The sequence below is a fragment of the Shewanella sp. SM32 genome, assembly GCF_025654235.1.
In the GTDB taxonomy this organism is placed as follows: domain Bacteria; phylum Pseudomonadota; class Gammaproteobacteria; order Enterobacterales; family Shewanellaceae; genus Shewanella; species Shewanella oncorhynchi.
This window is the reverse complement of the sequence record NZ_JAKKRO010000028.1, coordinates 1-57,671: the sequence shown is the minus strand read 5'-3', so window position 1 is coordinate 57,671 and position 57,671 is coordinate 1. Positions and strand designations below refer to the sequence as shown.

The 57,671-nt window shown below is 44.6% G+C and carries 45 protein-coding genes and 13 tRNA genes; 16 read left to right on the top strand and 42 right to left on the bottom strand.

Translation table 11 applies throughout. The features are described 5' to 3' along the window. The first annotated feature begins 74 nt into the window (after positions 1-74). The 3 genes from L5M10_RS12985 to L5M10_RS12975 all read left to right on the top strand — a co-directional run bounded on the left by L5M10_RS12985 (position 75) and on the right by L5M10_RS12975 (position 2,060). Positions 75-260, top strand: a complete 186-nt coding sequence (locus L5M10_RS12985) for a hypothetical protein (RefSeq protein WP_263255393.1) — start codon at positions 75-77, stop codon at positions 258-260. 152 nt (positions 261-412) lie between these two features. Continuing rightward, positions 413-1,204, top strand: a complete 792-nt coding sequence (locus L5M10_RS12980) for a hypothetical protein (RefSeq protein ID WP_263255392.1) — start codon at positions 413-415, stop codon at positions 1,202-1,204. A gap of 235 nt (positions 1,205-1,439) precedes the next feature. Further along, positions 1,440-2,060 (top strand): hypothetical protein, encoded by a 621-nt coding sequence (locus tag L5M10_RS12975; RefSeq protein WP_198572348.1) that lies wholly within the window; start codon positions 1,440-1,442, stop codon positions 2,058-2,060. Between the two features lie 175 nt (positions 2,061-2,235). Here L5M10_RS12975 and L5M10_RS12970 read toward each other — a convergent pair whose 3' ends face one another. The 3 genes from L5M10_RS12970 to L5M10_RS12960 form a co-directional block, all read right to left on the bottom strand. Then, entirely contained in the window at positions 2,236-4,533 is a 2,298-nt protein-coding gene (locus L5M10_RS12970; protein WP_263255391.1) for a hypothetical protein, read from the bottom strand. 466 nt (positions 4,534-4,999) lie between these two features. Beyond that, positions 5,000-5,076 (bottom strand) — tRNA-Pro (locus L5M10_RS12965). Positions 5,077-5,387: 311 nt separating this feature from the next. Beyond that, positions 5,388-6,902 (bottom strand): alpha/beta hydrolase, encoded by a 1,515-nt coding sequence (locus L5M10_RS12960; RefSeq protein WP_263255390.1) that lies wholly within the window; start codon positions 6,900-6,902, stop codon positions 5,388-5,390. A 211-nt stretch (positions 6,903-7,113) separates the two neighbouring features. Here L5M10_RS12960 and L5M10_RS12955 point away from each other — a divergent pair, with 211 nt between their 5' ends. Next, positions 7,114-7,614, top strand: coding sequence for a DUF6942 family protein (locus L5M10_RS12955; protein ID WP_263255389.1), 501 nt, complete (start codon positions 7,114-7,116; stop codon positions 7,612-7,614). A gap of 117 nt (positions 7,615-7,731) precedes the next feature. Here L5M10_RS12955 and nadE read toward each other — a convergent pair whose 3' ends face one another. The 10 genes from nadE to dapA all read right to left on the bottom strand — a co-directional run bounded on the left by nadE (position 7,732) and on the right by dapA (position 22,078). Next, the gene (gene nadE, locus L5M10_RS12950) at positions 7,732-8,562 is read right to left on the bottom strand and encodes an ammonia-dependent NAD(+) synthetase (protein ID WP_263162984.1); all 831 of its coding nucleotides are present in this window, start codon (positions 8,560-8,562) and stop codon (positions 7,732-7,734) included. 201 nt (positions 8,563-8,763) lie between these two features. Further along, positions 8,764-10,068, bottom strand: a complete 1,305-nt coding sequence (locus tag L5M10_RS12945) for an inosine/guanosine kinase (RefSeq protein WP_028759658.1) — start codon at positions 10,066-10,068, stop codon at positions 8,764-8,766. Positions 10,069-10,479: 411 nt separating this feature from the next. Then, positions 10,480-11,499, bottom strand: a complete 1,020-nt coding sequence (gene hemH, locus L5M10_RS12940) for a ferrochelatase (RefSeq protein ID WP_263255388.1) — start codon at positions 11,497-11,499, stop codon at positions 10,480-10,482. Between the two features lie 112 nt (positions 11,500-11,611). Then, complete coding sequence (gene adk, locus L5M10_RS12935; RefSeq protein WP_028759655.1) at positions 11,612-12,256, bottom strand: adenylate kinase; 645 nt, start codon at positions 12,254-12,256, stop codon at positions 11,612-11,614. Positions 12,257-12,396: 140 nt separating this feature from the next. Further along, positions 12,397-13,260: a co-chaperone YbbN gene (locus L5M10_RS12930; RefSeq protein WP_263255387.1), complete on the bottom strand. Its 864-nt coding sequence runs from the start codon at positions 13,258-13,260 to the stop codon at positions 12,397-12,399. Positions 13,261-13,444: 184 nt separating this feature from the next. Further along, positions 13,445-15,358, bottom strand: coding sequence for a molecular chaperone HtpG (htpG, locus tag L5M10_RS12925; RefSeq protein WP_263255386.1), 1,914 nt, complete (start codon positions 15,356-15,358; stop codon positions 13,445-13,447). A gap of 191 nt (positions 15,359-15,549) precedes the next feature. Continuing rightward, the gene (locus tag L5M10_RS12920; protein WP_263255385.1) at positions 15,550-18,645 is read right to left on the bottom strand and encodes an efflux RND transporter permease subunit; all 3,096 of its coding nucleotides are present in this window, start codon (positions 18,643-18,645) and stop codon (positions 15,550-15,552) included. Next, positions 18,642-19,724, bottom strand: coding sequence for an efflux RND transporter periplasmic adaptor subunit (locus tag L5M10_RS12915; RefSeq protein ID WP_028759651.1), 1,083 nt, complete (start codon positions 19,722-19,724; stop codon positions 18,642-18,644). Before L5M10_RS12915 ends, L5M10_RS12920 begins: the two co-directional genes overlap by 4 nt. Before the next feature lie 368 nt (positions 19,725-20,092). Beyond that, positions 20,093-21,190, bottom strand: coding sequence for an outer membrane protein assembly factor BamC (gene bamC / locus L5M10_RS12910; protein WP_219235331.1), 1,098 nt, complete (start codon positions 21,188-21,190; stop codon positions 20,093-20,095). A 3-nt stretch (positions 21,191-21,193) separates the two neighbouring features. Further along, entirely contained in the window at positions 21,194-22,078 is an 885-nt protein-coding gene (gene dapA / locus L5M10_RS12905; protein WP_263162991.1) for a 4-hydroxy-tetrahydrodipicolinate synthase, read from the bottom strand. A 172-nt stretch (positions 22,079-22,250) separates the two neighbouring features. Here dapA and L5M10_RS12900 point away from each other — a divergent pair, with 172 nt between their 5' ends. Together L5M10_RS12900 and bcp are read left to right on the top strand one after the other, a co-directional pair. Continuing rightward, a complete protein-coding gene (locus tag L5M10_RS12900) occupies positions 22,251-22,802 on the top strand; it encodes a glycine cleavage system protein R (RefSeq protein WP_028759648.1) in 552 nt (183 codons plus the stop codon). 3 nt (positions 22,803-22,805) lie between these two features. Further along, a complete protein-coding gene (bcp, locus tag L5M10_RS12895; protein ID WP_113940881.1) occupies positions 22,806-23,273 on the top strand; it encodes a thioredoxin-dependent thiol peroxidase in 468 nt (155 codons plus the stop codon). A 245-nt stretch (positions 23,274-23,518) separates the two neighbouring features. Here the strand turns inward: bcp and L5M10_RS12890 are convergent, their stop codons facing one another. After that, complete coding sequence (locus tag L5M10_RS12890) at positions 23,519-24,136, bottom strand: LysE/ArgO family amino acid transporter (protein WP_113940882.1); 618 nt, start codon at positions 24,134-24,136, stop codon at positions 23,519-23,521. 125 nt (positions 24,137-24,261) lie between these two features. Between L5M10_RS12890 and L5M10_RS12885 the strand changes: the two genes are divergently transcribed. After that, a complete protein-coding gene (locus L5M10_RS12885) occupies positions 24,262-25,215 on the top strand; it encodes a LysR family transcriptional regulator ArgP (RefSeq protein ID WP_263255384.1) in 954 nt (317 codons plus the stop codon). Between the two features lie 116 nt (positions 25,216-25,331). On the opposite strand, the gene htpX is transcribed toward L5M10_RS12885, so the two are convergent. Continuing rightward, positions 25,332-26,195 (bottom strand): protease HtpX, encoded by an 864-nt coding sequence (htpX, locus tag L5M10_RS12880; RefSeq protein ID WP_006082065.1) that lies wholly within the window; start codon positions 26,193-26,195, stop codon positions 25,332-25,334. Between the two features lie 435 nt (positions 26,196-26,630). Between htpX and pepE the strand changes: the two genes are divergently transcribed. Both pepE and L5M10_RS12870 read left to right on the top strand, forming a co-directional pair. Beyond that, positions 26,631-27,344: a dipeptidase PepE gene (pepE, locus tag L5M10_RS12875; protein WP_028759644.1), complete on the top strand. Its 714-nt coding sequence runs from the start codon at positions 26,631-26,633 to the stop codon at positions 27,342-27,344. 452 nt (positions 27,345-27,796) lie between these two features. Then, a complete protein-coding gene (locus L5M10_RS12870) occupies positions 27,797-29,380 on the top strand; it encodes a glucan biosynthesis protein G (RefSeq protein WP_411569342.1) in 1,584 nt (527 codons plus the stop codon). A gap of 465 nt (positions 29,381-29,845) precedes the next feature. On the opposite strand, the gene L5M10_RS12865 is transcribed toward L5M10_RS12870, so the two are convergent. The 11 genes from L5M10_RS12865 to L5M10_RS12815 form a co-directional block, all read right to left on the bottom strand. After that, positions 29,846-29,932, bottom strand: a tRNA-Leu gene (locus L5M10_RS12865). A gap of 137 nt (positions 29,933-30,069) precedes the next feature. Continuing rightward, positions 30,070-30,156: transfer RNA gene (locus L5M10_RS12860), tRNA-Leu, on the bottom strand. Positions 30,157-30,205: 49 nt separating this feature from the next. After that, positions 30,206-30,279, bottom strand: a tRNA-Cys gene (locus L5M10_RS12855). A 43-nt stretch (positions 30,280-30,322) separates the two neighbouring features. Further along, positions 30,323-30,398: transfer RNA gene (locus tag L5M10_RS12850), tRNA-Gly, on the bottom strand. Positions 30,399-30,612: 214 nt separating this feature from the next. After that, positions 30,613-31,161 (bottom strand): CDP-diacylglycerol--glycerol-3-phosphate 3-phosphatidyltransferase, encoded by a 549-nt coding sequence (pgsA, locus tag L5M10_RS12845; protein WP_028759642.1) that lies wholly within the window; start codon positions 31,159-31,161, stop codon positions 30,613-30,615. A gap of 47 nt (positions 31,162-31,208) precedes the next feature. Beyond that, on the bottom strand, positions 31,209-33,038 hold the full coding sequence (uvrC, locus tag L5M10_RS12840) for an excinuclease ABC subunit UvrC (protein ID WP_263181527.1): 1,830 nt from the start codon (positions 33,036-33,038) through the stop codon (positions 31,209-31,211). Between the two features lie 103 nt (positions 33,039-33,141). Then, positions 33,142-33,786 (bottom strand): UvrY/SirA/GacA family response regulator transcription factor, encoded by a 645-nt coding sequence (gene uvrY, locus L5M10_RS12835; RefSeq protein ID WP_006082070.1) that lies wholly within the window; start codon positions 33,784-33,786, stop codon positions 33,142-33,144. Between the two features lie 478 nt (positions 33,787-34,264). Next, positions 34,265-34,355 (bottom strand) — tRNA-Ser (locus L5M10_RS12830). 375 nt (positions 34,356-34,730) lie between these two features. After that, positions 34,731-34,821: transfer RNA gene (locus L5M10_RS12825), tRNA-Ser, on the bottom strand. Between the two features lie 178 nt (positions 34,822-34,999). Next, entirely contained in the window at positions 35,000-36,997 is a 1,998-nt protein-coding gene (locus tag L5M10_RS12820; protein WP_263255382.1) for a methyl-accepting chemotaxis protein, read from the bottom strand. Between the two features lie 638 nt (positions 36,998-37,635). Then, positions 37,636-37,726 (bottom strand) — tRNA-Ser (locus L5M10_RS12815). Positions 37,727-37,947: 221 nt separating this feature from the next. Here L5M10_RS12815 and L5M10_RS12810 point away from each other — a divergent pair. Both L5M10_RS12810 and fabA read left to right on the top strand, forming a co-directional pair. After that, a complete protein-coding gene (locus L5M10_RS12810; RefSeq protein ID WP_263255381.1) occupies positions 37,948-39,681 on the top strand; it encodes an AAA family ATPase in 1,734 nt (577 codons plus the stop codon). 74 nt (positions 39,682-39,755) lie between these two features. Then, positions 39,756-40,271 (top strand): bifunctional 3-hydroxydecanoyl-ACP dehydratase/trans-2-decenoyl-ACP isomerase, encoded by a 516-nt coding sequence (gene fabA, locus L5M10_RS12805; protein WP_028759638.1) that lies wholly within the window; start codon positions 39,756-39,758, stop codon positions 40,269-40,271. Between the two features lie 122 nt (positions 40,272-40,393). Here fabA and rmf read toward each other — a convergent pair whose 3' ends face one another. From rmf to rlmKL, 5 genes are all read right to left on the bottom strand, one after another. Beyond that, positions 40,394-40,570: a ribosome modulation factor gene (rmf, locus tag L5M10_RS12800; protein ID WP_006082074.1), complete on the bottom strand. Its 177-nt coding sequence runs from the start codon at positions 40,568-40,570 to the stop codon at positions 40,394-40,396. Between the two features lie 187 nt (positions 40,571-40,757). Then, positions 40,758-42,590, bottom strand: a complete 1,833-nt coding sequence (locus L5M10_RS12795) for a DUF3466 family protein (protein WP_263199673.1) — start codon at positions 42,588-42,590, stop codon at positions 40,758-40,760. A gap of 28 nt (positions 42,591-42,618) precedes the next feature. Then, entirely contained in the window at positions 42,619-44,544 is a 1,926-nt protein-coding gene (locus tag L5M10_RS12790; RefSeq protein WP_263176579.1) for an ABC transporter ATP-binding protein, read from the bottom strand. A gap of 1 nt (position 44,545) precedes the next feature. Then, positions 44,546-44,800, bottom strand: coding sequence for a glutaredoxin family protein (locus tag L5M10_RS12785; protein WP_168827464.1), 255 nt, complete (start codon positions 44,798-44,800; stop codon positions 44,546-44,548). Beyond that, entirely contained in the window at positions 44,793-46,922 is a 2,130-nt protein-coding gene (gene rlmKL / locus L5M10_RS12780; RefSeq protein ID WP_168827462.1) for a bifunctional 23S rRNA (guanine(2069)-N(7))-methyltransferase RlmK/23S rRNA (guanine(2445)-N(2))-methyltransferase RlmL, read from the bottom strand. The genes L5M10_RS12785 and rlmKL overlap by 8 nt, the downstream gene beginning before the upstream one ends. 267 nt (positions 46,923-47,189) lie before the next feature. Here rlmKL and L5M10_RS12775 point away from each other — a divergent pair. The 5 genes from L5M10_RS12775 to L5M10_RS12755 all read left to right on the top strand — a co-directional run bounded on the left by L5M10_RS12775 (position 47,190) and on the right by L5M10_RS12755 (position 47,956). Beyond that, positions 47,190-47,266 (top strand) — tRNA-Met (locus L5M10_RS12775). A 41-nt stretch (positions 47,267-47,307) separates the two neighbouring features. Next, a tRNA-Met gene (locus L5M10_RS12770) sits at positions 47,308-47,384 on the top strand. A 41-nt stretch (positions 47,385-47,425) separates the two neighbouring features. Continuing rightward, positions 47,426-47,502 (top strand) — tRNA-Met (locus L5M10_RS12765). Positions 47,503-47,657: 155 nt separating this feature from the next. Beyond that, positions 47,658-47,734: transfer RNA gene (locus L5M10_RS12760), tRNA-Met, on the top strand. 145 nt (positions 47,735-47,879) lie between these two features. Continuing rightward, positions 47,880-47,956: transfer RNA gene (locus tag L5M10_RS12755), tRNA-Met, on the top strand. Positions 47,957-48,162: 206 nt separating this feature from the next. Here L5M10_RS12755 and L5M10_RS12750 read toward each other — a convergent pair. From L5M10_RS12750 to L5M10_RS12700, 11 genes are all read right to left on the bottom strand, one after another. Beyond that, a complete protein-coding gene (locus L5M10_RS12750) occupies positions 48,163-48,576 on the bottom strand; it encodes a hypothetical protein (protein WP_263255379.1) in 414 nt (137 codons plus the stop codon). A 141-nt stretch (positions 48,577-48,717) separates the two neighbouring features. Next, positions 48,718-49,209 carry a GNAT family N-acetyltransferase gene (locus L5M10_RS12745; RefSeq protein WP_028759632.1) on the bottom strand — a complete coding sequence of 164 codons (492 nt, stop codon included), beginning with the start codon at positions 49,207-49,209 and terminating at the stop codon, positions 48,718-48,720. A 457-nt stretch (positions 49,210-49,666) separates the two neighbouring features. Beyond that, positions 49,667-50,266, bottom strand: coding sequence for a recombination mediator RecR (gene recR / locus L5M10_RS12740; RefSeq protein ID WP_006082081.1), 600 nt, complete (start codon positions 50,264-50,266; stop codon positions 49,667-49,669). 12 nt (positions 50,267-50,278) lie between these two features. After that, positions 50,279-50,608: a YbaB/EbfC family nucleoid-associated protein gene (locus L5M10_RS12735; RefSeq protein ID WP_006082082.1), complete on the bottom strand. Its 330-nt coding sequence runs from the start codon at positions 50,606-50,608 to the stop codon at positions 50,279-50,281. 223 nt (positions 50,609-50,831) lie between these two features. Beyond that, positions 50,832-54,191, bottom strand: a complete 3,360-nt coding sequence (dnaX, locus tag L5M10_RS12730; RefSeq protein ID WP_263255378.1) for a DNA polymerase III subunit gamma/tau — start codon at positions 54,189-54,191, stop codon at positions 50,832-50,834. 37 nt (positions 54,192-54,228) lie between these two features. Next, positions 54,229-54,780 carry an adenine phosphoribosyltransferase gene (apt, locus tag L5M10_RS12725; protein ID WP_105252212.1) on the bottom strand — a complete coding sequence of 184 codons (552 nt, stop codon included), beginning with the start codon at positions 54,778-54,780 and terminating at the stop codon, positions 54,229-54,231. A gap of 268 nt (positions 54,781-55,048) precedes the next feature. Beyond that, entirely contained in the window at positions 55,049-55,417 is a 369-nt protein-coding gene (locus tag L5M10_RS12720; RefSeq protein WP_173497443.1) for a YbaN family protein, read from the bottom strand. An 81-nt stretch (positions 55,418-55,498) separates the two neighbouring features. Continuing rightward, complete coding sequence (locus tag L5M10_RS12715; protein WP_006082086.1) at positions 55,499-55,621, bottom strand: hypothetical protein; 123 nt, start codon at positions 55,619-55,621, stop codon at positions 55,499-55,501. A 150-nt stretch (positions 55,622-55,771) separates the two neighbouring features. Next, positions 55,772-56,518: a DUF2063 domain-containing protein gene (locus tag L5M10_RS12710; RefSeq protein WP_263255377.1), complete on the bottom strand. Its 747-nt coding sequence runs from the start codon at positions 56,516-56,518 to the stop codon at positions 55,772-55,774. Further along, complete coding sequence (locus L5M10_RS12705; RefSeq protein WP_263208048.1) at positions 56,518-57,387, bottom strand: DUF692 domain-containing protein; 870 nt, start codon at positions 57,385-57,387, stop codon at positions 56,518-56,520. Before L5M10_RS12705 ends, L5M10_RS12710 begins: the two co-directional genes overlap by 1 nt. A 99-nt stretch (positions 57,388-57,486) precedes the next feature. Continuing rightward, a partial coding sequence (locus L5M10_RS12700) for a transposase (protein ID WP_263255376.1) occupies positions 57,487-57,671 on the bottom strand: 185 nt, incomplete at its 5' end.

Genomic DNA, 57,671 nt, shown 5'->3' with positions numbered 1-57,671 from the left:
CCAACCGAACTTAGAAATCAACCAGCCCAATCGAGGGCTAAATTTTAGCTACCCAAAATAAGGAGAAAATCATTATGTCAACTATCGGAGATTCTAATCGCGGCCGAAATAAGGTCGTAGTCACACCTATCAGCACTTTCAAGTTACCACCAATTATTAGCTTGGAAGACTTAACAAACCCGAATGCCACTCTAAATAAATCCCATTTATCAGGTAAGCAAGACGGTACATGCTTTACCTTAATCACGGGCGACCAGTGACCATTGTTAGAGCGACTGGAAGCGCCACCAATGCCCCTTGGATAGCCTTAGACGGCACTAAATACACCCCAGAGTAAACCTACATCAAATTAACTTAATTGCCTCTGTAATGGCCTTACAGAGCGCCTAACATAATCCTGAGGAGGATAATAATGACTAAATCAACCACGAAAGAAACCACCTGCCAGACTATGACTAACAAAGAGCTGGCGGAAGTCTTATCAGCATTTTCTGAGGGTAAACACGAAACCGTTAGATTACTACTTAATGAGAAACTCCTACCAGCGGTCACCGAGGAGCAAGCGCTATATCTGACTAATGTTGAAAATATAATGCCTTCTACTTATGAAGATTATTATGTAAACCGCTACACGGCTGAATATGACTTAACTCAAGATTATCTAAACAACCCCATAACTGATATCTCTGAGTGCTTAGAAAGTTTTATGCGGCACTCACGATATGGTATTGCGGGCAATGGCGAATACCTAGAGAGGGCGGTTAAGTTGATTGAGGGTAACTCAGACGGCTTACGGGAAACCCTAGAGAACATCAAGGCATTCAATTGCAAACCAAACGCCCTAGGAGCCAACCAGAGCTACGTTAAAGAGCTCTTAGGGCAAAGGGCGGCCCGTCATGCTCAGTACGTCCAAATGACTGATTTGGAGCTCCTACGATTAGAGCTCAAATTAGAGGGTGATGAGTTATCAGCAGTTAAGATCGTCATTGATGCGCGTATTGAGGCAGCTAAGGCCGCTAGAGAAGCCAGCCTATCAATAAACACAACCACTTACTCAGGCGATATGGTTGTTATTAATGGTGTCCAGATGACAACAGGAGAGGCTAAGAGACTTGCCAATTCACCTAACCAAACCCCCTCAAATAGTGTTACTGGCTTCAATAATCGGACAGCCTCCAATGCTTTCTATGTAAGCAAAGGCTAATACGTAATACGCCCTTCAACCTTGGAGGGCCTAAATCTAAAGGAGAACAACCCCATGAAAATAGAATGTAACGGATGCAACAAAGAGTTGCCTAGCTCAGAGTTCTACACCAATGGCTTTATCAATGGGAGACATACTAGGCGTTCAAAGTGTAAACAATGTGAATGCGGTAGGTCGAAGATGAATCATCCCAAACGAGTAATCAGGGAAAGATTAAAGCGAGAGGCTTGCCTGTATGCCTAAAATCTATGGTGTTGGGATCAATAACCTAAAAGGTGAATCACGAACTGTACCTTATAAAGCATGGATAAGAATGTTATATCGCTGCTACAAACTCAATTTAGGCGCTAAGGTATGTAATCAATGGCTCACCTACTCAAATTTTAAGACTTGGTACGAACTAACAACCAACAGAATAAGGGCAATCGGCTACCGAGGTACATTAGAACTTGATAAAGACTTAAATTGCCAGAATGGTCTAATGTATTCCCCACAAGACTGTTCGCTTTTGCCAATGGAAATCAACCGATTTATTGTCAATATAGGGTGTTCAACAGTCAATAGCACGGGACTTGCTGGAGTTGACAAAGATAATAGAGGAAATTTGAAAAAGCCATATCGAATATCTCATTTTAATCTTGGTAAGAAAGTACATATTTACTTTGAATCTAAGGAGAAAGCTTACTCGGTTAGACTTAGCCTATTGGTTGAGCGAATAAAGCACTTCCTTGAGGTATACGAGGATCTACTCAAGGTACAAAGCAGGTACACTAGTTTAGCTCGCTTAAACTCGATAGAAGCCGTAAGGGAATATGAGGCATTAGATCTGATGATTAAAGAAGCAACAAATAATTGAATAATTTTTTAAAAAATGAATAAAATAGTTTTCAGAAATATCAAAAATATCAGTTATCCAAATTAAGAGTAGCTTACACGCCTAATAAAACATTATGTACTACTGCGGCTCACATAATTATAGCCAATAATAAACTCCGAGTTATTGCTGTTTTTGTGAAGCCGCGGTCACTATTTTATACATTTGCCGTAAAGAAAAACCTAACCTTAGACTCTAGCAATTTCCCTTTATCTGATAACTCAAACTCAAAAGGACACTTTTTCCCTATCTGAAATTTGAATAATGGTTCTGATAAAGTTGCACAATAGAAGCTGTTGTATGTATAATTATTTATTGTGAAATAGCTTGATTTAGTTCCGTCCCCCCATATAATCTCTTTATCAGTAAAGGTAAATCCAGTCTTACTCAAGTACTCTTGAACACCTGACTTAAGAATAACTACTTTTATGTTTGCCCCCGTTATAGGGAAATTTTTAATTAAACAAATTCCTCGATGTTGAAGGATCATATCGAACTGCCGAGTCAAATGCAGCTTTACCAATACAGAACCAGCACCTTTGAAATCAACAGAAGAATTTGTGTCTTTCAAAAATATAGTTCTCGGGAATGTGTTATTTAATGTAAATGAACTTTTGCTGACTAGTTTTAAACGCTTAAGTGCAACAGGTACGAGAGAATTATTTTCAATTGCATCCATATAAGCCTGCTTCAAACTTTCAATAGCATCATTATTAAGTGGGCCACGTTCTTCAAGTTCTTCTTTATGTTTAGCCAACTTTTGTATTACATTCTCAAGAAACTCATCTGAGACCCGAAGAACTTTTTCAGCAGTTAAATAATGACCAGTGATAAATTTCGAAACTCCACCAATTTCAACAATATTTCTGATACCTACTTTCAACCTACCAACTGCAAAGAGTAGGAGATCTAAGTCACTATATCTATACAAATTTATATTGAATGATGGACTAGACCCTCTAAATTGACATTTAACAATCTCATACAAAAAAAGAACGCAACTAGAATGAATGATACTCTCTTTTGGTGAATCCCAGAACTCCACATACTCTAGCTGTTGAGCGTTGACTATTGAAATTAAGATAGCGTCTATATCGTTAGGCAAAATGCCATCAGAATAACTAAACACGTCTGATTTCAATGGGTTAATTGAGTCCCTGAGATATAACAAACAATCTTCTCTTGATTGTAGATAAAAAAGAAATGAATATGACAAACTTTTTACTGCACAGCTAAAGTCTACTTCCCACAAGGTAAAAATAAATTCGTCAATAAGTTTATTAACATCTTCATTAATATCGATACCTACTGACACTAGAATTTCTACAAGTTGTTCTCTTGTAAAATTTTTGTCATCACCTAACAAGAATTTTTCTAATTGCAGTGTTAAATCTGTTTGCCATAAGTTAGCGTTAATTCTATTGTGGAAAAAGTAGCATAAACTTGAACGGCTATCATGTTTATTTAGGTTATAGGCACTACATATTCGTTCGTACAATTCCTTTATTACACTGTAGTGCTCATCTTTAGCTAGACGTATTAACATCTTGATATAATTTACCAACTCATATATATCCATATTATGTAAATTATTTTTAGGCGCAAGTTCAATGAGAAATCTAGCTGACATAAAGGGCTTGTAGCTATCGTTTCTTTTAGTTTCTATCCAGATTACAACCTCTTGTAGACTACTTAAAGATATTGCATATCTTTTATCTCCAAGTAACTGGAATGATAAGTAGGAAAGTAAATTTGCGACAGTTGTATATTTTTTCTGAGAGGAGTTAGTGGGTAGTCCGTAGAGAATTTTATATAGGCCTGCTATATAGCATTTCATGTGTTCTACCAGTTTACCACTATCGTCATTTTTTAAAGAATAACCAAGGCTTTTTGCCTGTTCACTCAGACACATTACATCCAAGTTGTTTTTTAGCCTAGCTCCCTCAATATCCATTAATACGACTACTTCTGTAGTTGTCAGTTCACTAAGATTCTTGGTTTTATCCATAATTTTTTCATATATATATGTAGAACTACTTAAGTTCCTAAATACATAAGAGAAATACCTTGCATACATAATCACCACGTATACAAAATAAATTATCACGAATAGTAATATAAACACTTGTAATATTGTAGGAAGAGCTTTACTACCCAAATAAAATGCCAAAGTGAAAACCATATATATAAGCACTTTAGGCACTATAGAATCAGGGCTTATAGGAGATTTTAGATTCAAGTACTTAACTAAACTTTCAGAACCATACTTATCTTCCATCCATTGCAATGATTGTTGTGTAAGTGGAAGAGCTATAGCTGTCAATGCAACTAATATCGTAGCTATGTACGTTATGATGCTTACAGTGTTTTCAAGGGAGTTTTTGACCACGTATTCAATTGGCCCTCCCATATACAGTTCATTAAGCACTTCTAACGCTTTATAAAGATACTCCATCTAGCAACCCACTACCTGTATTATGAATCACATGCTCGAAGCTGCTATACTAGCTGCTCACCATAACCACTTTAGCTCATAGTACATTGAATATTTTCATATGGTCAATCAGACACTTAAATATGGCTCGCAATAAGTGTGATAGCTCACTAATATCGCTTCATGTAGAAACTGCAAAATCTAACTATTAAGCTATCTTATTTCGATTCTTAATAGTGGTTTTAAAAGTTATCTAGAATCAGTAAACATAATTTGAGGCAGGAACTACAATATGATTAGGAAGTCGCAGCGAAACATCATTAGAAGTAGTTGCTTTGTCGAGTCGAAGCACAGGTAACAAATGGCAAATGACAAGGCATTAAGCTACCGTGTTTGGCGTGTACATTGTGCTTGTGTACATGTACGAGGATTGTATATAGAATAAGCCAGTTACTATTTTTCAAATAACTGACTTTCCTAGGGAATATGGTCGGTATGAGAGGATTCGAACCTCCGACCCCTGACACCCCATGACAGTGCGCTACCGGGCTGCGCTACATACCGAATTTTTAAGTATATTGCATACCTGTTCTGACTTAGCTAAATACAGTTTAGCGATAATCTTTACGGCTTTTGCTCAATTACTTATCACCTAAGATACTGTTTATGGGGTTTATCTTAAGCGAGCCAGAACTGTAGCAATTGCCTCGCAACTGCGCAAGGGCTTCATTACATCTCTTTGATCAACTGCTTAGTTTATGTTCTGAATGACACAATTTTCGTCGATAATGATTGCTCGATACTGATTACGACCATACTCAAACAGGATTTAGCTGCAGAACAGACATAATGACACCTGTTTACTAAATCATCATTCAATGCGAGTGCATATGGGCGAGTCGATACTCATCCATGCGCTCGAGTAGATACGGGAAAAATGGATTCCATTTCTGTCGTAACATTTCAGATGCTGACACGCTATACAAGCCGCGCTCTCCCCGCGAAGCTGAGGCTCCGATTTGGATCCTATGTAAATCAGGCTGGATCACCGCGCCATAAAGCCCATCATCTATGCCAAAAGGTAGCGCAACATGGGATAAAGAATACACGCCTGCAGGCCAATATAAATCTAATATCCGCACGTTTTCACTGACCTGAGTGAGCACTTTACCCTGTGTGTCTATATCCTGTGTATCTAAATTCTGTTCATCTAAACCAAAGTATCGCGCCTGAACCTGCGTGGTTTCATTACTGATATTTTCCACCACAGTGCCGCGATAATGTAACTCAGGGTTATTAATGTTCGCCAATAAGCCCGCAAGCGGATCATTGGACACCATTTTGGCATTCACATCGAGTCGGTTCATATCAAACAGCACTAGCTCATGACCTTTTTCTGGCAACGTTTGATACAGATTATTCACCACCGCCGCGGTTGAAACCGTTGCGTCCACTACCGACTGAAAGGTGAGTATAGACGGAACTTGCGCCCGTTGCTGCGGCGTTAATCCTGCCAATAAACCTTGGTTACGTAGGGCTAATTGATAAACTACATCGCCCGCATTAACCGCAAAAGAGGTGTATTTAAAGGGATCGTATTCCACTTGAATACTGTTCCATTGCAGTTTATCCAGCTCCAACAATCGTCCTATCCAACTCTGCCAGCGTGCGGCCGCCGCAGATGGCGCTAGCCCTATCGCGGGAGAGATAAAAATCATTCCATCATAATCTGGGGTTTTATTATGGCTGATACGTTCTAACTCATGGTTCAGCGCGACGGCGGCACCCGTCGAAAAAGCCACCACAAATAATGGTTTATCTTTCAGAGTTTGCCGCATATGCGCTGTGGATAAATTAACCGCAGCGGCCAGATCTTGCCAATAAAGCTCAGTCAATCCACTTGGAATCGTGCCATGCCCTGGCAATCTTAAACCGAGTACATGGGCTTTACCTTTAAAGTGCGCCGCCACATTGGATAGAGCATAGGGCGAATCCGACATACCGTGGAGCAATAATACTCCAAATTCGGCATTAGCCACAGGCCATTCATAACTGCGATTCCAATTTTGTGGCCAATGGGCAGGATCGGATAAGCTATTTTTGACATAGCGGTTCACTGGAGAAAATTCATTGGCGGGAATCTTTTTGACAACTTTGCACTCAACTTCGGCGAATAGGCGCTCTTCTAGCGCTAAGTATTCATTAAAATTAGCGAGTTTAGTATTATAATGGAACTCATTTTCTAGCTCGACCGTATGCCAAAGTGACAGCTCAGGGCGCGCATTAAGAAAATAGATCCCTGTCGCGAGTAACGCCACCACTATGCCAGTACTCGCATACACTGCAGCTAAAAATAGGTGTTTTGTCGAACCTATGATGATGGCCTTCATCGCTGTTCCTACATGTAGATAAAATGTGCAACTAGATTATACGGGTAGATAAAAACATCCTTCAAACGTTTTACCGCGATAAAATCTACTAGTGTAATCACTCCAATTTAGTCACCCAAATTTACTCATCTCGCAATTTTATTAGCCGCATAGGCCTTAATCGGGTTAGGATCGAAAATAGTCTTATTCCAACGAAACTTATACACTCTCGATGATAATCGGTAATCCACACGCTAGGTTCGCCTACTATCTTCCTACCGCGCCGCTGGTACCTGAGAACTGGCATTACACTCAGCCAGACGCTGTCGCGACTCTTATAGCTCTCAATGGCAATCATTGGCGTAAGATCTTCACTATTATGGCCAAAATAAGTACGGTTGGAGATGACTGGCGCAGCTATCGTGACCAAGTGTTACTCAAGCAAAATGAAATGATCTGCATAGGCGCTATAGAGCTGATGGCAAACGCTAAGATTCATCTCATTGCGGGGCAAGTGGCCGCAAATGCTTTAGGGCTCACCATGTCCGTGAACGATTCCGGTGCGCAGCATTTAACTGCCCAAAATAAATCCATAACCGTACTTAAGCTGCCATCTTCGCTAGGACAGCATTGTTTACTCACGCCCTATTTGGATTATCGCCAATACCCAAACCAACTGATCGCCCTGACACGCCAACACTTAGCAACGCCAGAGCCCCAACACAGTGAATAATTCCATTATGATTGTGGTAACGGCTGTCACCACAGCATTAGTCACCAAATAACAAAGGCATAAAAAAGCACTCGTGAACAGAGTTCAAACGAGTGCATATTCAAGGACGATTCAGGGTTAGTCGTAAATGGTTGGAATAGGCTGACGTTTATGCTGCGTCGCCTTATAAATACCAATTAACTTGTCTTCAACCGCCTTGCCGACGTCTTTACCCTCAAGGAAATCATCGATTTGCGCATAGGTTAGGCCAAGCGCGACTTCATCTTCGAGTAACGGTTTATTGTCTTCTAAATCCGCGGTCGGCGCTTTATAGACTAACGATTCTGGCGCGCCAAGATACGCGGCGAGTTGGCGAACTTGGCGTTTGTTAAGACCAAATAATGGCGCTAAATCGCAGGCACCATCGCCCCATTTAGTGTAAAAACCTGTGATATTTTCGGCACTGTGATCTGTCCCCACCACAAGCCCGCCCACGAGTCCGGCGAGTTCGTATTGCGCTATCATCCGCATACGGGCTTTAACGTTACCCTTCACAAAATCAACCTTCGCCACATCGGGCAAAGGCAATCCAGCTTCGACTAACGCGGCAACGGTAGCGCTATGCACACCATCAACGCCTTGATGCACATTCACAGTGACCAACTTAGAGGGCTGAATAAACTGACAGGCTAATTGCGCCTCATGCTCATCTTTTTGGATCTGATAGGGTAATCGCACGGCGATAAACTGGTAACCGCCTTGGCTATTTTCTTGGTTTAAACTGTCCACCGCTAACTGACACAAACGCCCAGCAGTAGAAGAATCCACCCCACCGCTGATCCCTAATACCAATGCCTTGCTGCGTGCTTCTTTTAGTTTGGTTTTAATAAACGCGACACGACGTTGCACTTCGAACTCTGGCTCTATGGCCGTGAGTACCTTCATTTCTCTTAAGATTTGCGCTTTCACCGAAAATTCCACCTTAAATTATCGCTGTATTTGGACTACCTGAACCCGACTAACGTTAACATTTATTCGCAACTGCCTGTAGTTAAAATTAATGCTTAGTTAATTGATTATTGATAAACGCCATAAAAATAAGGGCAACAACGGTTTGCCGTTATTGCCCTAACGTAAATCAGTCAGCTTAATACCAATACAGCTACCGACTTATCTTTCCCAGTAGGATTCTTCTAAGCTGTCTTCGCGCTCAGGTAAACCGCGGGATAAACGCGGGCTATGCTGAGCTAAGACTTCATAGGCGACGCGGTTAGCATACTTACACACTTGAGAGAACGAAGAATAACACAGGCCATCGCGCTTATGTTTACTTGAGCCTGGCACGTTAGTCTTGTGGAAAGTATTGGCCGCCAGATCGTGCAATAACGCCGATAATGCGCCATCGCCAGCGCCATTAGTGTTACCGATTTTTTCAGGGCCGCCCATGTAAGGTGAAATGTGGGCAAACACTTTAATCGGTGTTTCACAGTCACTTTTAAGCTTTGGACGGGAGAATTCATAACGATTAAATTCAGGGATAGCACCCGGCAACAGCGTGTGAGTCGTTTCGCGTTTTTCTGAGTCCTCGGTATAACCCGCAGTATAAAGCCCGATTGGACCCGCTGTGGTTAATACCATGTCGCACCATTCCAAGGCTTTTTCACTGGCAAGCAGAGGATCCCGTGAACCCGTTAAGGCTTCACCTTCGTCTTCATTCATCGCCAAAATGGTGACATGTTCTTTGATGAAGTTTTGCCACCATTGTGGATCTTCTTCAATCAAGAAACGCGTGCCTAAGGTTAATACCACGGGAACTTCGGCGGCTTTTGCATATTCGATAGCGCACATGGCCGCATCGGTAATACGGTCGCCATCACTGGCGCGCATCAAATACGCGGTCAACACTAAGGCTGAACTGCCCTGCACCACGTCTTTATCGATAAATTCAGGTGTGAGTTTATCCATAGCGCCTTTGCTGATCGCAAATGTTCGCTCGCCGCACTCAGAAATCAGGGTAAAACAGCGACCGATAGGACCATCTACAGGTTGTAGAAAGTTAAGGTCGACTTTAGAAGAGGTATTACATAAATAGCGGTAGGCGTAACTGCCCACTTCGATATTTTGACTCATTACTCCAAACAGCACTGAACGGTCATCGGCCAGAATAGAATAGTTGTGCACTGTGTTACCAATAGTGCCACCAGCAAATTCATCGCTAATCAAACCATGAATTTTTAACTCAGTGTAGAGTCTGTGGGCCTGTTCATCATTGATCAAGGTAGAATTGCCTTTGGGCAAGCCATAACGGCTCAGCAATTCGTCTTCCACTTTTGCTTCGATATCCACTAAGGTTTGATCAATACCGCTGATATAGGTCGCAAACGGCTGAGGCTGTTGAGTCAGCTGTTCAAGCAGCGGATCTCGGGTTTTAACCGGAAAATAATGTTTAGATTTACGCTGACCGGGAAACTTCATAGTGGCTCTCTTTTCCTGGCATCCATGCTAATTGGCGTCTGCCGAGGCGGTCAAGCCAAGCAGCATCCTAAAAATATTGAGTCTAGGCTAGCGAGACAAAAAAACCACCCCTTAGCCGGAAGGGCGCAGATTCTATCACAAAATCAGTTCGAAGCCAGTGCTCCAATACCCAAACAACCTGAAGATGCAGGATTCAGCGGGAATTTAACGCACTTTAGGCAAGGCGGCTATTTGCAGACCTAGTGGGCTAAGTTAAAAATAGTCAACACAGTATAAAGTGCGTTAAAAAACGCCGGGACGGAGCGCCTAGGGCACTTCACTTCCGTGTTGCATCAATTCAAAAGGTGGCCGACATTCTGTCATTGATGCGCCTTGAATTGAATCACCCTAGGCGCTCTGAAACTCGTATCTTCAGGTGGCTTGGGTATGGGCCCAAGATACCGCTTGTTCTTGGATTAATTGCCGTAATAATTCAATGTGTAACTCATCGTCGTTCAAACAAGGGATAAACCGATAGTCGCTGCCACCCGCATGCAAAAAGGTTTCCTTAGCGCCAATGGAGACTTCTTCTAAGGTTTCGAGGCAATCGGTCGCAAACGCAGGGCAAATCACATCAACACTTTTGATCCCTTGCGCAGGTAACTCGGCCAATAGTTTATCGGCGTAGGGCGTTAACCATTCTTCGCGGCCAAAGCGCGATTGGAAGCACACTTGCCACTGCGACTCGCTCAGCTCAAGTTTTTGCGCCAATAGTTTAGCCGTGACAAAACACTGCTCGCGGTATGGATCCCCCTCTTTCACATAACGCAGTGGGATACCATGAAATGACAAGAGCAACTTGTCGGCCTGCCCATGGATTTTCCAGTGGCGCGTCACACTGTGTGCCAGCGCAGCAATATAAGCGCTATGGTCAAAATAGTCTTTATTAAAGCGAACCTGCGGCATGTCACGCACGGTTTTAAGATAACGGGCAACAGCATCGAACACACTTGCCACTGTCGAGCAGGAATATTGGGGATACAAAGGCAGCACAATAATACGCTCTGCCCCTTGAGCTTTTAGACGTTCAAATCCCACATCGATGGAGGGATTGCCGTAACTCATGCCCAGTTCAACCGGAATGGTCTGGTTAAAGGTTGCACTTAAGTCCACCGCCAACTTTTGTGCTTGGCGTGCACTTATCACCATTAAGGGCGAGCCTTCTGGTGTCCACACGCTTTGGTAGAGTTTGGCGACTTTCGCCGGACGGGTGTTGAGAATAATGCAGTTCAGCAGCGGTTGCCAAATCCACGGCGATAAATCGACGACACGGGGATCACTTAAAAACTGCCTTAAAAAGCGTTTAACGGCCTTAGGACTAGGTTGATCAGGCGTGCCGAGGTTAACCAATAACACACCAAAAGCAGGGGAAGGATTCAACGTTAGGCTCATGGTTAATGAAGTTCACTTGGAGGCTAACATTGCGATACCCATAAAAAAAGCCTGCATCGGCAGGCTTTTTCTTAATATGAGAACTTGTTCTCGTAAATTAACCTTTATTCGGTTATTTCAACACCCTAGCTAACTGCTCACTCACGGCCGCAACCGATTGAGTACCGTCAAACTTGTTGTATTGAGTTTGACCAGCGGCAGCCACTTTACCGTAGTATTCAACCAGCGGCTTAGTTTGCTCGTGATAAATCGCGAGGCGTTTACGCACTGTGCTTTCTTCATCATCTGGACGAATAGCTAAATCTTCGCCCGTCACGTCGTCTTTACCTTCCACTTTAGGTGGATTGAAAACCACATGGTAAACACGGCCAGAACCTGGGTGAACACGGCGACCGCTCATGCGCTTAACGATTTCTTCGTCTGGCACGTCGATTTCAATCACGTGATCAATGCTAATACCGTTTGCCGCCATCGCATCCGCCTGTGGGATAGTACGTGGGAAACCGTCTAACAAGAAACCTTTAACACAGTCTTCCTGTGCGATACGCTCTTTAACCAGACCGATGATCAGATCATCAGAAACCAGTTGACCAGCATCCATCACTTTTTTCGCTTCCAAACCCAGTGGAGTACCCGCTTTTACCGCGGCACGTAACATATCACCAGTGGAAATTTGTGGGATACCATACTGTTCCATAATGAACTGGGCCTGGGTACCTTTACCGGCACCTGGGGCGCCCAATAGGATAATGCGCATCTCAAGAGTCCTCTTTTCGCATTGATATTCTTCTTAGGGCGGCGATCTTCGCACATCTGGCCGCCATTGAGAAGGGTTTTAGCTTCGACTTTAGCCTCAGAAACCGCAAATAAACTGCGGTTACTAAGCGATTTTTTTCATTAATAGAGCAAAGTATAGAGCTTACGGCGGTATTGATTGGCTATGGGATTACCTTGGCCAAGTGCCGTTAATACTTCCATAAATACTTGTTTTACTGTGCCATTTTCAGCACCTAAATCTTTACTGAGCACACCGAATAACAGTTCTAATGCTTCATCATCGCGGTGAGCAGCATGCAATGCCTTACTCAGCTCGAGTAATAACACTAAATCTGTTGGATTTTGCTCAAACTTTTGCTGCAAATCGCGAATTTCAGGGGTATCCGCCGCATCTAAGGCAAGTGCGAGCTTAGCTTTTAAACTCTGGTAGTAACCATCTTGGTCAGCAAGCCCTACCTTCTCAAGCATGGCTTGTGCTAACACTAATTCGCCCTGCATCAGATACACATCGGCAAGCACTAGACTCACCTCACCCGCTTGATTTGACCCTGTATGCGCGTCTTTAAGCAACACAGCCGCAGTAGCAAGATCCTCTGCACTTACTTGACTCAAGGCGAGCAATGCTTTGGCCTGTGCTAACTGTAACTGCCACATAGGCGGCAAATGTTTATCCAGCATAGCCGTGACTTGCGCCGCATCTTGCTGGCCAGCAAAACCATCGACAGGCTGACCTTTATCCAATACTAACGTGGTCGGTAGGCTTTGAATGCGAAAGTAATTGGCGATTTCTAATTCGGCTTCACAGTCGACTTTAGCGAGCACGAATCGACCCGCATTTTGCGCGGCAATTTGCTCTAAGGTGCGCAGCATAGCCACACTTTGTTCCTGCGGCTGTGCCCAAAATGCTAACACCACGATCTGTTGCATCGAGGCGTCAACCACTTGCTGAATATTGTCTTTAGTCAGGCTGAGGATATTATCCATAGTATTCCCTTAACATTTAAGGCCTCTATCATGGGAGGCCTTATTCTTTTAAAACTAAGCGTTAGAACCAAGTCTTAAAATCGAGTCTTACCGCTAACGGATTGAGTGACAGGCTAGGCGCAAACCACTCTTCCTGCACTAGAAACAATATCGGGGCCGTTCAAAGAAGGGCCCCGATAGTCATTTACTTCATGTTAGCCAGTAACATTTGGTTCATCAGCTTGATAAAGGCCGATGGGTCCGCAAGGCTACCTTTTTCAGATAATTGCGCCTGTTGCAGCAGCAGATTTGACCAATCCGCGAAGGCGGCTTCATCTTGAAGATCATTTAAGCGCGATACTAATGGGTGCGCTGGGTTGATCTCAAATGTCGGCTTCACTTCTGGCACAGGTTGACCCGCAGCTTGCATCAGCTTAATCATCTGAGTCGACATTTCGCCTTCACCCGCCACCACACAGGCTGGGGTGTCAGTTAAGCGTGACGTAACTTTCACATCCGCAACGGTTGAGCCTAATGCCGCTTTAATGCGTTCAACTAAAGCTACCGATTCTTGCTCAAGCTTTTCTTGCGCTTCTTTTTCAGATGCATCTTCCAGCTCGCCAAGTTCTAAATCACCACTGGTCACTGAGTGCAGTTGTTTCTCTTTGTACTCAGTTAAGTGGTTGATTAGCCACTCGTCGATACGCTCTGACATCAGTAAGACTTCAATGCCTTTCTTACGTAACAACTCTAAATGTGGGCTGTTAGCAGCTGCTTCATGGCTGTCGGCAACAATGTAATAAATCTTAGTTTGACCTTCTTTCATGCGGCTGATGTAGTCATCGAGTGACACAGTCGGCGCAGCACTGCCCGTGTGGGTAGAGGCAAAACGCAATAAGCCAGCAATACGCTCACGGTTGGCGAAATCTTCCGCAGGCCCTTCTTTCAGCACTTGCCCAAATTCAGCCCAGAACTGTTGATATTTTTCCGCATCGTCTTTCGCCAGTTTTTCCAGCATGCCAAGCACACGTTTGGTGATACCAGTACGCATCGCTTTGGTCACGTGGTTATCCTGCAGAATTTCGCGGGATACGTTCAGCGGCAGATCGTTTGAGTCAATTAAGCCCTGCACGAAGCGCAGATAAGATGGCATAAATTGCTCAGCGTCATCCATGATGAACACACGTTGCACAAACAGTTTTAGGCCGTGTTTACGGTCGCGATTCCACATATCCCAAGGCGCTTTTGCAGGAATATACAATAGGTTAGTGTATTCTTGCTTACCTTCTACCCGATTATGACTCCACAGTAGTGCGTCTGTGTAATCGTGGGAAATGTGTTTGTAAAACTCTTGATACTCTTCGTCACTGATATCAGCTTTATTGCGCATCCACAAAGCCGTGGCTTTGTTCATGACTTTCCATTGACCTTCGGTCGCAGGAATTTTTTCGCCATCAGGACCATCACGCTCTGGCGAGCCTTCTTGCCACATTTCAACTGGCACAGAGATATGATCTGAGTATTTAGTGATGATCGAACGCAGGCGCCAATCATCGGCAAATTCTTTTTCTTCATCACGCAGGTGCAGCGTAATTTCAGTACCACGGCTCGCCTTAGTGATGGTATCAACGGTGAAGTTACCCTCGCCTTCTGATTCCCACAATACGGCTTCATCGGCCTTATGACCGGCAGCACGGGTGCGAACGGTGACTTTTTTCGCCACGATAAAAGCCGAATAGAAACCAACACCGAACTGACCGATTAACTGTGAATCCTTTGAGGATTCGCCCGATAGATTCTTAAAGAAATCAGCGGTGCCTGATTTTGCGATTGTGCCTAAATGCTCAATCACGCCATCGCGGGTCATACCCACACCGTTGTCTTCGATGGTCACAGTGCCTTTTTCTTTATCGGCACTGATACGGACTCGCAGTTCACCGTCGCCTTCATACAGAGCGTCATTGGTCAACGCCAGATAACGCAGCTTGTCCGCCGCATCCGCAGCGTTGGAGACCAGTTCACGCAAGAAAATTTCTTTGTTGGAATACAAAGAATGGATCATCAAATGCAACAGCTGTTTGACTTCTGTTTGAAAACCATGAGTTTCTTGTTGTGACATGAAATTTTCCTTTATTTGTTACGCAATTTGGTAAAAGTAACGCTTAGTGTTTACTAAATGGGGCTCCAAATTTGCTTTTCAAGGGCAAGGGCTAAAACGAGGTTCGAATGGCGAAAAATAAGGCGCTTGATGAATACCAAGCGCCTATGTGAGGACTTTAGTGTACTTTCAACATCAGCCTAAGTGAGGCGTTAGTCTTCGGCTAATTCTTTTTCTAACTGTTGGGCGATGGCTTCGGGCGATCCGCTGTTGCGGGCAAAGAGTCCATAAGCGGCTGGGATCACGAAGATAGTGAATAGGGTTGCCAGTAAAATCCCAGACAACACCACTACACCAATCACAAAACGAGTTTCAGCACCCGCGCCTACCGCCAACACCAATGGCACGGCACCAGCGGCAGTGGTGATCCCTGTCATTAAGATAGGTCGTAACCGCTGCGCTGACGCTTGGATAATGGCCTTATCAAAATCAACGCCTTTATCCCGTAATTGGTTAGCAAACTCGACAATCAAGATGCCATTTTTCGCGGCTAACCCGACCAGCATAATAATGCCTATCTGACTGTAAATATTAAGACTCTGCCCCGTAAGCCACAAACCAATTAAGGCGCCGACGGTAGCCAGCGGCACAGTAAGCATGATCACCACAGGGTGGATATAACTCTCAAACTGCGCCGCGAGCACGAGGAATACAATCCCCAGTGCGAGGATGAATACGAAGTACATAGAGCTACCCGACTCTTGATAATCGAGGGATTGGCCCTTGTAGCTAATCACCGCTTCCGCTGGTAAATAGGTACGCGCCAATTGATTCATATAATCAAGGGCTTCACCTAGACTATAACCATCTTCCAAACTGGCTTCTATGGTGATCGCGCGCATACGGTTGTAACGGTTCAGCGAACTGGCGTCGGCAAACTCCTCCACAGTCACTAAGTTAGACAGCGGAATAAGCTCCTGACTGCGCTCGGAACGAACATAGATATTTTGCAGATCCGCCGCCGTATTTTGATTATCGCGCTCGCCTTCAACGATCACATCGTATTCTTCACCGTCACGCATAAACGTCGTCACTAAGCGTGAGCCCAGCATGGATTCCAACGTACGGCCAATGTTTGAAATCGACACTCCAAGGCTCGCGGCTCTGTCTCTGTCGATGACGACTCGAAGTTGAGGCTTAGTCTCTTTATAATCGTGATCTAATCCTAATAATTTGGGATTCTGTGCCGCCTTTTGCATCATGATATCGCGCCAGCGGGCAAGCTCTTCGTAGCTAGGTCCACCAATCACAAATTGCACAGGTTTACCTACGCCGCGACCAAAGGCTTGGCGCATTACAGGGAACGCTTGCACCCCGGCGAGATTAGCAAGACGTTTATTAATGTCGACGATAACTTCCTTTACTGGACGACGTTTGCCCCAGTCTTCCAGTACTATGATTGCCATACCGTTAGAGAAATCCGCCGCGCGGCCAAAGCCACGGGGGGCACGAATGAGCAGACGTTTGATATCACCCGTTTCGACCAATGGCATCAAGCGGTTTTCCACTTCATTCATATAGGATTCTATGTATTCGTAACTCGCGCCCTGTGGCCCGTTGACCATCAAGAATAACGAACCACGGTCTTCCTGTGGCGCAAATTCTTGCGGTACTTTTTGGACTAAATAGACACTAGAACCTAATGCGACTAACACCAGAATCGACACTAATATCGGGTGAGCCATGGCGGATTTTAAGGACAATTGATACCGGTTTGACACTTTTGTCATTATGCCGTCGACCTTACGTACCAACCAAGAATCCTGCGAGCTCGGCTTAAGCAACTTAGAGCACATCATGGGCGTGAGTGTGAGCGCCACTAGGCTAGAGAACAGCACGGCCGCACTCATGGTCACGGCAAACTCTTTAAAGAGTTTACCTAAATCACCCTCAAGGAAAGTGATTGGCATAAATACCGCGACCAACACGAGTGTGGTCGCGATAACAGCAAAAGCCACTTCACGCGCACCGAGAAAAGCAGCTTTGAGCGGTGAGTCCCCTTCTTCGATACGTCTATGAATGTTTTCCAGCATCACAATCGCATCATCCACCACCATACCGATGGCGAGGATCATCGCCAATAAGGTCAAGAGGTTAATGGTATAACCTAGTGCATACAGCACAATAAAGGTGCCGAGCAGAGACACTGGCACAGTGATCGCGGGGATCAACATAGCGCGCACACTGCCAAGGAACAGATAAATCACGATAATCACTAAAATCATCGCAGTGAACAGGGTTTGATACACTTCTTTAATCGAGGCTTCGATAAACACTGAGCTATCGTAACTGCGTTTAATCGACATGCCCGCTGGCAAGGTCGGGTTGATTTTGTCAACCAGCGCGTTCACTGCGCGCGCCACTTCTAACGTATTGGCGGTTGACTGTTTAGACACGCCTAAACCTATCATTGCCTCTTTGTTGCCACGGAACATAATCCGCTCTTCATCAGAGCCAATTTCCACCCGCGCGACATCGCTCAGTTTGACTAAATAACCGTCTTCCCCTTGGGTGATCACTAAGTTTGCGAAATCTTCGGCAGTGCGATAACCCCGCTCCAGTCGCACTGTAAAGTGCCGCTCCTTCGACTCTATCGAACCTGCAGGTAACTCGACGTTCTCAGCTCTGAGCGCGGCCTCAACATCGGCAACCGTTAAACTGCGAGAAGCCAAGGCTTGTCTGTCAAGCCAAACGCGCATGGCGTAAACCTTACCACCACCAATACGCATCCGCGCCACACCATCGACCACCGAAAAGCGGTCCGACAAATAACGGTTGGTGTAATCGGTCAATTCTAGGGTCGTCATTTGATCCGACACGAGATTGAGCCACATGATCACTTCATCACTGCCATTGGCCTTTTGTACTTCTGGGGGATCAGCTTCATCGGGTAAATTGTCGAGTAAACCTGAGATCCTGTCGCGCACATCGTTAGCTGCATCTTCAATATTACGACTAATATCAAACTCTAAGGTAACCGATGAGCGGCCATCACTGCTCGATGAACTCACGTGACGAATGCCTTCGACGCCACTGATCCTGTCTTCAATCAATTGGGTAATGCGGCTTTCCACCACGGCAGCACTGGCACCGCGGTAATTCGTGTCGATAGATACCACTGACGGATCTATGTTTGGGTATTCGCGCAGGGGTAATTTATCAAAGGAGACAAGCCCGAAAGCGACCAGCAGCAAGCTGATCACTGAGGCAAATACGGGACGTTTGACCGAGAGATCAGTAAGGATCATACACTTGGCTCCGCGTTCGTATCAGTAAGATAACTAAACTTTTCCGCGAACTCAGTTTGCACTTTATCCCCAGGATGAACTTTCAGTAAGCCGCGGATCACCACATTTTCGCCCAAGGCTAAACCGTCTAAGATCTCCACCCAGCCACGGGTGCGAATACCAATAGTGACTTGTTTACGTTCAATCACCTTGTCAGCATTGACGCTATAAACATAATGGCTGTTTTGGATCGGGATAATGGCAGATTCAGGCAACATCAAGGCCTCGCGGCTACGCTTGATGAGTTTGACCTTCATCAACATGCCCGGTAATAAACGCAGCTCAGGATTGGGAATTTCGGCGCGAACAATCACTGTGCGCGTGGTTGGATTCACACGGCTATCAATCGATGTCACCACACCTTTGAAAGTCACATCAGGGAAAGCGACCGCTTTGGCTTCCACCTTTTTACCTGGCTCTAAATCTTGAATAAAGCGCTCTGGCACTGAAAAATCGAGCTTAATGGTAGAAATATCATCCAATGTCGTAATCACAGTGCCGGGTGACACTAAGCTGCCCACACTGATTTGACGTAAACCTAAACGGCCATTAAAAGGCGCCAGAATACTGCGATCATTGAGTGATGATTGTGCCTGTTCGAGCTCGGCACGGGTGGTATCAATAAGGGTTTGTAATCTATCGCGTTCTAACTCGGCCACAGTGCGGCTAGTCACCAACGAACTGATCCGAGCTAATTCACGTTGATTATCACTGACTTTGACTTGCGCGGCTTTAACCTTAGCGATCTGCTCAGCATTTTGCAGTTGGACTAATAACTCGCCCTTTTTAACGATATCGCCGTCGTCAAATTTAAGCGCTATCACCATGTCGGTAACTTTAGGCGTTATCGTTACAGATTCTGTGGCTTTATTGCTACCAATAGCTTCAACTTCATCGCGAATGGGCGCCATAGCGGCAGTGGCAATCACCACATTAGGTATGAGTTTAATCTGGGCTGCAGCAATCTCTTGCGGTTGCATGGCTTGGTATCCAAACCATGCCGCGGCCAATATGGCGATTATTAGAATAATTTTTTTCATCGGGCTTCCAAGGAATGACTCGCATTAATGACGGCTAGTTTACTCACTCACATCATCGCATCAATACGTTTTACTTTTTCTTACAAATTACGCTGATAGCGCAAAATATGTATGATTAAGTGTCTTTGGCGATATCAATGGTTGAGTTGCCAGAATGCAGTACGATAACAAGGTTGTTAAGTGATTAATTTTACTTATTGCCACTAAATCAACATTTATCACTAAAACCATTTGAAAAAGATTGGTATATAGATAATTAAATCCTGAAACACAGATCGCCTAGATAATCGACAATCCCCTGCTTAAAACTCAAATCGCAGCCAATAAAAAAGGGCGATAATTCGCCCTTTTCTAGTCAACTGCTGAAATTAACGTATTTGACGTTCTTCTTTCATCAGGTTTGACAGTGACTGGTACACATTGCTAACCACTTCATCGCTTAATGGCTGATCTTCGTTATCGCGAAGGAAGATTTTCGTTTCTTCTGGAGTATCACCATCTTCAAGCAGTAAACGGTAGCTACCTTCTTTCAGTGCTAACTTATCTTCGCCCCACAATGAACTCCAGAAACCAGAGTTATCGTCAAACTTGATAAAGTACAATCCTTTAGCACTATCCATATCGGCAATTTCAAAGCCCATTTCTGGTAGCACTATGCGTAGACGATCCCACACTTGCTTGTAAGAGGCTTTAGCAGACCAGTAAGCTTTACCTTCTTCAGGCGTCACGAGATCAACATTAATACCTAAGGTTTGCTTCAAACGATTCGATTGGATCGCTTGGTCGCGCTTAACGCTGATATACGCAATGGCGCTGTTCAGCATATCAATAGTGTATCTTTGCTTATCTTCACCGCTTAATAAAACTTGTTGCGCTTTATCGTCGTAGAACTCTTCGTGTTCAACTAAGTGAATAACGATATTTGCAGTACGACCATGTGGACGCGTTTCCACGTCAAAACGATAGCGTTGGCGCAACAGATAAACTTTATCCGAGCCCCACATGCTCGATTCAATCACTTCACGGCTTTCAATCCAATCGGTTTCTATGTTGCCTTTGTCAAAATCACGGCTACGAACAGCAATACCTTTTTGAGCAAAGAAACCATCTAAGTTTGTGAAGATTTCTTGTTTCAAATCCACAGCATTGTCGATGGATTCAACCACGATTTTAATGTTGTCACTGCCCTCTTCTACATGAGTACCCTCCGCCATTGGCAGTACTTGCAGTGGCGGACGGATATCTAAGTTTTTGCCATACAGCGAAGCATTCACTTTAGAACCCAGTGCTGGTACATCGAATTCTTTATTGTAGGGTGGCGTTTTTAATCCCGCGGGGATCTTAAGCAAAGGTGCTTGCTCGGCCTGAACATAGTCGTCGTTACCGTTCGCTTGGCGGCGATCAAGTGGCGAACTACAGGCTGCAACAGCAGCAACTAAGATCAGTGGAGTGACTTTCTTTAACATTAATTATTTAACCTCTATCTGGGCACGAGTCATTGCTTCTATCAACAGACCATGACATTGCTCAGAAAGTTCAGTCAAAGGTAAACGAATATGGCCACATTTAATCAAACCCATACGATGGGCAGCCCATTTTACTGGGATAGGGTTGGCTTCACAAAACAGTGTGCTATACAAACCGCGCAGCGGGGTATCTATGCTCTGAGCCAACTCGGCATTGCCAGCGAGCGCCGCATCACACATAGCTTTAAAAGCCTTTGGTACTATGTTGTTAGCCACAGAAATTACGCCATTTCCACCTAAGAGTAAAAACTCTCTGGCAGTGGCATCATCACCGCTATACAAGAGGAAATCGTCGCCGCACAGTTCGCGCAGACGTTTTACACGGGATAAGTCACCTGTCGCCTCTTTTACACCAATAATGTTGCTCACGCTAACAAGCTCGGCAACAGTTTCTGGCAGCATATCAACGGCAGTACGGCCTGGAACATTATAAAGAATTTGTGGAATATCTGTGCTAGCGGCCACGGCTTTATAATGCGCAATCAATCCCTTAGGCGTTGGCTTATTATAATATGGCGTTACACCAAGCATAGCGGCAACACCCACCTTAGATAAGGACTTGGTGAGCTCAACGGCTTCAGATGTGGCATTGGCGCCATTGCCACCAATGACAGGAACACGTCCCGCAGCAAATTTAACGGTTTGTGAAACGACCGCTACATGCTCAGGCATAGGCAGAGTCGCTGACTCGCCAGTAGTACCAACGGCCACAATGGCATCTGTGCCTTGGTCAATATGGAATTCGACTAACCTTTCAAGACTTGCAAAATCTACTGAGCCATCACTGTTCATTGGCGTGATTAAGGCTACGATGCTTCCGTTTATCATCTGACTTTCCCCAAGATTTCAGGATTCGCTATGGTACTGATGCCAACCACTAATGACAAGCATTAACGGGGCTCTCAAATTGAATTAGTTATGGTAGCATTACATCCCGCACAAAAACTCAGCTTCAACCCTGAGTTTTCGCTCTATGATATCGAAAAAGTGAGGAAAATTCATGACCAATTTCCTGGTCGTAACAGCGATGGGTCTCGACCGTCCTGGACTTGTAAGTAAACTAGCTCGACTTGCCAGTGACTGTGACTGCGATATCGTCGACAGCCGTATGGCATTATTTGGTAACGAATTTACCCTGATCATGATGTTGTCTGGCTCGTGGGCATCAATAACGAAAATTGAAAGTATGTTCCCCAGTCTCAGCGTTGAGTTAGAACTGCTGACGGTGATGAAACGCACCTCTAAACACACACCACAAAACTACCTTTCTCGCCTCGAAGTACGCTTCACGGGTAAGGACCAACGCGGCACCATTAAACGTATTACCCAGTTCCTTGCTGACAGGTCATTAGATCTTGCCGCAGTACGTTCATTTTCTGAGGAACTCCCCGGTGGTGAACAAACGCAAAATGTGTCGCTAACCATTAATATTCCTGAAAAAGTTGAACTAGAAAAGCTCGAACAGAGTATCTATCAGCTCGCCCAAGATATGACCTTAGATTGTACTATTCGTCGTATGGAAGGCACTGCCATCTTAGAGGACAGAGGATAATAGATGAATACCTTAACGGCTGGGGCAAAAGCGCCTCACTTTACACTGCAAGATCAACATGGTAACTCAGTATCGCTGGCAGACAGCCTTAAGCAAGGCCCTGTTTTAGTGTATTTTTACCCGAAAGCATCAACGCCGGGTTGCACAGTTCAAGCCTGTGGTCTACGTGACAGTAAAGCCGAGCTCGATAGTCATAATGTCACTGTATTTGGCATTAGCCCAGATCCTGTGGCTAAACTGGCTAAATTTGCAGAGAAACAAGCACTCAACTTCACTTTGCTGAGCGATGAAGACCACAGTGTCGCCGACGCTTTTGGGGTCTGGGGTGAAAAGAAATTCATGGGAAAAACCTATGATGGCATCCACAGATTAAGCTTCCTTATCAATACCGACGGCACCATCGCCCACGTATTCGATAAGTTTAAAACCAAAGATCACCATGAAGTCGTACTCGCGCAAATCGCGGGTTAATGACTAATATGACGACGAATACAAGGCTTCAAGCTGCTGCTTTAATCGGCACAAAAGTGTAAACGTTGTCAGTTGATCTTGGTAGCCTGAATAAATAAACGGCAATCGATAACGAAAAGGTCCTGAAATCAGGACCTTTTTCATGAAAAATTTTCACTTTCATATCACAAGATGCAGTCAAACCGAGCGAAAAAACCGCAAAAGCATTCAGCTATGCCCGTATTCTATGGCATCACAACGTCGGTTTATCCTGCCACATAGGGCCAAATAATCGCAGCGGCAATGCTCCACATGGTTAACCAAATAAAACGGTCAAGGTAACGCCATGCCGCTGGGCGAGTAAAAATTGGCGCTAACAAACGCGCACCAAAACTTAAGCCAAAAAACCAAATAAATGATGCCAGTACGGCACCCGCGCCAAACCAAGGCCGATCGAAATCATCAAATTGAGTGCTAATGCTGCCGAGCAACACCACAGTATCAAGATACAAATGCGGATTAAGTAAACTGATCCCAAGCGTCGTCAGTACGGCTTTCTTAAATGTGTCCGCATTATCGGCCTGATCCATCTCAATGCCCTTAGCCACAAACGACGCCTTTAGCGCATTCGCACCATACCAAAGTAGAAACGCGGCGCCACCGAAACTCGCCACATGCTTAATAGTGGGAAACGACTCAATAATATGTCCTAGCCCCGCGACACCCGCAGTGATCATCAGCGCATCAATGATAGAGCAGAGCAAGGCAATCGGTAATGTGTACGAGCGCTTAATGCCTTGCTTGAGCACAAAGGCATTTTGTGCGCCCACAGCAATAATCAAACTCCCACCAATCCCCATACCCTGTATAAATGCCGCTTGCATAACCACCTCTCATGTTCAAAGAAGGCGCTAGCATAGTCAAAACAACAAAATTAATATAACTAATGTTTTTTATGTATCATAAGTAAAATTAATAACCGTCCAAACACACTCATTTGAGGATGACTATGCTGGAATACGCGAATCTCAAAGCGCTCGCCGTTGTAGTCTCGGAAGGCGGCTTCGACCGCGCCGCCAAAGTGCTGCACATCACCCAGTCGGCGGTATCACAGCGCATTCGACAACTTGAAGAAAAAGTCGGTCAGTCACTGCTTATTCGCTCCAATCCTGTGGTCGCAACGCCCACAGGTAAGCGCCTGTTGCGCCACTATTCACAGGTACAATTACTCGAGAGTGAATTAAGAGCCGAGATGGACGCCAACGATCCCAACCATCCAACCACAGTGCGCATCGCTGTGAATGCCGACAGTTTGGCCACGTGGTTTTTACCTGCGCTAGCAGGCATGTTCAGTCGCCACGCTTGGTTATTGGAATTAATTGTCGATGATGAGTCTTACACCCATCATCTATTGAAAAATGGTGAAGCGGTCGGATGTGTCACCACAACCGAAGTGCCGATGGCGGGTTGCAGCAGTGAGTTTTTAGGCACCATGGAATACCTATGTGTGGCCACGCCCGAATTTGCCGCACGCTATTTTAGCGATCTGAGCGATACTCAGTCATTTAGCGGAACCTTACCATTTAGTAACACCTCGTCATTCAACACCATCAACCAAGCTCAGTTAGCAAAGGCGCCAGCAGTAGTGTTCTCCACCAAAGATAAGCTTCACGAGAAGTTTCTCGCCCAGTATTTCAATATGACGCCAGGGCAATGGTGGCAACATACGATCCCCTCCTCAGAAAGCTTTTTAGAAGCGATTAACTTGAGTTTAGGTTATGGACTCGTTGGGCATTTACAAGCTAAACCATTAATCGATAAAGGGATACTGATTGAGATCACCCCAGAACGGCGCATGCGCGTGCCGCTGTTTTGGCAGCATTGGAATATCAAAGCGAAGCAAACGACACTGGTTTACCGTGCCCTTGCGGCAACAGCGCAGCATAATTTGCTGCAGGCATAAAAAATCGGGCTCAAACCAAAGTTTGAGCCCGATGTTAAAAGCCTTCAATCTAATATCAAGTGAGTCTTAAAGACTCAGATTTAACATTTAAGAGTTAAGAGTTAACTCACTCTTTATTAGCTTGCTCTTAACGCAGCAATACGTTTCTCTAATGGAGGATGACTCATCATCATTTCTGCCATTGAACGTTTGCCGTTAATACCGAAGGCTGACATTTGTGCAGGCATTGCCGTACTTTCAGGGCCTTGGCGTAAACGCTCAAGCGCAGCAATCATCTTACCTTTACCCGCTAAACGTGCCGCACCTTCATCGGCTTTGTACTCACGAATACGTGAGAAGTAAGCGACGATAATTGAAGCCAAGATACCGAATAGCATATCCAGTACGAAAACAACGGCCATGTAAGCGAACATACCTAAACCTTCGCCTTCTTCATCATTACTCGACACGAAGTTGTTGATAATACCAGCAACCACGCGGGCCGCGAAGATCACGAATGTGTTAACCACACCTTGGATCAGTGTCAAGGTCACCATGTCACCGTTAGCAACGTGGCTCACTTCGTGGGCTAATACGCCTTCAATTTCATCTTGGCTCATGCCATATAACAGACCCGTACTCACAGCCACTAATGAATTGTCTTTACTTGGACCAGTAGCGAACGCATTCATGTCAGGCGATTGATAAATCGCCACTTCTGGCATTTTAATCCCCGCTTGCTTAGCTTGACGGGCAACCGTCTCCACTAACCAACGTTCGGTACTGTCACGTGGGGTGGTGATGACTTCACAACCCATGGTCTTTTTCGCCATCCATTTTGAAATGGCTAAGCTGATAAAGGCCCCACCGAATCCAAAAATGGCAGCGAACACCAGCAGTCCACCCATAGTAGACGTGTTCACGCCTAGAATAGACATCACAATTGAGGCTACTAGCAACACAGCTAGGTTAGTCGCAATCAATAGAAATATACGCTTCATTTCAGCTCCTTTAGGGCAAGAATAGGCCATTTAACTTTGTTCAAAGACATAATATGTCCAAATCATCGAAATTCAAGTGGTAAAAGAAAAGAGTTTTTAAAATAGGTTATCTTTCTCGTATATAGACACTGCCTTTCATGGCCGAGAGTCTAGGGACAGTATATTAATCGAAACTTAAACTTATGCCCAAGCAACCTCAAGAGACGAGTTTCATCGCGTTCTGAGAGCTTTAATTCAAGGCGCATCAATCACTGACTTTTGCATTGATGCAATACAGAAGTAGAATGCCCCGAACGCTCTATCTTGGTGGGGATCACTATCTTGAAAAACACCGCCGCTAGTCGTGCTAGAGCGCAATTCTGCTTTAACTCTCTATGTTTATCGGAATTAATCTTTGTTAACATACCAATACACTCCGAGATTTCAGGATACAAAATGACAATCAACGCCCTACTACTGAGCAGCTCTCGTGTCGGTGATACGCCTTATCTTGCCCACGCGCTCCCTTTTATTAAACCGCTCACCGCCAACGCACAAAAATGGATTTTTATCCCCTATGCAGGGGTTAGCATGAGTTATGACACTTATTTAGCGTCTGTCGTGACTGGGCTAGCTGAGCTTGAACTCGATATTAGTGGTATTCATCAGCATCCAGACCCTAAACAAGCAATAAAAGATGCCGATGGAATTTTAATCGGTGGGGGTAACACCTTTCACCTGTTACACCAACTATATCATTATGATCTGGTCGCGCTTATTCGTGAGCAAGTCGCCCTTGGTAAACCTTATATCGGCTGGAGCGCGGGTTCAAACGTATCGGGACTGAGTATTCGCACCACTAATGATATGCCGATCATCGAACCGCCTTCGTTCAACGCATTAAACTTAGTGCCGTTCCAGCTCAATCCACACTATTCCAATTACCAAGCACCGGGCCACAATGGTGAAACCCGTGCCCAACGGTTATTAGAATTCACTAAAGTCGACCCATTAACCCCAGTGATCGGCATAGTTGAAGGCTCAGCTTTGTGGCGACAAGGAGACACACTATCACTCTTAGGTGACAAACCTGCGTATTTATTCTGTGGTGAGCAGCAAGAGATCCTAATTCCTGTGGGCAGTGACCTATCGCACTTACTCAAGTCCTAATATCCACGTTAGCATATCTAAATGGGCTCACAGTTAACACCGTGAGCCCTAATCACTCATTAGCAACAATTAAGATTAACCATTTGATATTGTAAGTTTTTAATTAACACTCTCGATTCAACTGCGCCAATTTTGTGTAAAAACGCCACTGAATTCAATGAGAACAGTGTTAACTCAGCCAAGACAGTTTTTACTGCAGTACCAATTGCGATTACTTATCGTAAAATCACACCGCAAAGTATTGAGAACGGCACCTAAAATAGCGCCAAGCATAATTTATGTTACAAATATCTAGCTACGCAGGTAAAATTATCCCTCACCTCAGCTACTCGAATCCCACGACTGAGGATTTTATAGCAGACAAGTTATTAATATTTAGGGATTAGATAGACTGAAGCATATATTGTGCCTATGAATCAGCGTCATTTTAGTAAGGAGTTTCCATTTTGCGAATGAATCTTATGATGAATTACCCTACCGGTTATCCGGCATTACTCAAAAAACTACCTTTTGTCATCTTGACCGCCATCGTCTATGTCGTCGGCATAAGCAACGTCAATGCCGCAGCGGCAGAGACAACACCAACGCCTGCACCAGAGAAGAAATCTAAAAAATTCTCCCAAGACACAGTCATTGAACTCGCTCAACAACTGTCGCAAAAGCCATTTAAAGAAGCGAAAAAAGCACCTAAAGAACTGGTTGATCTCGATTTCGCGACCTATGGCAAAATCAATTACCAAGAAAATGCCGCGATTTGGGGCGGAACACCGACCAAATTTTCGGTACAACTTTTTGCTCCAGGCTTTCTCTATAAAAACCTTGTCGATATCGACGTGGTCGAAAACAGCAAAGCTATTCCAATTGAGCTAACAGAAGCTTCATTCGATGTCCCTAACGACACCATTGAAAAACTCATCACCCAAGTGGGCCAATACGCGGGTGTGCGTTTACATTACCCTATCAATGATGATGAAATAAAAGATGAATTCATCATGTTTCAAGGTGCGAGCTATTTTCGCGTGCTCTCTAAAGGGCAAACCTATGGCTTGTCTAATCGTGGTTTAGCGATTGATGTCGCTCAGCCAAAAGGTGAAGAATATCCCCTGTTTAAGCGTTTCTGGGTCGAGCGCCCATCTAAATATCAGACGGCAATTGTGGTTCATGCTCTGCTAGATAGCCAAAGTGTCACTGGCGCCTATCGTTTTGGTATTTATCCCGGTGCACCATCACGTGTCGAAGTGGATGTAACCTTATTCCCACGCAAAGATATCCAGCATGTGGGTCTTGCACCGCTGACCTCTATGTTCCTCTTCGGCGGACTCGATAACTCAGATAAACCCGATTACCGCCCACAAGTACATAACTCCGACGGCCTACAAATTGATCGCGGTAATGGCGAACGCCTATGGCGCCCATTAAATAATCCTAACAAACTGCAGATCAGTGCTTTTGGCGATGAAGATATAAAGGGATTTGGTCTTATACAACGCCATCGTAAATTTGAAGACTATCAAGATCTGAGTGCAAACTATCAACTTCGACCTTCTGCATGGATTGAACCCCTCAATGATTGGGGCAAAGGCCAACTGGTGTTGCTTGAAATTCCCTCTAATGCTGAAACCAACGACAACATAGTTGCCTATTGGGAGCCGCAAGGCGGACTGAAAAAGGATCAGCCCTATAAATACTCCTATCGCATAACAGCCTCAAACGACAGCCCTTCTACGGCGTCAAAAGCACGTGTAGTCCGCAGTACTAAGGGGCAAGTGTTAGCAAAAGGCAAAGAATTACTTATCGATTTCAGTAACATCAAGCCGCAAGATATTGATAATATTATCATCGATGCCAGCATCAGCAAAGGTAAAATCCTGTCGTCTCGGATTGTCGCCCACCCAGACATCAATGGCGCTCGAGTATTTATCAGCTTCGAACCAGAAAGTACCAATGTAGCCGAACTGAGAATACAGCTTAAGAAAGACGATAAACCACTTGCAGCGACTTGGCTGTACCGCTGGAATAGCGATGATTGGCAATAAGCTGATATTCACGAGTATCACTGTCTAACAAGCATAAACTGACCGAGTAAATGAATAAAAGCGCCAGTTTTTACTGGCGCTTTTTTATACCTAGGATTTTATTTATAGGCTTACTATTTATAGGTTTTATCTCTAGCATAAATAGAACAAGCCAAGGCTAAAAACTCACGACCTGCTTTTCAGCAAACATAATCCCATACCTTATCGCCCGACTTCTCTGCCAACATAACTACAGGCTTAATTCAAATGACACTATCAGCTTAAAACGTAGCACTATTGTGTGATTTTAGGGTTATTAGCCTCTCCTGATGTGCGTCGCCGCAAGGACCTCTGCGAACTAAAGTAAGCAGTACGTTAAGTGTGTCAGTCAAGTTTGACCTTAAACCCCTCACGAAGAATGCCGACTAAAAGTAGAAATCTAAATGCAAAAAAGCCTCGATATAAATATCGAGGCTTTTTCTTTTTTGGTACCCGAGGCCAGACTTGAACTGGCACGCTGTTACCAGCGAGGGATTTTAAATCCCTTGTGTCTACCGATTCCACCACTCGGGCAAACGCTGAATATTAATGACGGGAATCATGTCAAAAATATTATTAACTCTAAATAATTAACGCTTTACACTAATAAATCTATTTAATAAAGCCTATTGAAGATTCTGACTTTATTTTTACCATCACTATCAAAATAATGGTACCCGAGGCCAGACTTGAACTGGCACGCTGTTACCAGCGAGGGATTTTAAATCCCTTGTGTCTACCGATTCCACCACTCGGGCAAACTCTTGATATTAACGACGGGAATCGTGTCATTAATACTTTAATCTATGGAGGCGCGACCCGGAGTCGAACCGAGATCGACGGATTTGCAATCCGCAGCATAGCCATTCTGCCATCGCGCCATAGTTGCTAACTCATGTCGATAGAATTAGACTTTAAAAATATTGGAGCGACATATCGGGTTCGAACCGATGACCTATACCTTGGCAAGGTATCGCTCTACCAACTGAGCTAATGTCGCATCTTATTTTGCTATTAACTTAGATAAACAAAGCATTTCACTTTATTATCTAGCTAATATCAAACATCAATATAGGGTAACGTTAAGACTTTGTTTGCACATTGCCTCTTGTCTACGGGGTGGCATTCTACCGATTTACCACCCAGTGTCAACCGCTGTTTTATCGATAACTTACTGCTTGCACACTAAATAATCTCTTTGATTTTTTATTGCACTATTCAGCAGTAAGATCTTTCCAAGCGGCTAAAATGTAACTCATCATTGACCAAAACGTTAATACAGCGGCGATATATAACAGTACAAATGCGGCATTAGTCATTAAAGGATTGTATTGCCAAATCAGACCAATAATTGCCACCATTTGCGCAGCCGTCTTATATTTACCAATCCAAGACACGGCGACAGTACCACGTTTACCAATTTCAGCCATCCATTCCCTCAACGCTGAAATGACAATCTCACGACCTATCATAAACAGGGCGGGCAATGTCAGCCAGATATTCGCGTATTGATCGACCAACAAAACTAAAGCTGTAATCACCATCAATTTATCAGCGACTGGGTCAAGAAAAGCGCCAAAACGAGTTAATTGTTTCAATTTACGGGCAGCATAACCATCTAATGCATCCGTTAACGCCGCGAGCCAAAAGGTAAATGCGGCAACAAAAGGGGTCCAGTCATAGGGTAAATAAAACAGCACCACAAAAATGGGCAGTAAAAAAAGCCTGAAAAGAGTTAATGCTATAGGTAAGTTAAACGGCATGATCAAACCAGTTAGTCAAAAGCAGCGCCAATCTTGCCTTAATTTTATCACCCTCGCAATGCATCATGAATGGTTTGTGCCATTTCTATGCTGATCCCTGGTACTTTGACTAATTCCGCCACACTTGCCCCTTTCACTTCCTGTAAGCCTCCTAAATGCTGTAACAAAGCTTTACGACGTTTAGGACCAATACCAGGGATAGATTCCAGTGTTGAAGTATTACGGGTTTTCTGGCGACGGTTACGGTGGCCAGTGATTGCAAATCGATGGGATTCATCACGAATATGTTGGATAAGGTGCAGTGCTGGCGAATCCCCTTCGAGGGAAAAGCTAGTTTCGGTATCCCCTAAGATCAAGGTTTCAAGCCCAGGTTTACGGCCCTCACCTTTCGCCACCCCAATAAGCTGCGGCGCTTTATCCAAATGAACAAACTTTTCATCTACTATCTTTTGGGCAATACGCAACTGCCCTAGTCCACCATCAATAAACAGAATGTCAGGGATTTTGCCGCCCGCTTCAATTTTATCGAAACGTCGGCTCACCGCTTGCTTCATCGCCGCATAATCATCACCCGGCGTAATACCGTCAATATTATAACGACGATACTCGCCTTTATGCGGTCCTTCTCGATTAAACACCACACAGGAGGCAACGGTGCTCTCCCCCATGGTATGACTGATATCGAAACATTCCATCCGCTGGATAGGCCCACTCAACTCTAAGATTTCTTCGAGTAACACAAAACGCTGTTCGACGGTGTTCTTATGGGACAGGCGCGTAACCACTGCATTCGTCGCATTAGTCACGGCTAAACGTAAGAAGCTCGCCCTGTCGGCGCGAACATTGGTCTTAATCGAAAACTTTTTATCTAGCGCCTCTGAAATCGCCGCTTCAAGTTCATGTAATTCTTCAAAATTATGGCTAATCACCACTTCTTTTGGAATAGTGCGTTGAATATCTGCATTTAAATAAAACTGTAGGATAAAGGAGCGTAGCACCTCATCCATATCAGTTTGGGCTGGCACTGAAGGATAATAACTACGACTGCCAAAAATTTTACCTTCGCGGATAAATAGCAGGTGGAAACAGGCGATGCCTGACGCATAATGCACCCCAATAACATCCATATCGCCTTTATTATTAGAGACTTCCTGTTGCTCGGCAACTTTACGCAGCGCCATGATCTGATCGCGAAATCGTGCAGCCTGTTCATAGGCTTGCTGCTCGGCCGCAAGTTCCATTTTATCAACCAAGGCGCTGATCACTTGCTGATCTTTCCCCTTTAAAAACAGGCTGGCTAATTTCACTTGCTCATCGTAATCAGCGTTACTGACTTTGCCCACGCAGGGCGCGCTACAGCGAGACAGTTGATATTGCAAACAAGGGCGTGAGCGCGATTTGTAGTAAAGATCGTCACATTGACGAATAGGAAACAGCTTCTGCATCAAATGCAGGCTTTCACGCACAGCACCGCCATTGGGATAAGGACCAAAATAGTGGCCTTTTTCCCGCTGCGGACCGCGATGATAGGCAAGCCTTGGGTGCTCATGCTGGCTTAATAAGATGTAAGGGTAAGATTTGTCATCACGCAACAACACATTGTATTTTGGCATGTATTGCTTGATGTAATCATTCTCAAGCAACAGAGCATCTGTTTCACTGTGGGTCAGCGTCACATCAATATGGTGAATATGTGAAACTAAGGCTTGGGTCTTAACATTACCGAGGTTTTTACGAAAATACGAGGTGAGCCGTTTTTTAAGATCTTTGGCTTTACCCACATAAATGACGTCATTCTTGACGTCATACATGCGATAAACCCCAGCGGAGGATGAAACAGTACGTAAGAAACTTTGGGCGTTAAATTCATTAGACATCATTCACACCCACAGTTTTGGAGACTTAACACAAACAACATAGGAACATATAACCCAAGAACTCGCTAGATTAAAGTCATCGACCAACGCAATCCACTTTCCATTAAAAATGGCCAGCATCCAACATCTTATAGCGAATAGCTAACCGCGTTAGTTCGACATCACCACTGATCCCCAGCTTAGCAAATAAACGATAACGGTAACTGTTAACGGTTTTAGGACTTAAGTTCAGTTGCTCAGAAATATCGTTAACCTTCTCGCCATTGGTGATCATCAACATGATCTGTAACTCGCGCTCGGACAAAGACTTAAACGGGTTTTCATCGGCGGGATTAAACTGACTCAGCGCCATCTGTTGGGCAATTTCTGGGGACAAATAACGTTGTCCGCGAGAGACCTGACGTATCGCTTGCAATACTTCCGGCGGCGTCGCTCCTTTTGTTAAATAGCCCGAAGCACCAGCCTGCATCACCTTACTTGGGAACGGATCTTCCGTGTGTACAGTTAATACAATAATTTTTGCATGGGGTTGATATCGTAAAATTTTTCGAGTGGCTTCCAATCCGCCCATCCCAGGCATATTCATATCCATTAAGATCACATCCGCTTCATTCTGGCGAGCCCACTGCACCGCAGTCTCACCATCAGGGGCTTCGCCCACGACTTTGATCCCACGTTCATCTTCCAAGATGCGGCGGATCCCAGTTCTCACAAGCTCATGATCGTCAACCAAATATATCGAAATCAACTTAACCCACCTTTTACAATTTACAGCTCGATCCGTGTGTTAAACAAAGCAACATGGCAAACGGATAACGAGTTCATAAGGCTAATTTAGCCCAACAACCCCATTTCGCAAAGCATAAATTCAACATTGTTAACTAGATGATATTTAAAGGAAGGATTCCAGAATAGCATACCAATAAAAAGCGTTTAAAAACGAAGCAATAACCCCAGAATGACCAGCCTAAAATCCCTGTTAAATCGATATCAAAGTATCCAGAAAATATAGGCAATTTTTCAGTTCAAGAAAAACAAAAGGCCATCATTACTGATAGCCTTTCACGTGAATATAGCAGAAGATATACGCTTAGAATCAGGAACCTAAGGTTTTTAAATAGCTTAAATGCAAAAAGGCGTAAGAACTGCGCTTAGAATGGAGAACCCTAGTTCAAGTTTCACACACAAAAAAGGCCATGAATAAACATGGCCTTTTTTGTAAAATATGGCGGAGGAGCAGGGATTTGAACCCTGGGTGGGCTATAAACCCACGCCGGTTTTCAAGACCGGTGCATTAAACCACTCTGCCACCCCTCCGAACGAGCGAGATAATAGCTATCTCTGTCGCCACTGTAAACTTAAATTTATGGTTAATAGCGTTGATTGACTATTTCATATTCACTTAAATCGAAAGCCGTGAACAACAAAGGGCTTAGGATGAGAAAACTGAAATGAAAATTGCACAAACAAAAAAGCCATCATTACTGATGGCCTTTTCCGTGAATATAGCGGAGGAGCTGCGCTTCAAATCAGGAACACAAGGGTTCAAACGATATGAATGCAAAATGCCGCTAATTGCTTAGCGGCATTTTGACTAAATATGGCGGAGGAGCTGAACTTAGAATGAGGAACCTTGGTTCAAATTGCACAAACAAAAAAGGCCATCATTACTGATGGCCTTTTCCGTGAATATGGCGGAGGAGCAGGGATTTGAACCCTGGGTGGGCTATAAACCCACGCCGGTTTTCAAGACCGGTGCATTAAACCACTCTGCCACCCCTCCGAACGAGCGAGATAATAGCTATCTACTACTCTGCTGTAAACCCTTAATTTAAAGAAGCAATCTACATGGTCAATCTACATCCAATCCGCTTAAAAATATCGCGTTATTCAACTTATCTTTGAATCCCTTATCAGTTGAAGCGCCATTTTAAGGTGGCACACTTCACACTATATTAAGACTAAGCTCGATTGATATTGATTAAACGGTCAGATAGTTTCTGCATCTCAAGGCTTAACACATCAAGCGCCGTTGCATCGAGGGAGTTATCTTCACTGATGCTATTTATTCGCACCGCCAACTCATTAATCTCTTGAGTGACTTGGCTTTGCTGCTGAGCAGCTAACGCGATTTGTTGGGCACGCTGTGAAATATCATCGAAACTTTGTACGGTACTCGATAGAGAATCGGCAGCGCCCTCAGCCTCCGCAACCGCATGGACAGTACGGGACTCCCCAGCTTGCATTGCTTGCACAGCGAGCCGCGAAGCCGATTGCAAAGCGTTAATCATGGTACTAATTTCATTAGCCGAATCTTGAGTTCGCCCCGCAAGGGTTCGAACTTCATCAGCAACGACTGCAAAACCACGACCCTGATCGCCCGCTCTAGCCGCCTCAATTGCCGCATTGAGAGCGAGCAAATTAGTCTGCTCAGAAATCGCCTTAATCACATCTAATACAGCGCCCACCTTTTGACTGTCTTGGGCCAATTGGGATATCACCTTAGTTGCGTTGGCAATTTCTCCTGATAATGCCTCAATAGAAGTATTGCTGGCTGCAACACGGGTTTGCCCTTCCCGCACTACAATCAAAGACGATTGCGCAGTTGCAGCACAGTCATTGGTATTATTCGCGACTTCCATGGCGCTTGAAGACATTTGCGTTATCGCAGCGGCTAATTGTGCACTCTCCAGCCGCTGTTGCTCTGCGCGCTGAGCTAACTTACGGCTAAGTCCGCTTAATTGCGTTGCCTCAAATTGAATTTTCTTTGCTTCTTGAGTGATCAGATCTAACATTGCCCTTAACGCCCCTGCATAGGTGTTTACAGCTCGGCGCAAAGCACCAATCTCATCATCCCGCTGAATTTGCAGTTCAACATTCGCCCCCAAACTACCGCTACCAAGGGAAGCAATTTGATCTGTGGTTTCCTCAAGTTGCGCCAACAGTTTTTTACCCGATAACCAAGCCAGAGAAAGTAAAATGGCAAGTAATGGTAATAAAAACAATAAAATATCAAATGTCAGCTCACGGGCAAGCCCTGTGACTCGCGTTTTAGGCGTGACAAGGCCAATCACCCATCCAGTATCAGGCATTACAAAAAGGCTCACCTCACTCGCCTGATTAAGTCTTCCATCCTTATTTAAGCTTACAGACACCACTTTGTTGATTGAGGTTTGCTTAAGTGCAGCTTCAACGGGGGAGAGCCAAGGTAACTGCCCGACGAGATCCGTAAAACGTAACAAAGTGTCGGACTTATTCGTTTCAGGAAAATGTAAGATATTACCTGCTTGGTCTAAAGCAAAAGCGTAACCGTCAGTCACATTGCCATGTTCTGTTAAAAATTTGGCTAAATCATCAAGTTTTAAATCTATCGTTGCGACCCCTGCAAATGTCCCCGTGAGACGATATGGCACACTGCATGTCACCATAGCCACCTTTGTAACCGGATCTTGATAAGCCTCTGACCATAAACATTGAGATACTGAGCTAGTCCGCGCGCCCGTATACCAAGGATCATTATGATACCCAGGGCCAGATGGCGCATTATAGTCATCCGAATATGCCAGTAGATTATCGCTACCACGGGCCCAGAAAAAACTGTGGCGGATACTCCCAGCGACGAATTTATCTGGCTCAGGCCAGATCCCGCCCCCAGCGATAGTGAGATCGCCATTGTTATCAATCAAATTAGGTAAGGAGTTAAGATATAGAGCTTGCTCATGGGGTAGCACTTCTGCGAGGTGTGCAAGGCTTAAAGTAATCCCCTCAATGCTTGCCAACTTAAGTGCGAGTTGCCTTACGATACTGCTCCCCGTTTGCTCAATTAACTCTTGACTCGCCGCCACCACTCGAGGCTGCCCTCGAAGTGACATCACACCAAAAACCGCTAGCCCAGTCAGTAGAAGGAGCACTACGCTGCCCATTGTGAGCCGCTGCGAAATACGTGTAGGTAACAACATAGCTTTCTCTACTTAAAATAAGTCACCCAGATGGGAGAATTGTTCGGCCATATGATCCAAGACTGTCGAGAATCATACGTCGCACCATCCTAGTGCAAATTTTAAAGGCCATAAAAACCATTAACTTGGCCACAAACTTAGTGTAGACCATAAACGAGAAGCGCGGATAAAAAAGCCCATTAATCAGTAGCAGTCACTGATATCAGAATAAAGAATCTAGGGTTAACACAATGAACAATCATGACAGATAGTCTTTCCCTAAAGCATGGCACTGACGCCACGTTTAGGGTCAAAACCTAAGAGCTGAAATAGCACAAACAAAAAAGCCATCATTACTGATGGCCTTTCTCGTGAATATGGCACAGGAGCTGCGCTTCAAATCAGGAACCCAAGGGTTCAAACTGTATAAATGCAAAAAGCCGCTAATTGCTTAGCGGCGTTTTGACTAAATATGGCGGAGGAGCTGAACTTAGAATGAGGAACCTTGGTTCAAATTGCACAAACAAAAAAGGCCATCATTACTGATGGCCTTTCTCGTAAATATGGCGCAGGAGCTGCGCTTCAAATCAGGAACCCAAGGGTTCAAACTGTATAAATGCAAAAAGCCGCTAATTGCTTAGCGGCTTTTTGACTAAATATGGCGGAGGAGCAGGGATTTGAACCCTGGGTGGGCTATAAACCCACGCCGGTTTTCAAGACCGGTGCATTAAACCACTCTGCCACCCCTCCGAACGCCGAAAATAATATAAGTATACCGCTGACTTGTAAACCTCAATTTTTAAATATCGAGTCAAATGCTCAACTTATGTTCACCCCGATGTTTTTTACAACAAATACATGGCCAGTTTCAACGAATAATCGAGTAAACAGACGTAAAAACACCTATACAGTGAGAGACTTGTCGCCTTGGTATGGTAAAATCACTGCAACTTTTCACGGTAAATGCTTATATGAATTCACTCTTGATACCCACGTCTTCACTCGCACCTGAATTTAGCCTGCCAACCCTTCCCGAAACGGCTGACAATCTAAGCGCATTACTCTTAGGACAAGAGCGTGCTGTGGATGCGTTTAAACTCCACCAAGCTATTGTCGATCAGCACTTGTATCTGGCTGATTTCCCGAGCATTGACCGCCAATTAATGATCCAAGCCTGTATTGATAGCCTAGCGCCGTTATCTCCAGCTTATTTAGTGGCAACACGCCCGACTGACAAAGCGGCAACATTTCAGTGGCAATCAGAGAAACCACAGGAAAATCAGGTCAGTATTGCCGAAAAAACGACTCGCTATCGCTACCTCAGTGGTAATATTCGCCGCGTAGACCTCATTGGCCGTATGGCACAAACAGGAACAACAAGTCAGTATCAAGCTGGTGCTCTGGCCGAATGTCATTATGTATTTATTTGCGCCGAGTCACTTTGGAAACGTGAAGGTTTATGGGAATTAGTGATGCAAATCCTCACCCATAAAGCGTATCAGATTAGCAATAACTTAAGTCCTATCCCGCTCAATTGTAAAATTGTCCTTATCGGTGCAGGAATGATTTATAGCCAAGTCAGAACTGAGGATTGGCAATTTCAACGTCACTTTACCCTACTAGCAGAACTCGCTAGCGAAATCGACTTGGTCCGTTATACAGAGTCACAATACGTCGCATGGTTGCAAGCGGTTGCACAAAGTGTCGAGGTCACTCTAGAACAATCAAGCCTAGCGCCACTTTTTCGTTATAGTGCACGGTTAACCGAACATCAGCGCCGCCTCAGTTTGTCTATGCTCGAGTTTGCCCAACTGATGGTACAAGCTAAAGTCTATTGTGGTAAACCGAGTATCAATGCGAGCAGTATTGAGCTCGCGTTAGCCCAAGCTAACTATCGTCATAACAGCTCGGAAGAGTATTCAGGTCAAAGCTTCGATGACAACTTCATAAATCTGCCAACTTCGGGTGCTATGGTAGGTCAGATCAATGGCTTAACTGTCATTGATGCCATCGATTACAGTTATGGTGAGCCTGCGCGGATCACGGCATCTGTTCACTATGGTGATGGTGAAGTCGCCGATATCGAAAGAAAATCTGAACTTGGTGGCAATATACATGCCAAAGGAATGATGATCCTTTCTGCCTGCTTGTACCGTATCTTTGGGCGAGATGCGCCATTACACCTAAATGCCAATATCGTTTTCGAGCAATCCTATCAAGAAATTGATGGTGATAGCGCATCACTCGCCGAATACTGCTGTTTGATGTCAGCGATTGCCGAACAACCCATTATTCAGTCACTGGCAATAACTGGTGCATTGGATCAATTTGGTAATGTGCAAGCGATTGGTGGCATCAACGAGAAAATTGAAGGCTTTTTTAATCTGTGTGAACGTCGTGGTCTCACGGGAGAACAAGGCGTTATTATGCCCAAGTCGAACGTGTTACAGCTTAACCTCAATCCCAAAGTGATTACAGCTGTAGGCAAAGGCTTATTTCACCTCTATGCAATCGAGCATATGGACCAAGCTGTTGAGCTATTAATGCAAATGCCTGCGGGTGTAGCCGATGAAGATAATGATTTTCCACATGATTCATTATACGGCCTTGTACAGGAACGATTAGACAAGCTCGCAGGAAATGGCGAGGAGGAAATCGGCATAATCACGAGATTACTCGCAAAATTGGGATTTTTTCGCCGCTAATTAGCTGATCGGAGTTGTTTAGCTTACACGTGTTCGCTAATCTTGGCGGCTCTTATTGCTGGAGTAGTAAAACAATGAACAAAGCAAACAGTTTCAATAAAGAAGAACTCATCGCCTGTGGCCATGGGAAATTATTTGGTCCAAACTCACCTCGTCTGCCTGTCGATAACATGCTGATGATAGATAGAATCGTTACTATCAATGATAATGGCGGTGAGTTTGGCAAAGGTGAAATTGTCGCTGAACTCGATATTAATCCAGACTTATGGTTTTTTGACTGCCACTTTATTACCGACCCGGTAATGCCTGGTTGTTTAGGGCTAGATGCCATGTGGCAACTCGTTGGCTTCTATTTAGGCTGGGAAGGCGCAGAAGGCAAAGGACGTGCTCTGGGTGTAGGTGAAGTGAAGTTTACGGGTCAAGTATTACCAGGCGCTAAGAAAGTCACTTATAAACTCAATATCAAGCGTACTATTCACCGTAAACTGGTGATGGGTATTGCCGATGCAATCCTTGAAGTTGATGGCCGTCAAATCTACAGTGCAACCGATCTTAAAGTCGGTGTCTTTAGCGATACGTCTACATTCTGATCAGTCTTACTCCAATACACTGAAGATATCAGTACTACAGATATAAAAATGCCCTCATCTGAGGGCAATATGCTGCATTACTTTGCTTGTTCTGGGCTATTTAATTAATGAGTAAAACTCAATTATTTATTAAATAGCCCATTAACGCGGCCATCCACACCTTCACGCCAACCGCCTAACCACTGCGATCGCGAATCAAGATTTGCATATGGACAGAGCTCCTTAGAGCGTCCACCAACCCCAGCTTGGAATCCTTTTGAAAAAGCTCTGTCTAAACGATCTCGTTTTTGTCTTTTCATGCAAGCGTCCTCTGTTCTACATAAAATAGAAGCAAAAGCTTCACCCATAGAAATAGTGCTTTTTGACGCCAAGATCAATCAAAAAATCGGCTATTATACTGACTATTTATTAAACTATTGAGATCCTAGCGAAAAAAAATCGAGGCATTTCGCCTCGATTTTTTTAGTCTGAATTGAAGCTTAAAACTTAACGAATTCGACGACGGAACCACACCAATGGCAAGGCAAATAACCAAGCTAACGTTGCCGCACCAGAACGCTCAAAATTACCGGTATCGGTACTATCTTCAACAGTACAAGCTTCACCACTGGTAGCCGGTTTAAGTACAACCATACGTGGAACATAAGCCGTTACAGGCTCGCCACTACCACTCAGCTCAAATAGCGGTAAGCCATTTTCACCAATAACTATGTTGCCATCTTTATCAAATTGATAAGAAGGTTTACGAATAAAAGCCGTACCTACGATAGTGCCATCTTCATTGATACTCGTACCTTCAACCACTAAAATATCAGCGTTATATTGAAGAATTTTACCCGAGCCATCCTGAACTTCGACCTGATGACGTGCCCAGCTACCATCGTTTGATTTTTCATACCCCTTAGACTCGCAGGTCAGCAATTTATTGATATTGCTAAACTCACCCGTCGACTTCTCATACAGGAAACCCGCTTTGGGGCGTGGCTTCTCTTTATCGTAAGTCGTTTCAACGTAACCAACTACTTGACCTTTATTGTTAATATCCTTGGGTTTACTCGAAAGATCCGTTGCCGTTGAGGCAAAATCATTAGGGGTTACATAGCCAACATCGGGTGTATTAGTATCAAAATAGAAAAACTTGTCGCGTAAATAACCTTGAATATAGCTACGATAACTACCGACAAGAATACCACTATCATTGATGTCATAGGCAATGGAACTTGAAATCGATTCGCCCATTGGGATCCAGTGGTATTTATAATTACCTTCGGCATCCTTAGCCCAATAAGCCGCATCTTGGTGCAACTTATCTGTATTGTTGTTACGATAAACGTGCGAACGACCAACAACCACGCCGTTATCATTCACGCCGAGCGCCTGAGCAGTAAAGGTTAAGGTGTTATCAGCTTTAGGCGTTAACCCTAAAGGCAACTCAATTCCCGTAGCGATATTATTGTCGATTTGCCATACATAGGCACGCGTCTGGTACTGAATGTTACGCGTACCCGTAGAGTTCGGATATTGCTCACGTTGTACACAAACATCCAATGGCAAAGTGTTATCCGAGCCTAAACAATAATTAACACGATCACTACCATATTTACTGATAGCAGTACTGGCATAACCAGCCACTAAGTTATTATTATTAATAGCTGTAGCAGCAGACCATCCACCTAACTCTGCGGTTTTAGTCTTATCAGCATTAACAAATTGCGTGTAGGGAGGAACTAATGGAATTTCAGTGCTCCCCACTTTTACAACACCGCGGAACTCATAGTCGCGGTAATACCAATAATCATCGGTAACATCAGTAGTTGCAGTGTTCTCTGTTTTCTTTTCAGGCGCAGTCATGCTGCCCACTTTAATACCGGCATCATTAATACCGTAATAAAAGGTATCAACAGAGTTAATCACAGCAGTATCATTTGGCGGTGTAGTACCATTAATGCTGTCGAATGTCGGTAACCAAGCCCCAGCTGCACCATTTTCTGCAGCAATAAAAGCAAAGTTATTTGCAACAATGGCAGCGGTAATAGAATAAGTAATGGTTTCTTCTGGTGCGATACCGTCGGCAACATCAATCACGCCGCCCTCGACATCTGAACTGCTAAGTTTTTTCTTACCCTTTGAAATACCGACTAATTCATCATTGGCATTCACACCTAAAGCATAACCGTTACGAGTGCCTTCAAGCGTGCCCTGCAGGTCATAATTATCGATGTTAACGATTTCGTAGACAGGTGCAGCATGGGCACTGTTTAATACACCAAGGACACCTAAGGCAACCAAGGAAAGGGCTTTATCCAACTTTGACTTCATTAATTCTATTCCCATTTTTATTATTGGTTTACTTCAGTGACTCAAGCTCTTCCCAACGCTCGAAGCAAACTTCCAATTGCTTTTCTTTATCAGCCAACTGACTCAATACCTGATTGACTTTATCCTGCGCCTGACTATAAAAGTCTGAATGTCCAATAGTGGTCTGCAATGCGAGAATTTCTGCCTCCAATTGCTCCATCACATTAGGTAGTGACTCTAACTCACGCTGTAGCTTATACGACAGTTTTTTTACCGCTTTCACAGGTTCTGCAGTTTTAACTTCAACGGGTTTAGTTTCAACCGCAGGAGCTTCGACCACCTTTTGTGAACTAGGTTCCTCAGAATAAAACTTTGCCCCTTGGTTCACGGCATCTTGATAACCACCTACATACTCGCTCCAATGGCCATTACCCGCATACCACCAGCTACTGGTCACAGTATTGTCGATAAATGCCCTATCATGGCTCACTAGCAACAACGTACCTTGGTATTCAGTGAGCAACGACTCTAGCAATTCTAAGGTCTCAATATCAAGATCGTTAGTTGGCTCATCGAGAATGATTAAGTTTGCAGGGCGAATTAATAACTTAGCCAATAACAAACGGTTCTTCTCACCACCCGACAGCGCTTTCACTGGCGTTCTGGCACGCATAGGCGAGAACAAGAAGTCCTGCAAATAACTTAAAATGTGGCGGTCTTGACCATTGATCGTGATGGTCTTTTTACCTTCACCAACGTTATCTTCAACGGTTTGCTCAGGATCTAACGCTTCACGATATTGGTCGAAATAAGCGATTTCGAGCTTAGTACCGACTTTAATTTCGCCCGATTGCGGTTGCAGTTTCTCGATTAACAGCTTGATCAAGGTTGATTTACCACAACCGTTTGGCCCAATCAGCGCAATACGGTCACCGCGGATAACCGTCGTATTAAAGTTTTTAACCAGATTTTTATCGGGCAGATTGAAGTTAAGATCGGTCACATCAAACACTAACTTACCAGAACGTTCAGTATCCGATACTGCCATTTTAGCATTGCCTTGACGATTCAGACGTTCACTTCGCTCTTCACGTAGCGCCTTCAGTGCGCGAACTCGACCTTCGTTACGGGTACGTCTAGCTTTAACGCCTTGACGGATCCACACTTCTTCATCGGCGAGACGCTTGTCAAACAAGGCATTTTTCTCGGCTTCGACGCGCAACCATTCTTGCTTACCATCAAGATACATTTGATAGTTGCCCGGCCATGAGGTCACCACACCACGGTCTAAATCGACAATCCGCGTCGCCATACGGGCAATAAAGCCCCTATCGTGGCTGATAAAGACGATAGCGCCTTGATAATCGAGTAAAAACTTTTCAAGCCACTCGATAGTGTCTATGTCTAAATGGTTGGTCGGTTCATCAAGTAACAACAGATCTGGCTCGCTCACCAGTGCTCTGGCTAACGCCACTTTACGCTGCCAACCACCCGATAACTCGCTCAAGGATTTGTCAGGATCGAGACCTAACAACTCGCAGTTTTGTTGGATGCGAGAATCTAACTGCCATCCATTATAGTGGTCTAAGGTTTCTTGCAGACCTTGCATCTCATTCAGCATACGATCCATTTGCTCTGGATCGGCATGGGCCACATCGTGGGACAGTTGATGATAACGCTCAAGCGCCTCGCCCACTTCCTTTAATCCCGCAGCAATATAAGCGTATACCGTGCCTTGCTCAGCCTTTGGCGGATCTTGTTGTAGACGGCTAACGGTCACATTACCAGCGATGTTGAATTCGCCTTCATCCAGCAGTACATCACCAGATAACACTTTTAATAAACTCGACTTGCCAGCACCATTACGGCCAACAATACACACGCGCTCACCGCGTTGAATAGTAAAATCCGCTTTTTGTAACAACGGAGTGTAACCATAGGCTAAAGAGCCACTATTGATACGAACCAGACTCAAACTAAGCTCCTGTAAACTCTTGTAATTGCGTTGCGTTAAATGGCCAATGTAATTCTCTACCATCCCAAGCTTTAAGCACAGGGATCGATACGCCATAACGCTGCGCGAGGTATTCATCGTCACAAATATCTATGGCCCGATAGCCAATGTCGGCCGCGTCCAGTAAAGCCGCGGCCAGTTCACACAGATGACATCCCTCTGTGTGATATAGCAGATAATGCCTGTTATCTAATTCTGCTTGAGTCAACTCAGGCATGGGTGATAAGCCAGGTATTATGGATATGTGGATTACGTTTGTAGTCCATAGGCAAAGTCACGTCATCAATGTTCTTCACATTAATGTTCATCTTTGTCAGTGCCTCTATGTCCATCTTAAACTTACGTTTATTATTAGAGAACACTAGCTCGCCTGTTGGGCTTAGCAGTTTCACTAAGGATGCCAGTAAGTTCACATGGTCTCTCTGCACATCGAATGAATCTTCCATACGCTTAGAATTTGAGAAGGTCGGCGGATCGATAAAAATCAGATCGTACTGTTCACGGCAATCACGGATCCACTGCATGCAGTCAGATTGAACAAACTCATACTGCTTACCTTGCAGTCCATTGAGTGCAAAGTTGTCCTTCGCCCAAGCAATATAGGTATTTGACATATCCACCGTCGTCACCGATTTAGCCCCACCAAGCGCCGCATGCACAGAAGCAGAACCTGTGTAAGAAAACAGGTTAAGTACACGGCGTCCCTTAGATTTTTGACCGACTAAACGGCGTGTCAATCTGTGATCGAGGAATAAACCTGTATCCAAATAACCGGTTAAGTTCAGTTTGAACTTAGCGCCATATTCGGTAGTGATAAGCTCTAACTTACGCTCATCCAGCTTTTGATACTGACTCGTGCCCTTTTGACGCTCACGGGTCTTCATGATCATCTTGTTCGGATTGATACCAATGGCCGACGGCAGTGCTAACAATACATCGCTTAAACGACGCTTGGTTACGGCTTCAGGTATAGTTGCTGGCGCCATATATTCTTGAATAATCACGTAATCTAAGTATTTATCTACTGCGACGTTATATTCAGGAATGTCGGCATCATAAATACGATAGCTGTCGATGCCTTCTTTCTTGGCCCACTTCTCTAATAACTTGGCATTTTTCTTAATGCGGTTAGCAAATGCAGGGGCGATATCGGCAATGTCGACGCCGTCTGGCAGCACTGGCGTATCACGACGCGTACTGGTCGCATGCAAAGTATAAATGTTAAAGGCACATTCTAGGGCACCGTTGAACATCTTCATCTGTTTGTCGGCTTTAAGCTTAAGTGATGATACCAGCTCGATATCACTACACAGCATGGCCACTTTCCAGCCGCCAAACTCTTTCTTAAACTTGTCGCCTAGCTGATAGTAAAGCTGCAATAACTCAGACACATTGCCTAAACGTTCACCATAAGGTGGGTTAGTGATCAAATAGCCACTTTCTGCAGGCGGTGTTATCGTCAACGCATCTGCAACTTGAAACTCAATTAACTCGAGTACACCGGCATTTTCGGCATTACGTTTGGCTAACGCGACTAAGCGAGAATCGATATCTGAGCCGTAGAATTTAATCTCGCAACGTTTCACGCCTAATGAGGCACGCGCTTTTGCTTCTTCAACGATTTCTTGCCACACAGCTTTATCATGACGACGCCAATGTTCAAACCCAAAACGGCTACGCTGTAAGCCTGGGGCAATATCGGCCGCCATTAAAGCCGCTTCAATCAGCACAGTTCCACTACCACAGAAAGGATCGAGCAAGGTCGAAGGCGCTGCTTGCCAGCCACTGCGTACTAACATGTTGGCGGCTAAGTTTTCCTTCAGAGGCGCTTCACCAGTAGTAGAACGATAGCCACGTTGATGCAATGATGGACCAGAGAAGTTCATCGCAATCGTGATTACGCCATTACGAAAATGGGCATCAACTTTAAAGTCAGCATCGACGCGTGACACATTTGGGCGCTCAACGTCATCGTCCCGAAATCTATCCACAACCGCGTCTTTAATCTTGAGTGCGCCGAACTGGGTATTATTAATAAAACCACCCGTACCATGAAAATCGATACTAAAAGTGCTTTTATTGGAAAAGTGCGCCGGCCAATCGACACAATAGGCGGCATTATAAAGTTGCTCTGCCGACTCGCAACTACCTTTATAGATAACCAACACGATACGGCTGGCTAAACGTGTCCATAAAGTAATCCGATACGCTAAAGCTAAGGGGGCAGTGAAATACACACCAGCAACACTCTCTTTTACTTCAGTCGCACCAAATTCTGTCAGCTCTTGGGCTAAGCTATATTCAAAGCCCTTAGGGGCGGCGGCAAAAAAATTAAGCATGGGATAATCAGTACGCAGTCAAAATCAAAGCGACATTATACCTGCTCGAATACATAAAAGATAAACAGTTATTAGTCGAAACCCCATTTAGTCTCATCCTCGACCTAAGATAATCAACGAAAAATCCCTAACTTATGTTTAAATATGTTTAAATTGTATGAAAGCCCCCCACTCCGCTTTATATTTAAGCGTTCACCACCTTTTTCGATCTTCGTCCTTGCAATGCCAAGGCGCTGCCGTTATAGTCTGCCCCGCTTTGAAGACGGACGCGGGATGGAGCAGCATGGTAGCTCGTCGGGCTCATAACCCGAAGGTCGTAGGTTCAAATCCTGCTCCCGCAACCATTTAAAAGCAAAATAGTAAAGTAATACAGATAGATATCGGACGCGGGATGGAGCAGCATGGTAGCTCGTCGGGCTCATAACCCGAAGGTCGTCGGTTCAAATCCGGCTCCCGCAACCAATTTAAAGTACAATAGTAAAGTAAAACAGATAGATATCAGACGCGGGATGGAGCAGCATGGTAGCTCGTCGGGCTCATAACCCGAAGGTCGTCGGTTCAAATCCGGCTCCCGCAACCACTTTCTATATGTGTTTATAACGAGAAACAGCTATCGGGCTCAACTCCTTATAAACAACAGGCGAAGGTAGTCGCTGATTTAACATTAGCAATCCGGCTACTGCAACCGATTCTTAAATGACAGAATTAAAACAGTGATTAACAGCAACAATCGGACGCGGGATGGAGCAGCATGGTAGCTCGTCGGGCTCATAACCCGAAGGTCGTCGGTTCAAATCCGGCTCCCGCAACCACTTTATATATATGCTTATAACGAGAAACAGCTTATCGGGCTCAACTCCTTATAAACAACAGGCGAAGGTAGTCAGTTCAAATCCGGCTACTGCAACCAATTCTTAGATGGCAGAATTAAAACAGTTATTAACAGCAACAATCGGACGCGGGATGGAGCAGCATGGTAGCTCGTCGGGCTCATAACCCGAAGGTCGTCGGTTCAAATCCGGCTCCCGCAACCAATTCTCTTTAATAAAAGAGAAAAATAACCAGCACAAGCTGGTTTTTTTGTATCTAAAATTCGTAATAACCCTCTGTAAAATCCTAACCAGATCACCATGGTAGCGCTCATCGGATTCAACGACCTATAAACAACCGATGAAAGCCATCAGTTCAAATCATCTTCAACAACAGCGTCCAAAATAAGATTTAAACTGATCAGCTGACATCAATACATTTTTTGGATGTCAAATTTCGCCATAAAAGTGTCGGACAATATGACTCCTGCCATGGTACCAAAGGAAACGGTGAAAATCATGATGAAAGGTAGAGGTTTCAAATAAGCGGAAGTGAGAACACCTTGACCGAACCAGTGCAGTATTAGACCAAGAATCATGATGCCAAAAGCGAACTTATTCGCGGCAAAAAACATCGAGATTTCGAACGCCCACAACTCTTTATTTTCCTTAAATTGAGCGAAACCGAAATAGAGATAAAGCAGTAATGCCACTATAGCGAGAGTACAAATACTGAGTGCATAGCTTAATTGAGAAGCCCTAGCCAATACTTGATAGCCGATACGTATGGCATAAATACCGACACCCAACCAAAGTATCAGCAGCGGCAATAAAATGAGTCCCATTTTTATCCTTAAAAGTTGAGATAGACATACACTTAGCACCTAAAGCGAGCTCTGAAAATGAGCGCTTAGAGCAAATTCTTAAAGTTAGTACTTAGAGTGAGAGCCTTAAGTAACAGCTAAAATAGAATAGAGATCAGCATGTTATTTTAACCGCGCCATATGATATACACTGACAAACTCACCATTTCTAAAAGCAAAATCCTTCGACTCACCTTCCATTACAAAGCCAAACTTTTTATATAGACCAATGGCGGCATGATTATCGGTATAAACCGTTAATTCAATTCGTTTTATATTCATCCATTTATCGGTAAGCTCAAGCATCGCGTTAATCAAGGCACTGCCTATACCGCGGCCTTGCCAACTGTCTTTTACACCCATACCAAAGGAGGCAACATGCCTACGGCGAGGTTGCTCATACACTTCAAAACCCAACTCACCGACAATTTCACCTTCAATCTCTGCGACATAACGATGAACATGATTCGATGTTGCAGCAAGACGCGCCTCCCATTTATCGGTCGATGGCAAAGGTAATTGCAAGGTACCGGCATAGGCATTTGGACAGGCATATACTGCTTGAATGGCTGCAGCGTCACTCTTCTCTGCATGCCTAATCGTAATATTTCCCAATGAGTCCCCTCCATGGTTTTCTAATAAAAAATACCTGTCCGGTTCAACGTACACAGAGCTAAGCACACAGATCTAAATCCACGGATTAGCTTAGGCACAAAGGCGCGAACACTGTGGTAAATCGCAACTTAGCCCGCTTCTTATCAAACCGACTTTACGGATGAAGCTCGCATAAGACAAGTATGAAATTTAAAAAACTATTGATAAACCTAGTTTTTATATGGGTAGATATCAATTGATATGAGGATTGAAGCACAGCGCTATCTCCACGGCCCTATCACCACAACCCAGCCTCGACATCTTGAAAACACTGGGCAAATAAAAACCCGCTCAAGATAGGTTCTTGGCGGGTTTAAGGGATATCGCGACAATTGAGTCGAGTCGAACAGTTCAGCATTTAAATTAAGCGAATATAATCAACCGCATTACACTAACTAAACTGAGTCACTGTGTTCTGTTAAAGCGGTAAACGGCCATTGAATGACAAGGCTAACGTCGTGCTATCCACATATTCAAGCTCGCCACCAACGGGCACGCCGTGGGCGATGCGACTGATCATCACCTTATGGCGTCTGGCCATATCAGCAATAAAATGCGCTGTTGCCTCGCCTTCTACCGTCGGATTGGTCGCTAAAATCAACTCGGCCACATCACCCGAGGCCAAGTGGCGCTCAAGTAACGCTAAACCTAGCTCTTCCGGCCCAACACCATCGAGTGGCGATAGATGGCCTAAAAGAACAAAGTAGCGACCGGTGAAATGTCCACCCGCCTCAATGGCTAACACATCGGCCGGCGTTTCCACCACACAAATGGTGGAGGACGTTCCGCGTTTATGGCTAGCACAGATCGGACAGAGGGTTTCTTCAGTGTAGGTTCGGCAAGACTGACAATGACCGACGTCACTCATCGCACTGGACAGCGCACTGGCTAACTTAAGCCCTGCTTTTCGGTCGCGTTCAAGTAACTGAAACGCCATACGTTGCGCCGATTTAGGCCCAACCCCAGGTAAACAACGCAGGGACTGAATTAACTCATCTAACAATGGACTAAATTTCATCGGCTATCTCAATTAAAATGGCATTTTCATGCCTGGTGGTAATTGCATGCCACCAGTAACTTCAGCCATTTTAGTTTTTTGGTTTTCTTCGATTCGACGAGCAGCGTCATTACAGGCCGCAGCAATCAAATCTTCCAGCATTTCTTTGTCGTCTTCCATCAGACTTGGGTCGATTTCGACTTTACGCACTGTGTGCGCGCCTGTCATAGTCACTTTCACCAAACCAGCACCAGATTCACCCACCATTTCCATACGGGCGATTTCTTCCTGCACTTTGGCCATTTTTTCTTGCATCATCTGGGCCTGTTTCATCAGATTGCCCATACCGCCTTTTCCAAACATAGTCTTTTCTCTTCTATTAGGGTTAGTCGCAAGCATTAACGCGGCTAATCTTACTTAAATAAATGGGATTGGCAATCAATGCCGTTATCTTGTTAATAAACTTATGATCTCGATGCCGAGTTTCTCAGCAGCATCACTATAAATATGCACTCGAAGCCTAAATTTAAACCACAGCGTTACAAATTAACGATGAAAATTTTACCCAAAGACTCGCCAATAATAGCTAACTCGCGGCCTCATTTAACTCAGGTAACGCTTGTATTTGCTGACTGCGTAAATTCAACAACTCTGGCGGATACACTAGACTATCGGCATCGAGTTCGGCGCCCATACGTTGGATCAACCATTGCACATTGTCATCATGAATCAATGATTGATGCGCTTGTTGCAGCAACTCTTGGTGGAAACGCTTACGTAACTCTAAGGGCGTTTCCCGCTGTTCATCGATTCCTATGACCACTTGTACCCGTCTTGGGTTCCCGAGCGCGGTAGTTAAGGCTTGCTCAAGCTGCACTATGGCAACATCGGCCGCTAGATGCTTCTGGTTTGGTTTAAGCAGCAACGGCAAAGGATCGCTCAAGGTTTGACAGACAGAATTAACCGCCAGTTGCCGCACTCGCCCGCCGATCTCTAAGCTCGCCATCAACTTGTACCAATGTAAATCTAATGGATGACCGCTAATAGGTTGAGTCGAACTGAGCGCGACTTGTGTCTCCTGCATGTGTTCCACTGTATTCGACGCATTTGTCAGTGCTGTTGTGCTAACCGAAGCAAACTCTGAGGCGGGTATTTCTTCTTGACGTACAGTGTGAGTTTGAAGTATTTCCGACTTCAAACTTGATGCTGCGACCTGCCCGTCACTCAGGGATAGAGTGTCATCTTGTGCATAATTAGGTGCGTAACTCTCGCCTAAAAGCTCTTGAGCATGACTGGCTTGAACATTATTTATATCAGTAGCTTGCGCGCTCACCGGCTGAACACTGTCAGTCTTATTGCTATCGACTTGCGTCACTTCGATAGATTCAGCTTCAGGCGCTGCCTCCCAAGGCGGACGATCATATGTAGCAGACGGTTTGACAGGCTTCTCAGAGACAATTCCAGTTGAGATGACGACTGAAGATACTGCTTGGTGCAGCTCGATAGGCTCAAGATCTAAGTCGAAGTCATCATCAAAATCTATCGCTAAATCAGGGTCTAAGTCAGATGCTGGATCAACAGAAAATGCCACACTTGGCTGACTCGCTTCAATTTTAGTCACCGATTTAGGTAAGGTTACACCATGTGATTTAGTGTTTGGCGTCTTAAGTTTTGAGTCCAATGACGACTTTTTTTCATCACCGTCCTTAGCACTTAAGGCGTCAAGATCAGATAGCAGCGAATCCCGCGCCGCCAACACCGCTGAGAGAATATCATCGTCGGCTAAGGATACAGAAGCGGCTTGTTGTAGCGCTTGCTCTTGTATTGAATCTGATACTGAGATCTGTGATTGAGTGAAGACTTGAGCCACAGGTGCTGACTGACGATCAGCAGAAGCTTGCATGCCTGCAGCGTTTGAAACACCTACAGAACTTTGCACATCAACAGAATTTATAGCCTCTTGCGAATCAAAGCCATGGTTAAAGTTATCATCATTATAAGCGCCAGAGGAGAAATCAGCATAAACGTCTTGATAGGAATCAAGCGGAGCTGACTCTAGGGCATAATCCCCTATCGCTGGATATGAATGCTCAGCTTCATTTCCATGAAGGCGATTGGCATCATGCCCTAGCTCAAACGCGTTGTTATCGATGTTGTTATCGAAGATGCTCTCTGCAGCAGGGTCTTTATCAAAAAGTGCTTTATCTACACTGTCACCACACTCAACCGCTGTTGAATTGACAGCAGTTTCAGGCTCTGCCGTATTCACTCGACTCAGTTCGGAAGCTGTTGTGACTAATTCAATTTCTTGAATATTCTGAGTATCAATACAAACAACCGATGCCTCGATACCAGCAACGGATTCTGAAGTGTGTATAAGAGACGCTTGAACGGTTGATACCGTTTGAGATTTAGCCTCGGCATTCACTGTGCTGGTATTCAAGATGTCATTGTTAAATCCCTGACTCTGGGCCTGACTTAAGATAATCGCCTGCTCAGCGATTAACGCCGCATCCGCTTCAAGTTCAGATCCAAACTCATGTTCTACTACATCAACAAGCTCACATGTCGCCTCAACGGCAGCGGTTTGAACAGTTTCAGCCTGACTCGCTACGGTGGGCTCAATTAATACCGTTTTTTTTTCAGCAGGCAGTTGTTCCGCAGTATGTGGCTCAGCAAACTTTTGTTCTTTTACATCATGAGCTTGCGCTGTCGCAACTGGCGTTTGCCCTTCGGATAAACTGATCTCAGCGACAGCATCAGGCTGCCAGCGCTTTACCGGCTTTTCAGGCACAAACGCCACAGCGCGTAATAGTGCCATCTCAAGACCCGATTTAGGGTCTGGTGCATGGGGTAAATCTTTGCGGCCGGTTAATAAAATCTGATAATAAAGCTGCACTTGTTCCGGCTTAAGCTGTTCGGCAAAGGCGCGAATCTGTGCGCTATACAAGGATTGCTGCGCGCAAGCGGGGGCAAATTGGGTCAAGGTAATTTGATGTAACAACTCAAGTAAACTGCGTAGCACTTCTTGGGCATCTGCGCCGTACGCAAGCACTTGGGCACAGGTATGCATTAACACACCAATATCGGCATCGGTTAAGGCGTTAAGCAAGGCAACTACATGCTGCTCATCAATACTGCCAAGCATGGTTTGCACTTGGCCAAGCATCACATTACCGCCACCAAAGGCGATGGCTTGATCTGTCAAACTCAAGGCATCACGCATACTGCCATTGGCAGCTTTAGCCAGCAATTTTAGGGCTTCTGCATCAAAGGGAAACTGCTCTTGGGTCAAGATATGATTGAGCTGAGTGCCAATTTCGCCTTGGGTCAGGCTTTTTAAATTGAATTGCAAACAACGGGATAACACAGTCACAGGTAGTTTCTGTGGATCAGTTGTCGCCAAAAGAAATTTAACGTGCTCGGGGGGTTCTTCTAAGGTTTTTAGCAATGCGTTAAAACTGCTGCGCGACAGCATATGCACTTCGTCGATGAGATAAACCTTAAAACGGCCACGGGTCGGGCGATACTGCACATTGTCTAACAGCTCGCGGGTATCATCGACCTTAGTGCGAGATGCGGCATCAACTTCAATCAAATCGACAAAACGGCCTTGGGCGATTTCCACACAGCTGCCGCAAACACCACAGGGAGTCGCTGTCACACCTTGTTCGCAGTTTAAGCCTTTGGCAAAGAGTCGCGCCAAGCTGGTTTTACCGACACCGCGCGTTCCCGTAAACAGGTAAGCATGGTGTAAGCGCTGCTGGCTCAACGCATTGGTCAAGGCATGCAAAACATGGCTTTGGCCAACCATTTGATCAAATGTGGCAGGGCGCCATTTTCTGGCTAACACCTGATATGACATGGAACTCCCCAGAGTATGTGATACAAAAGCGGGAGCATGCGCCCCGAGAACTTTGAAAGATAACATGCCATGATTTGACATGCCATCAAACTATCCCAAGGCGCCTTTAGCTGCAGATTTATTCGCCTTCAAACTCACAAAGTTTAACCAACTCAAGCCCTAATGCGGTTAAACGTGCTTCACCACCTAAATCAGGTAATGAGATCACAAAGGCCGCATGTTTAACTTCACCGCCGAGTTGGCGGATCAGTTTAACGGTCGCTTCGATAGTACCGCCAGTGGCGAGTAAATCGTCAACAACGAGCACTTTGTCATTTGCGCTAATCGCATCAGTATGAATTTCTAGGCTATCGTGACCGTATTCCAGTTCATAGCTTTGGCTGATGGTTGCACGCGGCAATTTGCCGGGTTTACGCACAGGTACAAAACCGATACCCAATTCTAAAGCCAACGGAGCACCAAATAAGAAACCACGGGCTTCAGTGCCCACAATTTTGGTAAAGCCTTGACCACGATAATGTTCAACTAACAAGTCGATGGTCGCTTTATAGGCTGCTGCATTCTCAAGCAAACTGGTGACATCTCGAAATAAAATCCCTTCCTTAGGATAATTAGGAATCGTTTTAATGCTTTGCTTTATCAAGGATAAGGTTTCTGTATTCATAGCCATCATATTTGCTTAATAAGTTACTTAATCAATTCACCAACCTAGCGGTGGCGGTATAAAACAAAACGTCCACACTGGGTGGACGCATTGTCGAAAGTCGGACAAAGCTTATGCCGCTTTAGTTTTAGTTGCAACAATCACAATGCACAAGTGATGGAAAGGTTATCAATTTGTGCCTTAGATCAAACCCTGTTGGCTCTCAGTTAAATAGCCTCAACAAGAACACGACTAAACTTTCAGTCACAGCACTTGAGCCCATCTAATAACTCAATCATCCCTCTATTTCAGGTATACCTTTAAGATACCAAAGTAGGACCAATGCCATGACAAACAGCAGACCTTTTACCCAAAGGATAGGGACCACAATAATACTGAGACTAAAACTGAGTGCGCTAACTATCATGGCTTTGCGTTTCAATCCCTTACGCATTGCTCGCTGCTCTTGCCACTGGGTTAAGGCGTCGGCAAACCAGGGATGTGTCATCAACCAATGGTGTAAACGTTCACTCGAGCGGGCAAAGCAAAAGGCAGCAAGCAAGATAAAAGGCACGGTCGGCAATATCGGTAGCACGATACCAACTAAACCTAAGACTAAAGCGGTTAAGCCTAACAGTAAAAATAATCCGCGCTTTAATACCATAGGTTTAAATGCCCTTTATCGGAAAAACAAAAGCCACTCGAAGAGTGGCCAATAGGCTACGCGCTAGAGATTAACGCTCGCTTAAATTAAACCTAAATGCTTTAACCAAGACAGACTTGCTGGCAGAGTCGGCAACAGTAAAACTAAAATAAAACCAATAAAATACAAAAAATTAAATGGGTCTTTGAACGGCTGACTACTCATTACAGCTCCTCTAGTATGTGCAAGTATAAGTGCGCAGGAATCGTACAGTGATTGAGATCACAAAACGGCCGACATTGTAGCGGTTTGTCAAATTAATAAAAACCCTCTAAATGTAGGGTTATTGCATTTATTTCGGCAATTATCCCAACCTTAAGACTGACGTCCGCGCACTATCCCTTTGGCCGCTAATTGCTCGAGTAACTGCATACAACCTTGCTCAATAATCTCTGGCGCCATTTGAGGGTAAGTGATTGTTAACCAATCAACTATCTCTTTAAAAACCGCTTGGCCTTGAGCTTGAAGAAATGCCAGCACCTGTGCGCTTAAGGGATTTAACTGTAGGAAACACACTTCGCAATCGGCATCTTGATAGAGACAAAAAAACACTGGCGTATCGAGTTGTTGCTGCGGACGATAATCCTGACGAATGTGCTGCACCTCAAAATGATACTGCGCTACCCTCGCTGTCTGCGACAAACATAAAGTCTGCGTCGACATTTGCGCTGAGCTGAGTTGAGATTCATCCTCACTCGCCTGTGCGACCGCGACGGCCAACTCTAGCCATTCATAGTGCGCTAATTCGAGCATAAAAACAGGATCATTCGCCGTGGGTTGATATTCCTGCTGTAAAAAATCTAAAAACTCGCCCGCGATGTCGATAAAAATCGGCGATTGGCAATCATGTTGACTGAAAAAACGCTGCACCAAAGTCAGCCATTCCTCCTCAGAATACAAACTTTTAAGCACGGGAAAGCCGTTCGACACAAATCCCAGCACATTATTAAAAAATAACTCGCGGTAAACCTGCATACGCCGGACATCAGTATCCGCGGGCAATGGCGAAGAGGGATCGCGGATATAATCGATAAAGGATTGCTGCACTTGCTTAAAATCCATTAGGCGCTCCTCTTTACGGCATGAGCACTATTTTGGGCATGGGAGCTGGACGCCGCCATTTGATAAGCGTGAATTTGATTTATCTCGAGCAACAATTCAGCGGTTGTCGGCAAATTAAAGTCACGCTCAAGCAAGGTCGGTTTTACCCCATGCAAGGCATAACAGCGCTGTAATAATGTCCAGACGGGATCGTTAATGGCGGCGCCATGGGTATCAATGAGCAGATCTTCAGCTTGTTTGTAGTGCCCAGCAATATGCAGATAAGCGATGCGCTCCGTCGGCATGGCCTGTAAAAAGGCATCGGCATCGTATTGATGGTTTATCGAGTTCACATAGATGTTGTTCACATCCAGTAGCAGTTTACAATCGGCTTCTTGCAGCACGGCATTAACGAATTCAAGTTCTGTCATTTGCGCACCTGGAGCGGCATAAAAAGACACATTTTCTAAAATAAGCGGCCGCTCTAGAATATCTTCTACTTGCTTGACCCGCGCCGCCACATGCTTCACCGCAGCGCAGGTAAAAGGGATAGGCATTAAATCATATAAGTGACCTTGCCCTGAGCAATAACTTAAATGTTCGGAATAGACTTGGATTTGGTGTAAATCCATAAAGGTTTTGATATTTTTTACAAACGCGAGATCTAAAGGTTCAGGGCTACCAATGGATAAACTCAAACCGTGGCAGTAGAAAGTATGTTGCTCAGTCAACTCACGAAATTGGCGGCCAAATTTACCACCTAAGGTCATCCAATTCTCAGGCGCCACTTCAAAAAAATTAATAGCATCAGGCACCTGTAAACAAAATTCACTGAGCATTTCTCGTCTTAATCCCAGCCCTACCTGTGCCGTATTTTTTTGATCATTCATAGAACCTCACGAACGCTAACCTGTAATCGCTTAAGAGTAAAGAATCCGCCTTCTTAGAAGGCGGCTTTGACTTGCCCCTGGAAGGGGCTATTCCAAAAACTACATCATCTGCAACGACAATTGAGCCTCATGTTCCTGATCTTGTTTATCTTGATGGCGCACATATCGTCTAATGATTTCTTCATTAACACCTACTGTATCTACAAAATAACCTCTGGCCCAAAAGCTATTGCCCCATAGCTTTTTACGTACATAAGGGAATTTATTGAATAGCCTTATCGCAC

Excerpts from the sequence above, each read along its gene's own strand:
- L5M10_RS12985 (WP_263255393.1), top strand. The coding sequence starts at position 75 with ATGTCAACTATCGGAGATTCTAATCGCGGCCGAAATAAGGTCGTAGTC.
- L5M10_RS12980 (WP_263255392.1), top strand. The coding sequence starts at position 413 with ATGACTAAATCAACCACGAAAGAAACCACCTGCCAGACTATGACTAAC.
- L5M10_RS12975 (WP_198572348.1), top strand. The coding sequence starts at position 1,440 with ATGCCTAAAATCTATGGTGTTGGGATCAATAACCTAAAAGGTGAATCA.
- L5M10_RS12970 (WP_263255391.1), bottom strand. The coding sequence starts at position 4,533 with ATGGAGTATCTTTATAAAGCGTTAGAAGTGCTTAATGAACTGTATATG.
- L5M10_RS12960 (WP_263255390.1), bottom strand. The coding sequence starts at position 6,902 with ATGAAGGCCATCATCATAGGTTCGACAAAACACCTATTTTTAGCTGCA.
- L5M10_RS12955 (WP_263255389.1), top strand. The coding sequence starts at position 7,114 with ATGATAATCGGTAATCCACACGCTAGGTTCGCCTACTATCTTCCTACC.
- L5M10_RS12945 (WP_028759658.1), bottom strand. The coding sequence starts at position 10,068 with ATGAAGTTTCCCGGTCAGCGTAAATCTAAACATTATTTTCCGGTTAAA.
- hemH (WP_263255388.1), bottom strand. The coding sequence starts at position 11,499 with ATGAGCCTAACGTTGAATCCTTCCCCTGCTTTTGGTGTGTTATTGGTT.
- adk (WP_028759655.1), bottom strand. The coding sequence starts at position 12,256 with ATGCGCATTATCCTATTGGGCGCCCCAGGTGCCGGTAAAGGTACCCAG.
- L5M10_RS12930 (WP_263255387.1), bottom strand. The coding sequence starts at position 13,260 with ATGGATAATATCCTCAGCCTGACTAAAGACAATATTCAGCAAGTGGTT.
- htpG (WP_263255386.1), bottom strand. The coding sequence starts at position 15,358 with ATGTCACAACAAGAAACTCATGGTTTTCAAACAGAAGTCAAACAGCTG.
- L5M10_RS12920 (WP_263255385.1), bottom strand. The coding sequence starts at position 18,645 with ATGATCCTTACTGATCTCTCGGTCAAACGTCCCGTATTTGCCTCAGTG.
- L5M10_RS12915 (WP_028759651.1), bottom strand. The coding sequence starts at position 19,724 with ATGAAAAAAATTATTCTAATAATCGCCATATTGGCCGCGGCATGGTTT.
- bamC (WP_219235331.1), bottom strand. The coding sequence starts at position 21,190 with ATGTTAAAGAAAGTCACTCCACTGATCTTAGTTGCTGCTGTTGCAGCC.
- dapA (WP_263162991.1), bottom strand. The coding sequence starts at position 22,078 with ATGATAAACGGAAGCATCGTAGCCTTAATCACGCCAATGAACAGTGAT.
- L5M10_RS12900 (WP_028759648.1), top strand. The coding sequence starts at position 22,251 with ATGACCAATTTCCTGGTCGTAACAGCGATGGGTCTCGACCGTCCTGGA.
- bcp (WP_113940881.1), top strand. The coding sequence starts at position 22,806 with ATGAATACCTTAACGGCTGGGGCAAAAGCGCCTCACTTTACACTGCAA.
- L5M10_RS12890 (WP_113940882.1), bottom strand. The coding sequence starts at position 24,136 with ATGCAAGCGGCATTTATACAGGGTATGGGGATTGGTGGGAGTTTGATT.
- L5M10_RS12885 (WP_263255384.1), top strand. The coding sequence starts at position 24,262 with ATGCTGGAATACGCGAATCTCAAAGCGCTCGCCGTTGTAGTCTCGGAA.
- htpX (WP_006082065.1), bottom strand. The coding sequence starts at position 26,195 with ATGAAGCGTATATTTCTATTGATTGCGACTAACCTAGCTGTGTTGCTA.
- pepE (WP_028759644.1), top strand. The coding sequence starts at position 26,631 with ATGACAATCAACGCCCTACTACTGAGCAGCTCTCGTGTCGGTGATACG.
- L5M10_RS12870 (WP_411569342.1), top strand. The coding sequence starts at position 27,797 with ATGAATCTTATGATGAATTACCCTACCGGTTATCCGGCATTACTCAAA.
- pgsA (WP_028759642.1), bottom strand. The coding sequence starts at position 31,161 with ATGCCGTTTAACTTACCTATAGCATTAACTCTTTTCAGGCTTTTTTTA.
- uvrC (WP_263181527.1), bottom strand. The coding sequence starts at position 33,038 with ATGTCTAATGAATTTAACGCCCAAAGTTTCTTACGTACTGTTTCATCC.
- L5M10_RS12820 (WP_263255382.1), bottom strand. The coding sequence starts at position 36,997 with ATGTTGTTACCTACACGTATTTCGCAGCGGCTCACAATGGGCAGCGTA.
- L5M10_RS12810 (WP_263255381.1), top strand. The coding sequence starts at position 37,948 with ATGAATTCACTCTTGATACCCACGTCTTCACTCGCACCTGAATTTAGC.
- fabA (WP_028759638.1), top strand. The coding sequence starts at position 39,756 with ATGAACAAAGCAAACAGTTTCAATAAAGAAGAACTCATCGCCTGTGGC.
- rmf (WP_006082074.1), bottom strand. The coding sequence starts at position 40,570 with ATGAAAAGACAAAAACGAGATCGTTTAGACAGAGCTTTTTCAAAAGGA.
- L5M10_RS12795 (WP_263199673.1), bottom strand. The coding sequence starts at position 42,590 with ATGAAGTCAAAGTTGGATAAAGCCCTTTCCTTGGTTGCCTTAGGTGTC.
- L5M10_RS12785 (WP_168827464.1), bottom strand. The coding sequence starts at position 44,800 with ATGCCTGAGTTGACTCAAGCAGAATTAGATAACAGGCATTATCTGCTA.
- rlmKL (WP_168827462.1), bottom strand. The coding sequence starts at position 46,922 with ATGCTTAATTTTTTTGCCGCCGCCCCTAAGGGCTTTGAATATAGCTTA.
- L5M10_RS12750 (WP_263255379.1), bottom strand. The coding sequence starts at position 48,576 with ATGGGACTCATTTTATTGCCGCTGCTGATACTTTGGTTGGGTGTCGGT.
- recR (WP_006082081.1), bottom strand. The coding sequence starts at position 50,266 with ATGAAATTTAGTCCATTGTTAGATGAGTTAATTCAGTCCCTGCGTTGT.
- L5M10_RS12735 (WP_006082082.1), bottom strand. The coding sequence starts at position 50,608 with ATGTTTGGAAAAGGCGGTATGGGCAATCTGATGAAACAGGCCCAGATG.
- dnaX (WP_263255378.1), bottom strand. The coding sequence starts at position 54,191 with ATGTCAAATCATGGCATGTTATCTTTCAAAGTTCTCGGGGCGCATGCT.
- apt (WP_105252212.1), bottom strand. The coding sequence starts at position 54,780 with ATGGCTATGAATACAGAAACCTTATCCTTGATAAAGCAAAGCATTAAA.
- L5M10_RS12720 (WP_173497443.1), bottom strand. The coding sequence starts at position 55,417 with ATGGTATTAAAGCGCGGATTATTTTTACTGTTAGGCTTAACCGCTTTA.
- L5M10_RS12715 (WP_006082086.1), bottom strand. The coding sequence starts at position 55,621 with ATGAGTAGTCAGCCGTTCAAAGACCCATTTAATTTTTTGTATTTTATT.
- L5M10_RS12710 (WP_263255377.1), bottom strand. The coding sequence starts at position 56,518 with ATGGATTTTAAGCAAGTGCAGCAATCCTTTATCGATTATATCCGCGAT.
- L5M10_RS12705 (WP_263208048.1), bottom strand. The coding sequence starts at position 57,387 with ATGAATGATCAAAAAAATACGGCACAGGTAGGGCTGGGATTAAGACGA.